This window comes from Acinetobacter sp. YH01025, from assembly GCF_013420185.1.
GTDB lineage: Bacteria > Pseudomonadota > Gammaproteobacteria > Pseudomonadales > Moraxellaceae > Acinetobacter > Acinetobacter indicus.
Genome location: NZ_VOYR01000016.1, coordinates 1 through 40,492, shown reverse-complemented (window position 1 = coordinate 40,492; position 40,492 = coordinate 1). Strand labels below are relative to the sequence as shown.

Here is a 40,492-nt window from a genome sequence, read left to right as displayed (position 1 = left end):
GAATATGGAGTTTGGCTTTCCGAAGGCAGCAGGTAAATCCCGCCACGGGCAGCCTGTACGGATTCTATAAAGAATAGCTTCAATAAAATTTCGAAGATTTTGTTTGAGATAAATACGAAAATTACGGTAAATGTTTTCTAACTTAGACCAGTGTTGATCAGTCAACATTGTACGAGGCATAGCGAGGAGTAGATTTGGTTTGGCGATTAAATTCTACTTTCTCGCTATTTTTTTTGCACAGTAAATGTCAACAGACCCTAATATTTATTGTTCTATTTTTTAATTGAGGAAACCGACTTCTTCTAAGTAAATCAAGTAATCCAAATTGAACAGGAAGCTCCTTCTAAAGATAATTATTTAGATCATGAATCTGCTAAGAAGCATACGCTCTATAATCAAACCACTATTATGAGCGTATTCGTTATCTTCCAATTGCCTTCAGCTTAACTCAAACCCTTAACCAGAAAGAAACAGCCCACAATCACCAATAACACGGCGAAACATTTTTTCAGGATTTGTGGCGATAATGCATGTGCTGTTTTCGCCCCAAGTTTGGCAGTAAAGAAACTCATAATGCTAATACCAAGAAAAGCATAAATATGAACAAAGCCAATAGTATTGGGCACATTCACCTGCGCCTGCATCCCAAAAATCATAAATCCCAAAGCACCGGCAACTGCAATGGGGAAACCACAGGCTGCAGATGTGCCTACTGCCTGTTGCATGACCACGCCATAACGGTTGAGATACGGTACGGTCAAGCTGCCACCGCCAATCCCAAAGATGGCTGAAGCAAAACCAATTCCCGAACCTGCAGCGATTTGTTGACCGGTTGAGGGCAAGGTTCGCCCCTGCTCTGCCGGCTTTTTGCTACCTGTAAACATGGTATACGCCACCCAGATCAGAAAGATTCCTACCACAATCTGCAAATGTAAGCCCGAAATTAAACCGGCAATCCCTGCACCGAAAAAGCATCCAATGGCCATAGGCGGAGCTAGATGTCTAAAGACTGGCCACAGCACTGCCTCGTTCTTATGGTGCGCCATCAATGAACTGATAGAGGTGATCACAATAGTTGCTAGCGATGTACCTAAAGCCAAATGCATAATCACATCCGGACTATAACCCATCTGCATAAACACGATATATAACAGTGGTACAATGATTGTTCCGCCACCGACCCCAAACAGCCCAGCGGCAAAACCTGCGCATGCCCCGATAATTAAAAAAATGATAATTTCCACGAAATACTGACTGAATAATTTGAAATTAAAGACAAGGCGCCTTAAGCAAGTTCCAGCTCACCAACCTGATGATAGGCACGATTAAAATACACCAGACCATGTTCTTGCTGACTGTGCTGAATGGCCAGCACACGGCACATAAAAATGCTATGCGTACCCACCTGCTGAATCTGCTCAATCTCGCAATCAAAGCTGGTCAAGGCATCTGTTAACACCGGTGCACCGGTTTCCAGTTCGGTCCAGGTTCCATATTGAAAGCGCTCTTCAGACTTCATTTTGGAAGCAAAGACATTGGAGATCTGCTGATGCTGCGCGCCTAGCACATTCACGCTCAAGACTTTATTTTCAATAAAATGGGCGTGTGAACGTGAGGTCTGATTCATGCAAACCAATAAGGTCGGTGGTGTATCGGTTACACTACACACGGCAGATGCGGTAAATCCATGCACACCAGATGCCCCAGCCGTGGTCACCACATTGACCGCGCTGCTGAGCAAAGACATGGCATTTCTAAAGTCTGCTGCTTCAATCATCACCGGATTCCTTCATTTTCTTGGGTTATGCTTGAAATGGTTGTTAAGCGGATGGGCCAGATGTTTTCCATCCATTCCCATCAGCTCTGCCACATGATGTACCTGCGCGTTAAGCACTCAATTCTTGACGCACAATATCGGCGCCAGCGCTTAAAGCACGCAGTTTACCTTGCGCCACCTGACGTGATAACGGCGTCATACCACAGTTGGTCGATGGATAAAGCTTGTCGGCATCGACAAATTGCAAGGCCTTACGCAAGGTATTGGCCACTTCTTCTGCGGTTTCAATCTGGTTGGTGGCCACATCAATAGCGCCAACCATGACTTTTTTGCCACGGATCAGCTCAATCAGGTCCATCGGTACGCGCGAGTTCTGGCATTCCAGCGATACAATATCAATTTTGGATTGTTGCAATTTCGGGAATACGGCTTCATATTGTCGCCATTCAGAGCCTAAGGTTTTTTTCCAGTCGGTATTGGCTTTAATGCCATAGCCATAACAGATATGCACGGCGGTTTCGCATTTCAGTCCTTCCAGTGCGCGTTCCAGTGTGGCCACGCCCCAGTCATTGACTTCATCAAAGAACACGTTAAAAGCAGGTTCATCAAACTGGATAATATCGACCCCAGCCGCTTCGAGTTCCCTTGCCTCCTGATTCAGGATTTTGGCAAATTCCCAGGCCAGTTTTTCACGGCTTTTGTAATGACCATCGTACAGGGTATCGATCATGGTCATTGGACCCGGCAAAGCCCATTTAATTGGCTGAGTGGTCTGGCTGCGTAAAAACTTGGCATCTTTCACAAACACTGGCTGTTTCCGGGCCACCTCACCGATCACCGAAGGTACGCTGGCATCATAACGGTTACGAATACGCACCGTTTCCCGTTTTTCAAAATCCACACCTTCGAGATGTTCAATAAAGGTGGTGACAAAATGCTGACGGGTCTGCTCACCATCGCTGACAATATCAATTCCGGCCAGTAACTGTTCATGCAGTGACAGGCTCAAGGCATCCTGTTTGGCTTCACGCAGTGCATCGCCTTCAAGTTTCCATGGCGACCAGAGTTTTTCCGGTTCTGCCAGCCAGGATGGTTTCGGTAAGCTGCCTGCGGTTGAGGTTGGGAGTAAAATGCTCATCTTTAATCTTCTATCTCTATACGTTGAATTAAGCAGCGTTGGTTGCTACGGCGTAGCTGGCAGCCCACTGTTCCAGAATGTGCTGATACGGTTTAATAAAGTGTTCTTCTGTCCATTTGCCCTGTTTTACGGCCAGCTGGCTACGCTCGACACGGTCATAGACAATTTGCGTTAAGGAATAATCCGGGTACTCAAGACTAGGTTGATAGACCTGACCTGCAGTCGAGTTGGCATTATAAATTTCAGGACGATAAATCTTCTGGAAGCTTTCCATGGTGCTAATCGCGCTGATTAATTCAAGATCGGTATAATCCGCCAATAAATCACCGCTAAAATAGAACGCCAAAGGTGCAGCACTATTTTCCGGTTTAAAATAGCGAACAGTTAACCCCATTTTTGCGAAATAATGATCTGTTCTTGAGTATTCATTTTGCTGATATTCAACCCCTAACACCGGATGAATATTGGCGGTACGATAATAGGTTTTGGTGGTCGATACGCTCAGGCAGATCACCGGCTGTTTATTAAACTGTGACTGGAACGCCTCGGAATTCACCACGTACTGATACAGCTTGCCGTGCAAATCACCAAAGTTGTCAGGCATTTCCCCGGCTTTATGGCCTTGGGACAATAAAAGCACGCTAAAGTCATAATCACGTACATACGATGAAAAACTGTTTCCGATCATGCCTTCAATACGCTGATTGGTACGATGATCAACAATCGTCGATTTCAGCATTTCAATGGCTGGAAAGGCGTTACCATTGCCTTCGACATCAAGATCTGCAGACACAATATCAATTTCCAGTGAATAACGGTCACCCTTCGGATTATCCCAATGTGCCAAGGCATTAAAACGGTTATTGATCATGCGCAGCGTGTTACGCAGGTTCTGTTCACGGCTTTCGCCACGCGCCAGATTGGCAAAGTTGGTTGTTAAACGGGTACTGTCCGCTGGTTGATAGTTTTCATCAAAACGAATACGTTTAATTGAACATGCAAACTGTTGACTCATCTGTTCCACCGCTTTAAATATCTAAAAATAAAAATCTGAATGTCTTTCTGGTTTTAGTTATACGTGAACCCTAAGATGAATAAAAATGATTTAATCTAAGTTAATAGTGAATTAAATTCATGTTTTGATTTGAATAGCGTTATTTAAGGCGAAAATATAGAAAAATAGACTGCCCTATGAGTCATCAATCGAGTCCAATTTTTCTTGCTGGAAAAAGGCCAAAAAGCTAGATTTAGAATCAAAATAGATTTTTTTAATTTTAATAAAAACAATTATTTATAATTTTTATTGTAGCTAAATATCTTCACATTTTGTTGAAGAGAATGAGCTTCTTGATGGAATAAAAAATTGGCTCGCCTAAATATTTGGATCTGGTCTGTTTAGGTCAAACGGCGCTTATATAAAAATGTCTATAAAAGCATCAACATGAATTTGGCTCAGTTGAAGATGAGGAAAAATCAAGGGGTTTAGCTTGTAAATGATCAGTGATTTACCTTCCTATTAAACGAATAGATGCAGTGATCTTCTGTAGCCCTATCTTCTTGAGAGGCGACTTAGCGACGCTCAGCCTCTATAAAAAATGAAAATTTAAACCGGCTCAGCTATACTGCTTAAAATACAAGCAGAATATTAAGATCAGTAAAATAAGGAAATATCCGATGACTTTTCAAAAAACAATCTTAGGCCTAAGTTTAGGTTGTGTACTGACACTGTATGGCTGTGCCAAACCCACTTCTGATCAGGCTGAAACTGAAGTCAGTACTTCTGAAATCACATCAGATTCAAATGAAACTGCCAAAGCCAGCTCAGATTTTGATCTGAATAACATCCCCATTTCGACCGCAGTGCTTGGCGAGTTTCCTTATATTGAGTTACCACAGGGTTATCGCTATCAGAATGATGAAAATCGAAAGTTTGAACGTGTGCCGTTTTGGACAGGACATGACTTTCACTGGGTTGAAGGAAAACTGTTTAGTTCGGGTATTAGCGCTGAATCAGATTATAAAGAAGGCAGTTATTTAGAAATACAGCGTAATCTTGATGCGGTAATTAAACAGCTTGGCGGTGTAGAAGTTGCCAATAGTCAAATCCCCAAAGAGCTTGCCAACAGTCTGCCTGATGCCATTCGGGTGCAACATGGTTCAGGTTTGGCTGATATTTATAATTACCCTGCGCAAACGTATGTGATTCGACAAGCGGATAAAAATATTTGGTTCCATTTGGCGCAATCTGGTCACTATATGGGTTTAATGGTAGCGGAAAGTCAGCCCTTAAATATCACTGCCAAAGCACTGACGTCGAGTGCACTGAAACAAAGTCTGGATCAGAACAGTAAAGTGAGTGTGCAAATTAACTTTGCCACAGATCAAGCCGATATTTTGCCAGACTCACAAGAACAAATAGATCAGATTATTGCTTTACTGAAAGATAACGATGATTTAAAACTTGGCATTTACGGACATACTGATAATACAGGCGATGCGGCGCATAATTTAAAATTGTCTGAGCAACGTGCGCAAGCTGTGGTAACTGCTCTAACCAAAGCAGGCATTGATACAAATCGTCTGACAGCCAAAGGTTTTGGGGATACTCAGCCTGTTGCAGATAATGCGACTGAAGATGGTAAGGCGAAAAACCGTCGGGTGGAGTTGGTGAAATTATAAAAGTCTAAATACTAAAAAGACCGCAATATAGCGGTCTTTTTTACATCTTTTTATAAATGGTGTCACGGCGGTCAACGTCTAAGACAAGCACCACAATTTTGGCGTCAATGACTTGATAGACTAAGCGATACGCGGTTTCAGCTTATCAAACTTTTAAGTGCGGTTTTTGTGAACTCGAACTCTTAAGTCAGCTAAAGTTATCCTGATAGTTTCTTCACTTTTCGCTTTTTCTGCTAGTTGTAATAAATAAACCTCATCCATAACACAATCTTTTAAGATTATTTTTGTATTTTCCAAAATGCGATTTTGACGATCAGGGCTACGACCTTCTAAAAATTCTGGTATTTTTTTTACCATATTTCATAAGCTCCAAATAGGATGTTCTTCCCAATTATCAGGAAAACCCATCGCAACACGCCAATTTTCATCTTTCACAATAGGTTTTAAGAGTTTATTCAATTGATAGCACCACTCTGAATCAAATCCTGTCGGTCTTAGCAAGGTTTTTAAGATTAAGAGTACATAGAAGATACGTTTATTCGTCGGTGTAATCGGTGATTGCCAATTTGGATCTTTGTCGGCTTTAGATTTAATAGCTAATTCTTTATTCCATAACCGTCCATGATGGGCACAAATATTTCTTACATAGGTCAATATATGCAACCATTCAGCTAATTTTTCATGATGCAAAGAAAAATGCTGTGCGATTGCTTTCTTATCTTCTTTATTGTTAGCCTTATTATTTATTAAACCACTATATAAAAATGACAATGAACCAAAACTTAAAACTTCTGTCAGCATCCAAATTGGGATTTGAGGAAAATCATCATAATTTTGTTGAAAATGCTGGATGAACGTATCTTTAGAGCGTTCAACTTCTTTGTTGCATGTTTCTAAAAATTTTCTATGGTTAAATTTGGGATAAAAATTTTGTGCGTTGTATATACCAAATGCACCATATCTCTGACCGAGATAATACGTTAATTTCGTTCGTAAAAACGTTTCTATAATTTCGATAGCACCGAATATTTGTAATCGTAATTCAGTATAAAATTCATATAATTGCACAATTTTTTCAAACGAAGTGCCCGGCTTGAATCGATCTAAGACATTATTTCCTGACCTTATTCGGTAAGGATACCAATATGCACTTAAGCGATAATAACCATATTTTGCCAATATTCCTTCAGCCCAAGCAACATTATGAATACTCAATCCTTTAGACTGTAGATGATGCACTTGCTCAGCATATGATAAAGGCTTTTTATTTATAAGGTTTTAACATAATTCACTAAAATCGAGGCATAAAAAACCGCCAAGGTTGCGCGGACTTCAAAAGAAGAACTAAGCGTGGCGGCTGTATTAAATACATAATAGCGACAATTGTCATTATTAGCAAGTTATGATCAAAAATCGCCCTTAGCGACGGTCTTTTTTATATCTAATCTCCTCTACCTCCTATTTATTAAAGAGGTGAGGAACAGCATTCCGCAAGGGGAGAATTTTTAAGCCACAGGTGATAACCTAAACAACATCTGCCATTGTTCATGAACCTTTTACTTCTCAAAAATCTCTCTTAAATCCTCCGTCATCCCTTGGGCGGACTTAAACTCGCCTTGCTGGTTTTTCCACACCATTGACGGCGTGGCAAAGAAACCATATTTAGCCATCAGTTCCTGATTGGCATCTATTTTTGCAGCAATATCAGCAGGGATATTCTTGGTAATTTTTAACTTGTTTTGCCCTTTGTTGGCATTGTAACTGGTAAACACCTGCTGCGGATTTTTAGCCATCAGCATGGTCGCCACTTGCCCGCGACTCTCATCACGAATGACTGCCACCTGAATATGTCTAAGCTGTACCTTCCCCGCCTTCACCCACGGACGTGCCTTTTGCCAGAAGGTATGGCAATACGGACAATTCGGGTCTGAAAATACATATACAATCCGCGGCGCATCTTTTTGTCCATCCTGAATCCAGGTGGAGTTCTCCAGACTTTTCCAGACATCATCCAGCACGGCGTCTTTAACATGGGTTTCAAGCGCTTTGATGGTCAGGTTCTCACCCTTGGCATTGTGCAAATCGCCAATAATGTAATATTTCTGGTCATTGGAAATAAACACGGTCGCCGGACTTTGCTGCATATGCCCGGCCCATCCGGTCATTTGCTCTGGCGCTTCAATCTGCTTGATAAATTTAAAGCCTTCCTGCTCAATCTGTTTTTTCAGATCAGTTTGGGCAAATGCTGTTGTATTTAACAGCAGCAGGAACAACGCAGCGGGATAGATCATTTTCATAAGAATTTCCTGTTATTTTGAAGATGGAGCAGAAAGATCGTTGATATAGCGACGCAGCATCGGCTGGGTCAGTTCTCCCATATGCCGATGCACGAGCTGTCCTTGCGCATTAAAGAACAAGGTGCTTGGCAAGCCGTACATATTCATCTGGGTGGCCATGTCACCTTGAGGATCAAATAGGACATGCTGGAAATTAAAACCATGCTGACGCAGATAATCCTGTACCGTGTCAGTCGTTTCGCCCTGATTCAGCATTACAAAATGAATGTCCGGATAAGCCTGCTGGGCCTGATGTAAAACCGGCATTTCCCGGTGACACGGCGGACACCAGCTGGCCCACAGGTTGATGACGGTCGGTTTGCCAACCCAGTGCTGTAGCGGCACCTGTTGCTGCTGTAAATTTTGAAATTGCAGGTCAGGATACTGATTCTGCTGTGGCAAGACTGATTGAATACCCCAGTTCAGACAAAGCTGGATCGCAACAAATAGCGCGATCAATATCGCTTTAGGCAGATTGGCCAATGACCGGTTTTTCCATAAAAACCACCCAATGCCGGCAATCAATCCGCCATAAAAATGAAAGCCTTTGTCCTGAATTTTGATTATATCCAGTGGTGTCGCCAGATAAAGATCGGCATGCATCAGCACAAAAACCAGTCGTGCGGCAATTAACCCCACCCAGAATGATGTCCACAAGCTGTCACTAAAGATGCGCCAGCTAGGTTCAGGCCATTGCTGTTTGTGTCTGAAATATCGCCCTGCCCCATACACCAGCACTAATCCGGTGAGCAGCAGCACCATCTGCCACGGCAACATCAGTGGGCCTATATGCAGCGCCGTTGCAGAAACCATCATGGCGTGTTTGCCTGCTGAAGTTGCTGCAAGCGCTGAATAAGTTGGGTCGCGCTAAAGGTGCCGGTTAAACGTAAAGTACGCTGTTCCTGCTGCTGGCTGTCCAGGAAAATCATGGTCGGTGGGCCAAGAATCTGCCAGTCACGCAGTAATGCATCTTGAGATGGATGATACTCGGTTAAATCCAGTTTAATCCGCACCACATCCTGCAAGGCTGCCTGTACATCGGTACGTGGCAGGACTTCATTTTCTACCGGCTGACAGGCCACACACCAGTCGGCATAGACATCAATCACGATACTGCGTCCACTGTTCTGCTGTAGCAGCTGTGCCAGTTCCTGCTGGGTATGCACCTTTTGCCAGCTGAGTGTTTTTTGGGCATGGACCGCACCCATCTGCTGAAGGCCATGTTGAATATGCCAAATACCAATGCCGATCATGGCCAGCGCCAGCACAATAACGCCAACACGCGAGATTTTACCTTGCAGATGTCTGCGGATTAAATCGAAGCAGTAAATCGCCAGTGCTAGAAAAATAATGCCCATCAACAGGAAATAGGCCACGGTCGGCAGCAATGGACGGGCGAAATAAACCGCCAGCGCCAGCATTAAAAAGCCGAAACTGAATTTTAGCCGGTCCATCCATAAACCCGGTTTCGGTAAATATTTGGCGCCAAATACGGCGGCAATAAATAAAGGAATCCCGAGGCCCAGACCCAGTACAAACAGATAGGTCGCGCCAAGTACCGGCTGATCCAGTTGCGATACAAACAGCAAGGCACCGGCCAAAGGCGCACTCATACACGGACCTACAATCAGCGCGGAAATCATCCCCATTAACGCAGCACCCACCAGCGTACCGCCCTGCTGTTTTTGCTGCCATCGGTCCAGTCGTTGCAATAAACCCTGTGGTAAGGAGAGCTGATACACCCCAAACAGGTTCAAGGCAAATAAAATAAACAGCACTGCAAAGATGCCAATAAAGATCGGGCTTTGGAACCAGCGCTGGAAACTATAGCCCAGTTGTGCAACCGCCAGTCCCATCACCGCATACACTGCGGCCATACCCAGTACAAAAGCCAGCGCAATCAACGCAGCACGATAACCACGATGACGCTGTACCAGAATGCCAGACAAAATTGGAATCAGTGGCAAAGAACAAGGTAAAAAGGCCAGTAAAATACCAAAACCTAAAAAAATCAGCAGATTAAAAAATAAATGATGTTCCGAGAGTAAATTGAAAAAATACTGGTCATTGTTCCATTCAGATTGTAATGACGCGGCTGCTGTCGTTTGTGTTTCGCCTGCGATTTCACTGGCCGGCACCGGATTGGACGCTACGACTGAAATTTCTGAAGCCGCGACAGCATCAGTGATTTTTGTCAGCTCTGTATTCTCTACTGCGGCAATCGCTTCATCTTCAATTACATTTGCTTCTACTACAGCTGGTGCAGTTATCAGCGCTGTTTTTTCAGGCTTACTTGGTGCTGCTTCAATTTTAGCCGGTGCATCCAGCGCGACCGGTTTGGCAGCGCTTAATAAACGCCGTTCGCTTGAAGGTGCATCTGACTGGGGCAACAAGCCTTGCGCATCGGTCTGAATGGTGGCGCGTTGCACCGGATAACATAAACCGCTTTCGGCACAGCCCTGCCACTGAATTTTAAATTGCTGGTTTGGCGCGACCTTAATTGTAGTCTTGACCTGATGATAATGCACCTTGGTCTGGCCAAAGGTCGGATCGTTCTTATCTTCCGGGACCGGCAGCTGTAATTTTAGCGCACCAGCATCGCTACGCACCTGTAGCTGATCATGATATAAATAATAATCCTCGGCGATGGTCCAGCGCAGTTCCGCCTGATCATCGCTAATAGAACGCGCCTGAAACTGAAACGCCTGATCGGGGGGCAAGAACTCCTGCGCCTGTGACCAGATTGGCCAGAATGCACAAAGAACCACAAGCAAAGCACTTACACGCGTAATCATGACGTCCATTTTTCTGTAGAAAACCCGATTCATTATTAAAAAGATTAAATTAAGAGAACATTAACATAGCTCATTATTTATAAAATAGGATTTCAGGTGGAGAGTAACTATGTTTGTGGTTCTGGTCGAAGATGATCCTTATATTGCCCAAAGTATCTGTTCAGCGCTGGACTATTTAAATATTTCAGTCGAGCATGTGGCCACTGCACGCGCTGCTGATTATTTTATCCGGCAAAGTGCGGTCGACCTGTGCCTGCTGGATTTGGGCCTGCCTGATCAGGACGGTCTGGAACTACTGCAGCAGTGGCGCCAGGATGAAATTCATCTGCCGGTACTGGTTTTAACCGCCCGACACCAAACCCGGCAATGTGTAGAAGCCTTAAATCTGGGGGCCGATGACTACCTGACCAAACCCTTTGAACTGGATGAGCTGATTGCCCGTATACATGCGCTGGCACGGCGTAATCGTGGTTTTTCTTCCAACCTGTTGCAACTGGGTGATTTGCTGTTAAACCGCGATACCCAGGAAGTGACGTTCCAGCAGCAGCCGGTGACTCTGTCACGGCGTGAATACAGCCTGCTGGAAACCCTGATGAGCCATCCCAACCAGATTTTAAAAAATGAACAGCTGCTCGATAAACTGTATGGCTATCAGGACAGTATCGAGAGTAATGCGCTGAATGTGCATATTTATCATTTACGTCAGAAACTAGAGCCGCAGCTGATTCAGACCATTCGTGGTGTGGGTTATATGTTTAAAGTGCCGGAAACCGAGAGCTGAACATGCAGAACTACAGTTTAAAATGGCGGCTGGTTAGCATGTTTATGGTGGTGTTTCTTAGCCTGTGGAGTCTGGTGTTTTGCTGGCTGTATTATGATTTGCAGCAGCGGCTGCAAGATACGCTGGATCAGCGCCTGTTTGCTTCTGCACAAATGGTGGCGCGGCTGATTCAGCATTTGCCGCTCCAGGAAATTAATCCCGATTCCTTAAAACAGGTGGCCGAACAGTATCATGCGCAAAACCTGATTGCCTGTGAGGTGTCGGTGTTTAGCTCGGATATTACCTTGGGGCCGTATGTGGTGGCTCGCACCCGCGGTGCGCCGGCGCAGCTAACCGGACAGCAACCGGGCTTTAGTACCTGGCAGGAAAATGGTGTGGAATGGCGCAGTTATGTGCTGCGTAAAGGTGATATTCAGGTGGTGGCCGCAGAACGGCTGGTGCTTAGAGCCTCTTTATTGCAACAGATTCTGCAATCGGTGCTGATTCCGCTGGTGTTATCGCTACTGATCTGTATGGCGCTGGTGATTCATATTCTGCGTAAAGAATTCCGCCCTTTAGATGATATGGCCCAGCAACTGGCAGATAAACAGCATTCGCTGTCAGATGCGGCGCATTATCTGCAACATCTAGATGCGCGTAAAATTCCCAAAGAAGTCCAGCCTTTTGTCGATAATTCCAATCAGCTGATTCAGAACCTGCACCATAGTCTGGAAAATGAAAAACTGTTTACCGCCTATGCCGCGCATGAACTGCGTAGTCCTTTAACTGCAATTAAAACCCATGTACAACTCAGCCGGATGATGGTCGAGCAAAATCCGGCGCAGGCCAGCAAGCTGATTGAAAACCTGAAACAGGCCGAAAACAGTATCTGGCGCTATCAGCAGTTGCTGGAACAATTGTTATTACTGAGCCAGACCGATCATGACGCTGCGCAAGCTGCCCCAGATTCAGATACCACCGAAGTCGCGCCGGTTTTAAGACAAGTGATAGAGGAATTAAGTCCGGTTTATCCGCATTTAAATAGCGTATTGCAGGTCGATTGGGAAAGTCTGCAGACCCTGCAACTACCACCGCTGAGCTTGCAGACGATTCTGAAAAATCTGCTGGAAAATGCCCTGCTACATGCCCAAGGCTTAAGCCGAATTGCAATTACCATGCATAATCAGCAACTGCTGGTACAAGATGATGGTCAGGGGCTGACTGGCGCTGAACTGACCCAGATGACCCGGCGCTTCTGGCGTAAATCTGCCCAGCAACAGGGTCATGGTTTAGGGCTGGCTTTGGTGAAAGCGCTGCTCCAACATCATCACTACCAGATGGATTTAAGCCTGAACCTTCCTCAGGGTTTAAGCATTCGCATTCGGCCGGAGCAGCCCTCGTCTACGCTCAATTAAAGGGTTGATGCTTGGGGACTAGATTAGAAGCTATATCTTAAGCCCCAAACCGCCTGATTTTTCTGTTTGATTTTACTGCGGTCATAGCCACCCAGAATGAAGTCGGAAAAGACATTCACATTCGGCGCAACTGCATAATCCAGTCCGACCGAGGCAAAACGAAAAGCGGTATCGGTCTGGGTATCTAAAAATTCCTGACCTTCATATTTGCCGGAGTCATTAAAATAGGAACCGGCAACGGCCAGATTTCCAGTTAATTTGTCGCTGAGCTGATGGGCATAGTTCAGGCTGACATAGGTATCGCCCTGATTCATATACACCACATCATATAAATAGGTCGACACGCCGAAGGTTAGTGTAGCTTGCTCATTCAGGTTTTTGCTGACACGCAGGCCCAGTTCATTGGAGGTGGTACTGTCCCCACCCGGATAATAATAGGTCGCATTCCACAGATCCCAAGTGAGGCCTTTAAAATCTGACACATGCCCGACAATAAAATCATGTTCCATTTTATCGGTGCTGTATTGCCGGCCTTGCTGTAAATCGCGGTATGAATAACCCAGTGTACTGCCCCAATAAGCAGCGTAAAAATTTCCATAGCCCAGGGTTAAAGAGGCCTGCAAAGCCAGGTCTTCATTTTCTGGTGCATTGGTCAGACCGCGCGACACATATTTGGATACTGCGGTCAGCTGACCAGACACATCAATAGAGGAAGAGGATGCATCATTGGCCCAGCTGGACATGCTGATACATGACAGACATCCGGCGGCGACCACCGTTCTTGTAAATGGAATCATTGTTTTAAAATTTAACCTGATTGAATGTAAAAAATCCCAGCCAACCATCCGACCGTGAGCTGTGCGGATGGTTGGGTATGTGGTTTTAACTAAGAAAAAAAGGATGTGTATAAAAATGCACATCAAAATGATCTAAGAGATCAAAGCGTTCTGTTGCGGCTAGATTGACCGGACTGGCGTATTGGCCCGGTAAAATGGCGCCGTAGATTTGGCCAGCGCCGGTTTGGCGCGAATATGATCGGCCAGTTTTTCGGCCATCATAATGGTGGTGGCATTCAGGTTGCCGGTAATAATCAGCGGCATGATGGAAGCATCAATCACTCGCAGGTTTTGCAGCCCATGTACCCGCCCGTAGCCATCGACCACCGCCATATTATCTTCACCCATTTTGCAGCTGCAAGATGGATGGAACGCAGTTTCAGCGTGGTTACGGATAAATTCGTCCAGCTCGGCATCGCTTTGTACCTGTTTGCCCGGGCTGATTTCTTCGCCGCGATAGGCATCTAAAGCCGGTTGATGCATGATGTCCCGGGTAATGCGGATGGCATCACGAAACTCGCGCCAGTCCTGTTCGGTACTCATATAATTGAACAGGATACTTGGATGCTGAAACGGATCTTTGGAGCGCAGTTTGACCCGCCCACGAGATGGAGAGCGCATAGAACCAACATGCGCCTGAAAACCATGCTGCTGAATGGCATTACTGCCATTGTAGTTAATGGCGACCGGTAAAAAGTGATACTGGATATTCGGCCAGGCAAACTCATCGGAGGTGCGGATAAAGCCACCGGCTTCAAACTGGTTACTGGCACCCACACCCTGACCTAAAAACAGCCATTCTGCGCCAATTTTTGGCTGGTTATACCATTTTAAGGCGGGATATAAGCTGACCGGTTTTTTGCACTGATACTGTAAATACATTTCCAGATGATCTTGCAGGTTTTCGCCCACGCCCGGTAAATCATGAACCACCGGAATCTCCAGGCTTTTTAGATGCTGGGCATTACCGACACCGGAACGCTGCAGAATTTGCGGGGAAGCAATGGCACCCCCACAGAGCAACACTTCTTTTTCAGCAAAGACTTGGAGTGGCTGCGCGGTACTTTGTCCCTGAAAATATTCGACGCCTATAGCCTGCTTGCCATTAAATAGAATTTTATTGGTCATGGCATGGGTGCGAATGGTTAAATTCGGGCGCTGTCTGGCCATATCCAGATAACCACGCGCTGTGCTGGAACGGCGTCCCTGTGGGGTTACGGTACGGTCCATCGGGCCAAATCCTTCCTGCTGATAGCCATTTAAATCATCGGTACGTGGATAGCCGGCCTGCACCGCAGCATCGACCATGGCATGAAACAGCTCGTTATTTCCGGCTTTCGGGGTGGCGACCTGTACCGGACCACTGTCGCCATGATAGTCATTGCCGCCAATATCACGGGTTTCGGCCTTTTTATAATAAGGCAGGCAGTCGGCATAGCTCCAATGTTCCAGTCCTTTCAAACTGGCCCATTGTTCCAGATCCATCGCATTGCCGCGGATATAACACATGCCGTTAATCAGGGAGGACCCGCCCAAGCCTTTACCGCGACCACATTCCATGCGGCGATTATTCATATACGGTTCCGGATCGGTCAGATAGGCCCAGTTATAACGCCGGCCCTGTAAGGGATAAGCCAGCGCGGCAGGCATCTGGGTACGAAAATCCAGCCGGTAGTCCGGCCCACCTGCTTCCAGGAGCAACACCGTCGTTTCTGGATCTTCGGTTAATCGAGCCGCCAGCACATTCCCGGCAGAACCTGCGCCAATAATAATATAGTCATAGTTCATGCAGCATAATCCTCCCTTAAGCTGAAAATACAGACTGGAAAGGACTTAGCTCTACCTGAACCGATTTGGTCTGGGTATAGTGCTGTAAGGTCACCAGACCATTTTCACGGCCAACACCGGACTGTTTATAGCCACCAACCGGCATTTCTGCCGGAGATTCGCCCCAGGTATTCAGCCAGCAAATCCCTGCTTCAATCTGATGAATAATGCGATGGGCCCGGCTTAAATCTGGACTGACCACACCGGCAGCCAGACCATAGGTGGTGGCATTGGCTCTGCGGATCACTTCATCTTCGCTGTCATAGCTTAAGATGCTCATAACCGGGCCAAAAATTTCTTCCTGAACAATGCGCATTTCATCATGACAGTCGGTAAATACCGTGGGTTCAACAAAAGCCCCGTGCGCAAATTCAGCTGCCGCTGCGCGCTGTCCACCTGTTAACAGACGGGCGCCATGTTGCTTGCCCAGCTCAATGTAATGCAATACTTTTTCCATATGGGCAAAGCTGGACAGTGGTCCGAAATTGGTGTTCGGGTCTAAAGGCTGCCCCATCCGCACATAAGGAATGCGCTGCAGAATCTTTTCTTCAAAAGCAGTTTTTAAAGCAGCAGGAATAAACACCCGGGTTCCATTGGTACACACCTGTCCAGAGCTGTAGAAATTGGCCATCATGGCGATATCGGCAGCCAGATCCAGATTGGCATCTTCACAGATAATTAACGGTGATTTTCCACCAAGTTCCATGGTGATTTCTTTTAAGCTGGACGCCGCTGCCTGTGCCATTACTTTTTTACCGGTACTCACACCGCCGGTAAAGGATACTTTGGCAATCTCTGGATGCTCAGTTAAGTAACTACCCACATCGCCACCACCGGTCACCACATTAAAGACGCCGTCTGGTACTCCGGCTTCACTATAAATTTCGGCCAGTTTTAACGCGGTAAGTGGGGTAATTTCACTGGCTTTAAACACCATGGCATTGCCTGCGGCCAAGGCCGGTGCAGATTTCCATAACGCAATCTGGATTGGATAATTCCAGGCGCCAATACCGGCCACCACACCCAGCGGTTCACGGCGGGTATAAATAAAAGAACTTTCTCTTAATGGAATTTGCTGGCCTTCGAGCGCTGGTAAAATGCTGGCATAATATTCCAGCACATCTGCCCCGGTCACAATATCGACGCTCCGGGTTTCACTTAAAGGCTTGCCACTGTCCAGGCTTTCAATTTCTGCCAGCTCATCATTGCGTGCCCGTAAAATGGCTACGGCCTGATTTAAAATGCGTGAACGCTGCATGGTGGTCATGGCTGCCCAGACTTTTTGTCCCTGTTTGGCAGACTGTACTGCCCGATCAACATCGGCCTGGTTACATGCCTGAATGGTGGCCAACACCTCAGCATTGGCCGGATTAATACTTTGGAATGTTTCAGAGGATGAAGCATCGACAAACTGACCGTGAATATAAGGTCGTTGTGTATTGAATTGCATCAATCGGTTCTCCTCGTAATTTAGTGAATATTGAGTTGCTGACGGATATAGTCGGCACAAATCTGAATAGGTAAATCTGCATCCAGTTCAGTGGTCATTAAGGAACCGCGTAACCAGAAACCGTCAATCAGTGCGGCCAGACCCTGCGCGGCGCGTTCAGCCTGCTCGCGGTCCAGCTGTTTGGCAAACTCATGCTTGATATTGGAATGCAGGCGATAATGGTTGACCTGCTGCAAACGGTGCAAGTCAGGTTGATGCATACTGTTGGCCCAGAATGCCAGCCAGGTTTTCATGGCGGCTTTATCGGTCTGTTCGGCCGAGAAATTGGCACGCACAATCGCAATCAGGCGCTGCTCCGGGGTGTTTTCTGCGGCGTTTAAACTGGCAGAAATGGCATCGCCCAGCTGTTGCAGCAAATAACGCATGGTCGCTTCAATCAGGCCATGCTTGCCCTGAAAATAATGACTGATGATGCCTGTAGACACACCTGCCCGCTGGGCAATCTGGCTGATAGATGCTTCAGCAAAACCCAGTTCATTAATGGCAGATAAGGTGGCATCAATTAGCTGTTGACGACGAATCGGTTGCATACCAACTTTAGGCATAAGATCGACCTGACTAATAAAAATCATGCACAAGGCAAAGTAACATATAAAAAACGTTATTTTAATTGAACGTTCAATTAAAATAAATTATAGTCCCGTCTGCTTCCTGATGTACAGCTCAGTTTGTTTTTCATTTGCAAATGTTTGTAATGAGAGCCATGCCTATAGTCTGGTTAAGCCAAAACACACTGCGCTGTAGATCCGAATTAAAAAAATATGGTCACAGATTTATGCAAAAGAAAACTGAACAGACGACCGATAGTCTGAACAAAGTTGTCTTTTTTCTTTCGGCAACACTCATCCTGCTGTTTTCGCTGGTTACGATTTTATTTAATGACCAGGCGAATCAGCTCATTACCCATATCTTGAACTGGGTCAGCCGGACCTTTAGCTGGTATTACCTGCTGGCGGCCACCTTATATCTGGTCTTTGTACTGTTTATTGCCCTGTCGCGTTATGGCGATATCAAATTAGGTCCCAAACATTCCAAGCCGGAATTTAGCCTGCTGAGCTGGTCGGCAATGCTGTTCTCGGCCGGAATCGGGATTGACCTGATGTTCTTCTCGGTGGCCGAACCGCTGTCTCACTATATGAATCCGCCTGTCGGCGAAGGCCAGACTTTTGAGGCTGCGCGCCAGTCAATGGTCTGGACCCTGTTCCACTATGGATTAACTGGCTGGAGCATGTATGCCTTGGTTGGCGTGGCTTTGGGTTATTTTAGTTATCGTTATAACCTGCCGCTAACCATCCGCTCGGCGCTTTATCCGATTTTTGGCAAGCGTGTTAATGGCTGGATTGGACATAGTGTTGATACCGCGGCCGTTTTGGGCACCATTTTTGGTATTGCCACCACCTGCGGGATTGGTGTGGTTCAGCTCAACTACGGCCTGCATGTACTGTTTGATGTGCCAGAAAACCTGCTGATCCAGTCGGCGCTGATTGCCGTTGCAGTCATTATTACTGCAATTTCAGTGGCTTCTGGGGTAAATAAAGGCCTCCGGATTCTGTCTGAAGTCAATATTTATGTGTCAATTGGTCTGTTGCTGTTTATTCTGGTGATGGGCAATACCGAGTTTTTACTGGCAGCGTTAATCCAGAACTTTGGCGACTATATTAGCCAGTTCCCGCAACTGTCCTTAACCAGTTTTCCGTTTCAGCAACCGAAAGAATGGATGAACAGCTGGACCCTGTTTTTCTGGGCCTGGTGGATTGCCTGGTCGCCATTTGTCGGCCTGTTCCTGGCGCGAATTTCCCGTGGCCGAACCATCCGTGAATTTGTGGCCGGTACCTTAATTATTCCCCTGCTGTTTACCCTGACCTGGCTGTCAATTTTTGGAAATAGCGCCCTGCACAGCGTAATTTTTGATGGCAATACCCAGCTGGCCACCACCGTATTGGCCAATCCGGCACATGGTTTCTATGACCTGCTTGCTCAATATCCGTGGTTCCCATTTCTGGCCGGCGTCGCTACCATTACCGGTTTGCTGTTTTATGTGACTTCTGCCGATTCAGGCGCACTGGTACTGGGGAATTTCACCACCAAATTTAGCAATATTGAACATGATTCGCCGCGCTGGTTAAGTGTCTTCTGGGCACTGGCGATTGGTTTACTGACTTTGGCCATGCTGATGGCCAATGGCGTGACTGCACTGCAAAACACCACCATTATTATGGGGCTGCCTTTTAGCTTTGTGATTTTCTTTGTGATGGCGGGTCTGTACAAGTCATTAAGACTGGAAGATTTCCGTCAGGCCAGTACCAGCATGAATGCGGCACCCGTGGTCGGCAATGTCGACATCTTTAACTGGAAAAAACGCCTCAGCCGGGTAATGCTGCATGCCAATTTATCGCAAACCCAGCAAATGCTGGAAGAGGTCTGTAAACCGGCAATGCAGGCGGTGGCCACAGAATTCATCAACAAAGGCATTCAGGTCGATCTGGCGGAAAAAGCCCTGGATGATGAACCGGAACTGTCACATCTGGATTTAACCATTCAGCTGGATGAAGAAGAAAACTTTGTTTACCAGATCTGGCCAATCCGTTATGACACGCCCAACTTCAGTTCGCGTGGCAAACGCACCAAAAAATACTATTACCGTCTGGAAACCTATCTGTTTGAAGGCTCGCAAGGCAATGATCTGGTGGGTTACAGCAAAGAACAGGTCATTAACGACATTCTGGATAAATACGAGCGCCATCTGATGTTCTTGCACATCAACCGGATTAGTCCAGGCAAGCGCCCGCTCTTTCCAGACCCGGATCAATAAGGAATCTGTAGGATGTCTGAATCGCTTCACGCCTTTGCACTGTTTTTCTCATTATTAAACCCGTTTTTAATGAGTATTTATATGCTCGGCATTATCCGTAATTCCGAGGCCCGAGTGTTTAATCGCGCCCTGATTCAGGGCAGTTTAATCAGCTTTGTGGTGTTTATTATTTTCGCCAAAACCGGTGAAGCCTTTTTTCATGATGTCCTGCATGTCCGTTTTGAATCTTTCCAGATTTTTGGCGGGATTATTTTTCTGGTGATTGGTTATCGCTATGTGTTTGAAGGCGCCGATACCATTGGGGTGATGCGCGGTGCGCCACATCATTTGGCCGGCACCATTGCCATGCCGTTTATGATTGGCCCGGGAACCATCAGCGCCGCGGTCATTACCGGAATTCAGCTAAACCTGTGGCAACTGGTGCTGGTGATTTTTGTGACACTGTTTCTGACCTGTAGCCTGCTTATTTTAATGAAATATGCACATGATCATTTGCAGCATAAACATTCCAATTATATTGATTTGTATGTCGATATTGTCGGGCGTCTGGCTGCCTTGCTGATTGGGACCATTGCCATTGATATGATTGTGACCGGTGTCAGCGGAATTATGCAGAGCTAAACGTCCATTTTAGATGCTCTAAACCAAAACCCTCTTTCAATTTGAAAGAGGGTTTTTTATTGATATTTGAATGTTTAGCTGTTTAAGAAATCTGCTCCAGCGGCTGCGTATTCCAGACCGGCCACAAAGTTTCCAGCACTTTTTCAAAAGCAGTATTGTCAGTTTGCCATTGCGGATTTTTATCTTTATCGACAATTAAAGCGCGTACACCTTCAATAAAATCACCTTGCTGCATCCAGACATCCTGTAAATTGCGTTCCAGCTGCATTGACTTTTCCAGCGACAAGTTTTGCCCGACCTGTTGCAGCTTTAAGCTGACCTGTTTGGCCATTACTGGACGCTGCTGCAAAATAGCCAGCATTTTCTGCGCCCATTCCTGATCTGGACCGGTACCTGCCTGAGCCAGACTGTGTTCAATATCATCCAGCGTTGCATAAGAGAAATGGGCATTGATCTGCTCGATACGCTTTTGCAATTCACTTTCTGCCGGATGGGTAATAAAGCTGCTGATGATTTTGCGGATTTCAATCGGGTTGAGTAGCGGCGCTGCAATTAACGCTGCTTCTAATTCAGCAAAGCGCGCACTCGGCACATGATAGTCAATTAAATCTAAATACAAGGCATCGCTGCTGCTGATCTGCTCACCGGTCAGCGCCATATATACACCAACATCATCCAGCCGTGACAGGAAATGGGTGGCACCGACATCGGGGAAAAAGCCAATTGCAGTTTCCGGCATGGCAAAGCGGGATTTTTCACTGCTGATCTTGATATGACAGGCTTGCGCCAGACCAAAACCGCCGCCCAGCACATAGCCATCCAGCATCACCATAACGGTTTTTGGAAAATTGCGGATGTTGCTTAACATGCGATATTCAGTGGCAAAAAAATCCTGATATTGGGTATTGCCGGCCTGATAGCTGTCATACAGATAACGGATATCACCGCCCGCGCAAAAGGCTTTCGGACTGTTAGAATTGATCAGGATGGCCTGTACCGCAGCATCCTCACGCCATTGCTCCAGTTGTGCCTGAATACCCTGAATCATCGGCAAGGTTAAGGCATTTAAGTGGCTGGTCCGGTCCAGGCTAATCATGCCTAGACCACCCTGCACACAAATGGCTAAATTATTGTCCGTACTCATTTATTTTTCCTATTATGATTTTTATTGATGGCTAAATTGGGCCGGGCGTTTTTCGACAAAGGCCTGCATACCTTCTTTCTGGTCCTGACCGGCAAAAATGGAATGGAAAATACGTCGCTCAAAACGCAAGCCTTCGGCCAGACTGACTTCAAAAGCACGGTTGATGGATTCTTTAATCATCATCACTGCTGGCAGGGATTTTTCGGCAATTTTTTCTGCGGCTTGCAGAGTTTGCTCTAACAATTCCTCTTTGGCAAACACCCGTGCCACCAGTCCACTTTGTTCAGCTTCCTGCGCGCCCATCTGGCGGGCCGTCAGACACATTTCCATGGCTTTGGCCTTACCAATTGCCAGGGTTAAACGCTGGGTACCGCCAATGCCCGGCAATACACCCAAAGTCACTTCAGGCAGGCCAAATTTGGCATTATCAGCACAGTAAATAAAGTCACACATGAGCGCCAGTTCGCAGCCACCGCCCAAGGCATAGCCACTGACTGCGGCAATTAACGGTTTACGGCGCTGGGCGATGCGGTCGGCCAGACTGAAAAAATCATCCAGATAAATTTGTGGAAATGTGAGATCTGCCATTTCTTTAATATCGGCGCCGGCAGCAAAGGCTTTTTCTGAACCGGTAATCACGATACAGCCAATATCCGGGTCTTTTTCCAGCCGGTCCAGCGCCTGATTGACTTCGGCAATCAGCTGATGGTTCAGGGCATTTAAGGCTTTCGGGCGGTTTAAGGTTATCAGTCCAACCCCGTTACGCTGTTCAAGTAAAATTGTTTCCCATTGCATGATCAATCTCCCTGTTCAATTATAAACTACGTGCAATCACCAGACGCTGAATGTCGCTGGTGCCTTCATAAATCTGGCAAATACGCGCATCCCGATAAATACGCTCGATTGGAAAATCTTTTAAATAGCCATAGCCGCCAAAAATCTGTAAGGCTTTGGAACAAACCCGTTCTGCCATTTCTGAGGCAAACAGTTTGGCCATGGAGGCTTCAGTTAAACAGCTTTCACCAGCTTCTTTTTTACGGGCCGCGAAATGCACCAGCTGCCGTGCTGCTTCAATTTCGGTGGCCATGCTGGCCAGCCGGAAAGAAATGGCCTGCTGTTCAAAAATCGGTTTGCCAAAGGCCACACGCTCATGCGCATAGCGGCTGGCTTCTTCTAAAGCGGCGCGCGCCAGACCTACCGCCTGTGCGGCAATCCCGATGCGGCCGCCTTCCAGATTGGCCAGGGCAATTTTTAGGCCTTCACCTTCGGCGCCCAGCCTTAAACTTTCATGAATGCGTACATCGGTTAAGGCAATCTGACAGGTATCAGAAGCATGTAAGCCCAGTTTATTTTCCACCCGGATGACCTCATAACCGGGCGTATCACGTGGCACTAAAAAGGCACTCATACCTTTTTTGCCCGCATTTGGATCAGTTACGGCAAACACAATAATCATGCCGGCATTGTTGCCCGAGGTAATAAACTGTTTGGCACCATTAATAATATAATGATCGCCATCTTTAACTGCGCGGGTTTTAATAGCAGCAGCATCCGAGCCGGTATGTGGTTCGGTTAAGGCAAAAGCGCCAATCATTTGACCTTGAGCCAGTGGCTTTAAATATTGCTGCTTTTGCTGCTCGGTGCCGAATTTGAGAATGGGCACACAGCCAACTGAGTTATGCACGCTCATAATGGCCGATGTCGCACCATCGGCTGCGGCAACTTCTTCTAGGGCTAGCACATAGGCCAGCGTTCCCGTGCCTGAACCGCCCCATTCTTCCGGAATCAGCATTCCCATAAAGCCCAGTTCACCCATTTGGGCCAAAGCCTCTTTCGGGAAAATGCCTTTTTCATCCCATTCACCAGCATTCGGTTTAATCTGCTCCTGGGCAAAACTTTTGGCCATGTCCTGAATCAGCTGTTGTTCTTCCGTAAATTGCATACCTGCTTCCCTTAATCTTCTTATTGAGATGTCTTTCTTGATCTGTTGGCGTTTTCGTTTTTTAGCGTTTTATGCAGTTTTGGCCTGCTGTAATTTGCTGATTTCCTGATTACGCAGTAAAAAGCGCTGAATTTTGCCACTTGGGGTTTTCGGCAGTTCAGTCACAAATTCAATCAGGCGTGGATAGGCATGTGCAGACAGACGTTTTTTGACAAACTGTCCCAGTTCTTCTTCAAGTTGTTGCGTGGCTTGTACCTGCTGGGCCAGCACCACAAAGGCTTTAATTACTTCGGTACGCTCCGGATCCGGTACACCAATCACGGCGGCTTCAATCACCGCATCATGTTCCAGCAAGGCGCTTTCCACATCAAATGGGCCAACCCGATAGCCTGACGTTGTAATGACATCATCACTACGTCCGACAAAGCTCATGCTGCCATCGGCGTGAATTTCGGCGGTATCGCCAGTTAAGTAATAATCTCCAACAAATGGTGATTTACGGCTTTCTTCATAACCGCCAAACCACATCATTGGTGATTGACGGATATCAATCGCCAGAATGCCCGCAGTATCTGCTGCTAAGGCCTGACCCTGCTCATCAACCACGGCAATGGTATAGCCCGGGCTGGCAAAGCCGGCTGAACCTGAACGCACCGGATGCTCCAAGGCATGATGATTACACACCACCATCCCCACTTCGGTCTGGCCATAATGGTCGTAAATGGGCACATCCAGTACCTGTTCAAACCAGCGGATTACTTCTGGATTTAATGGTTCGCCGGCACTGCTGACCACGCGTAATTTGCCACGTAGCTGTGCCATCTGTGCCTGATCGGCAGCCATCATCATCCGGTACGCCGTCGGGGCACCGGCCAGATTGGTGATGCCATATTGCTGAACAATTTCGCAGACACTTTCGGCATTAAAACCACCTTCATAAAACAGGGTCGAATGCCCCAGTAGCAATGGCCCGGTAATGGCATAGTACAGACCATACGCCCAGCCCGGATCTGCAATATTCCAGAACGCATCTTCCGGTTGCAGGCCAATAGCATTTTGCATATAGCCGCCAAATGCAATCAGGGCTTTTAGTGGCACTTTCAGCGGTTTGGCCGGCCCGGTAGTGCCCGAAGTAAACATCAATAAAAATGGATCATCTATTGTCAGCATTTCCAGTTCACAGTGCTCGGCCTGACCCTTCAATACGCTCCAGAAATTGAAATCTTGCGGATAGGTATCGGCCTGGCGCTCTGCATGTACGGTCACAATGTCTGGACAGTTCGCAATATCCACCAATTTATCGCGATTGGCCAAATCGGTGACCACCAGCTTGCTTTGAGCCAGCTGAATACGGTGTTCAATGGCTTTGGGACCAAAGGCGGTAAACAGCGGCTGATACACTGCCCCAATCCGCCAGGTGGCCAAAATGGTAATGATCAGTTCCGGAGTGCGTGGCAATAAGCCAGAAACACGGTCGCCTTTTTGCACACCCTGCGCTTTTAAAAAGTTGGCAAACTGGCTGGCATATTTTTTTAGCTCGGCAAAGCTGTACTGCTCTTTGCGGCCATCTTTACCATGCCAGTACAAGGCAATCGCATCTGAACCGGCGTGGCGGTCGCAGCATTCAAAACAGGCATTAAGTGCCTGCATGGTGCCAGACAGATACTGGCGTGCAACCGTATTGAGATCAAATTCCTGAACCGTTTTTTGATAATTTAACATGTGTACCTCAGCCTGAATTTATCGTTATTACTGACAAGGTGTATGGATGTAGCCTGTCCCTGCTCCATCATGTTGCTATTTTTTTACGCTGTTGGCGTGGTGTAATGATGCATGATGCTGGAGAAATCCAGATGTGCATGACCCTCCTGACACAGTTGCTGATACAGCTGTTGCACCAGACTGCCCAGAACAATCGGATGCTCCGCCTGATGTGCAGCATCGACCGCCAGACCTAAATCTTTCAGCATCAGTTGTGCGGCAAAACCATCGGTATAGCCACGCGATGCCGGCGCATTGGCACAGATATCTGGCCACGGATTATAAACTTCAGAACTCCAGCAACGCCCAGACGAGCTGTTAATGACTCCGGCCAGCGCTTGCGGATCAATCCCGAGTTTTACTCCCAGTGCCATGCCTTCGGCGACCGCCGTCATGGAAATACCCAGAATCAGGTTATTACAGATTTTTGCCACCTGCCCGGTGCCAATAGCACCACAATGCACCAGATTTTTCCCCATCGCACTCAGTACCGGCTTCACTGCTTCAAATGTGGCGGCATCGCCCCCAACCATAAAGGTCAAGGTGCCTTCTTTGGCGCCTAAGGTTCCACCAGACACCGGTGCATCACAGACCTGAATCTGTCGAGCCTGTGCAGCTGCCGCCACGTCCTGAATGGTTTTCGGGTCAATGGTGCTGCTGTCGATACATAAACTGCCAGCCGGTAGCACGTTCAGAATACCCTGTTCACCCAGGTACACCGTGCGTACATGCTGGGCCGCAGGCAGCATGGTCACCACCACATTGGCCTGTTGGGCTGCATCTTGCGGACTCTGGCAAACCACGCCACCGGCCTGGGCAAAATGCGCTAAAGCGGTCTCGCTCAAGTCATAGCCAAACACCTGATGGCCGGCTTTGAGTAAGTTCTGTGCCATGGAGCCGCCCATGTTGCCTAAACCAATAAATGCAATTTTCATGGTCATTCTCCTTAACGCAGACTGATGGTGGTATTCACACCGGCGCTTTCCTGATCATCTTCAAACCAGCGGCTGGTGATGGTTTTGGTCTGGGTATAGAACTGCACGGCCTGTTTGCCATACGGGCCTAAATCACCGAGTTTGGAGCCACGGGAACCGGTAAAACTGAAAAATGGTACCGGCACCGGAATTGGAATATTAATACCGACCTGACCAATATCAATCTGGTTCTGGAAAGTACGCGCGGTACTGCCGCTTTGGGTAAATAAGCCCACGCCATTACCAAACGGATTGGCATTAATCAGCTGAATAGCCTGTTCCAGCGTATCGACATGAATGATGGCCAAGACCGGACCAAAGATTTCTTCTTTGTAAATGCGCATCTCGGTCGTGACCTGGTTAAAAATGGTCGGACCGACAAAATTGCCTTGCTCATAGCCGGCAACCTGCACATCACGGCCATCTAGCAGCAGTTCTGCACCCTGCTCGACACCACTGTTAATCAGGTCAATCACACGGGCTTTGGCACGGGTTGAGATGACCGGTCCGACATCGGTATTCGGTTCATGGCCAGCATTGACCTTTAAGGTTTTGGCTTTATTGACCAGCTCATCAACCCAGTGCTTGCTTTCACCGACCATTACCGCCACAGACAGGGCCATACAGCGCTGACCGGCGGCGCCAAAGGCTGCACCAACCAAGGCATTTAAGGTCTGTTCTTTATTGGCATCCGGCATCACCACCACATGGTTTTTGGCGCCCATCATCGACTGTACCCGTTTGCCATGCTGACCTGCCAGGTTATACACATGGGTGCCGACCGCGGTTGAACCGACAAAGGAAATGGCTTTGATGTCAGAATGTGTACACAGCAGATCGACCACTTCTTTACCACCATGCACCACATTCAGTACCCCGGCAGGAACACCAGCCTGCATCGCCAGTTCGACCAGCATCATGGTTGATAGCGGATCCTGCTCCGACGGCTTTAAGACAAAAGTATTGCCGCAGACAATGGCCATTGGGAACATCCACAATGGAATCATCGCCGGGAAATTAAACGGGGTAATTCCGGCACAGACACCTAAGGGTTGCTGCATGGTATAGGTATCTACCCCGCGCGCCACGCCTTCAATATACTCACCCATTTGCAGCGAACCGACCGAGCAGGCATGTTCCACCACTTCCAGGCCACGCTGAATATCACCTTCGGCATCTGCTAATGTTTTGCCCTGTTCAGCGGTCAGGACTTGTGCAATACTTTTTAAGTTTTGACGGATCAGCTCCTGCAGTTTCAGCATAATCCGCATACGGGCCTGAATAGGTGTTTCACGCCAGCTGGCAAAAGCCTGTTGGGCTGCGGCAATGGCGGCATTGACTTCTTCTGCAGTGGCAAACGGCACCTGACCCAGAACCTCCTGGGTAGCAGGATTGACAATATCTTGCCAATGACTGGTTCTGGAGTCGATAAATTCACCATTAATCAGCAGTTTTGCCGTGGTGATGCCGGTATTCGAATGGGGATGATGAATCGCGTTCATGGTCGCTCCGTGCTGGTTTGTTATTGTCGTTTTATCTGCCTTTACTGGCTGTTTTTAACGTATTATTTTTTACGCTGTTTCAGCAGACTAACAAAGAACACTTTTGGCACCAATAGAGATTGGCGCACGACGGTTGTGCAAATTTGCACAGAGATTTAACAGGATGTTAAACATAAAATGAAAGTTGATTGGGATCACTTACGCTTTTTTCTGGTCTTGGCCCGGGCCAAAACCCTCACCAATGCTGCGCGCCTGATGGAAGTGGAACACAGCACCGTGGCACGGCGCATTCAGGCGCTGGAAAATACCTTGGGTACCCAGCTGTTTAAACGTGAAGCCAAAGGCTATGAGCTGACTGCGGAAGGTCTGGCACTGGTGCCCCGCGTCGAACAGATGGAACAGTCGTTTATCCAGATTGATAAACGCCATGACCCTTTACAGGGCCGGGTACGCATTGGTGCGCCGGAAGGTTTCGGGACGGCGTTTCTGGCCCGGCTGCTGGCGGAGTTTTCACAGCATTATCCTTCGCTGACTATTGACCTGATTCCGGTGCCCAAAACCATCAAACTTTCACATCGTGAGGCCGATATTGTCATTTCAATTGACCGGCCCAAATCCGGGCCTTATATCATTACCCGACTCTCAAATTACTGTTTAAAACTGTACGGCAGTCAAAGCTATTTACAGCAAAACCCACCAATTAGACAGCTGGAAGATCTGAAACAGCACCGATTTGTCGATTATATTGATGATCTGGTGTATAGCTCGGCGCTGTATTCGCTGGAACGTTTGCCGCTGCAAGTGACAGCTTGTTTTCGCAGTAACAGTATTCTGGCCCAGCAGATTGCGGTCAGTACCGGCGCCGGACTGGCAATTTTGCCGCGATTTCTGGTGCATGATAAACCCGATCTGCAAGAAGTTCTGGGCGATCAGGTCAGTTTTACCCATACCTTCTGGATGTTGACCCTGGTCGATTTACAGCATGAGCCGAAAATCAAACTGGTCTGGGATTTCCTGCGCAAACAGGCCGATGTGCAGCAGGCCCTGTTAATGGGCACTTAAAATCCTTTGCAGTATCTGGAGATTGACACATGCCGATACAGCAACTGAACGTATCACAACACTTAGCGCCCATTACGCTTGCTAAATTAACAGCCGATGAACCGAATAATATGAACCATTCAGGAAAATGATATGAAGATTCTCATCGTGCTGACCTCTCATGACCGTCTGGGTGATACAGGCAAACAGACCGGTTTCTGGCTGGAAGAACTGGCCGCCCCTTATTATGCTTTTGTTGATGCTGGCGCCGAGGTGACCTTGGCCTCTCCTAAAGGTGGTCAACCGCCTCTTGATCCCAAAAGTAATGAACCCGATGCTCAGACCAAAGCCACCGAGCGTTTTAAGGCGGATACCGCCGCCATGCAAGATCTGGCGCAGACACGCAAACTCAGTGAGGTGTCGATTGCCGATTTTGATGCCGTGTTTTATCCGGGCGGTCATGGACCCTTATGGGATTTGGCCGAAGACCCGGATTCTATCTCTTTGATTGAACAAACATTGCAAGCCAATAAACCGGTGGCGTTGGTCTGCCATGCGCCGGGAGTATTACGTCATGTCAAAGCACAAGATGGCCAACCATTGGTCAAAGGCAAGACTGTGACCGGTTTTAGTAATACAGAAGAAGATGCGGTTGGGCTGACCAATGTTGTGCCCTTTTTAGTTGAAGATATGCTGAAAGAACACGGCGGACAATATTCAAAAGCTGAGGACTGGCAGGTGCATGTACAGCAAGATGGTTTGCTGATTACCGGACAGAATCCGGCATCCTCAGAGGCGACCGCAGAAGCATTATTGAAATTCTCGAAATAAGCATAGTCATCGACGTCATCGCTTTTTGTGCTTAATAGAAAACTCCTGAATGGATTATTCAGGAGTTTTGCTTTTAATGAAAGGAATTAACTGGCAGATGCAATATGCTGGGCCAGCATTTCCCGAAGTTTAAATTTCTGGATTTTCCCTGATGGGGTCATTGGAATTTCATCCCAGATTTCTAAACGCTCTGGAATATACTGAATTGCCAGATTGTGTGCTTTCAGGAACTCGACCAAATCCTTTAACTGCATGGTTTGCGTGCCTTCTTTGAGCTTCACGATGGCGCAGGCTTTCTCGCCCAGTCGCTCATCTGCATACGGAATTAACGCCACCGTTGCCACATCTGGATGTAAATAAATTAAAGATTCAACTTCGGCCACAGGAATATTTTCGCCACCGCGAATAATCACATCTTTTTTACGTCCAGCAATCCGGATATAACCTTGCTCGTCCAGATAGGCAATATCACCAGTATCGAACCAGTCATCTGCACTGGTTTCGTTTAAATGTGGGCGCTTCATATAGCCACCAAAATTGGAACAACTGCGAATCATCAGGGTGCCCGATTGATGTGGTGCTAATTCTTCACCATCATCGCCAACCACTTTCACTTCAACGCCAGGAAGTGGCAAGCCGTCGGTATTAAAGGAACGCTCATCCTCATCTTCAGGGCGGGTGGTGGTTACTGCGCCGCATTCGGTCATACCCCAAGCTGAAATGACTTTAACGCCTATATTCTGACGTGCTTTTTGTACCAAGGTGCTTGGAATCGGTGCGCCCGCACACAGGAATATTTTTAAACTGTCTAAAGTCTGATGGTTGTGTAAGACGGCTTCAGATAAATCATTTAAAAATGGGGTCGACGCCATGGTAAAAGTCACCTGATGCTGATGCATCAGCTCAATGGCGAGATTGACATCCCAGACATCCTGCAAGACGGCTTTGGCTTTTAATAAAACCGGCATGATCAGCCCATACATAAAACCGGTTTGATGCGCCATTGGTGATCCCATAAAAATCACATCGTTGTGGTTCAAATGTAAACGTTCAGCATAGGGAACAATATTGGCAAATAAGGTATTTGCACTATGCATCACCCCTTTGGGTTCACCGGTAGTGCCGGAGGTAAAGACCAGCTGTGCAATATCATCAGCGGTGATGGTGACTTCATTCAGGCTATTCAGGATTTGCGGATCATTCTCCAGACCGTGGTTAAGTAATAATTTTTCAAAACTATTCTCACCCTCTCCACCGACCACAATCACCTGTTGCAAACTTTCAAGATGACGTTGTAACTGATAGGCCAGTTTTTCATGGTCAAATTTACGGAAGACTTTCGGTACAATAAAAACCTTACTTTCCGTATGTTTCAGCATAAATGACAGTTCACGCTCTCTAAAAATCGGCATCAGCGGATTGAGTACGGCCCCAATCCGACGACAGGCGATATACAATAAAGTGAACTCCCACCAGTTGGGGAGTTGGCAAGACACAATATCCTGTTTCTGTACACCTAACTGTTTTAATCCTAACGAAATTTTATTGGCTGTCTCCAGCATTTGCCGGTAAGTAAAACTTTGCTCTGACTGACTTTCAGTTTTATAGCTGACCAAGGCAATTTTATCTGGATCTTGCTGTACTGCTTCATCTAATGATTGCAGGATGGTTTTATTTAACCAGTAGCCTTGTTGCACCATTTTTTCCCGGCGTGGGGGTAGAAGAACCGCATCGAAATCCATTCCATAACTCCATTTTTATCATGATCCGCCTGTTCACTTTGTTAAAGTGCTTAAGCGTGAGGCACTATTTGTAGATAGATCTGCTTGACCAATCGCACAGCAACACGTGGTATGCGATTGTGATCAGTACTTTTGATAAACGATGATGCTGACCTGTTTCCATCAGGCCGGGACAGCTTTACGTCCGGCTTTTTTACGCGCAATAATGGTTTTCATAATTTGCGCAGTGCCATCACCTATCTGGAAGCCCAGTACATCGCGCATACGCTGCTCCATCACTCCGCGGTCATAGCCTGCATGACCAAAGGTCAGTAAGCATTGATGAATCACATCATAGGCCAGTTTCGGTCCCCACCATTTACACATCCCGGCTTCAGAGGTATGCGGTAAATGGTTGTCTTTTAGCCATAACGTTTGCAGACACAATAATCGTGCAGCTTCGACCTGGGTTTCATATTCAGCCAGAGGATGCGAAATACCTTGAAATGCCGTGAGTGGCTGGCCAAAAGCTTCGCGCTGCGCTGCATATTCCCAGGCTTCATCCAGGCTCACCCGTGCTACAGCCAGCACCTGTAAACCAATCAAGGCACGGGAAAAGTCAAATCCTTGCATAACCTGGACAAACCCTTTGTTTTCATCTCCCAGGCGATGATTGACCGGAACCCGAACGTTATCAAAGAAAATGGAACCGCGACCAATGGCACGCTGGCCATGACAATCAAAACGTGTGGTGCTAATACCCGGCAAGTCCATCGGCACCAGCAATGCCGTTACGCCATGTGCACCATCTTCAACCGAACCGGTACGTCCAAACACCACCGATGCATCAGCCTGATCAGCTGCAGAAATCGAGGTTTTTTCTCCATTAATGACATATTCATCTCCCTCACGTTCAATTTTTAAACGCAAGCTGGCGGCATCTGAACCCCCACGTGGCTCGGTGAGTGCAATTGAGAAAATGGCTTCACCCGCGGTCAGCTTTCTCAGCCACGGTTCCACCACCTCAGGTTGACCATGTTCCGCCAGAATCTGTCCATTTAAGGAAGCCAGCAAGTTAATATAGGAAAAACTTAAATCGGCCTTGGCCACCGCTTCATGAATAATACCCGCAGCCAGCCGGCCCATGCCCTGGCCGCCGTATTGTTCTGGAAGTTCTGGTGCAATAAAGCCCATCTCGCCCATTTTTTTCACCAGGTCACGATCAAAGACACGACTTTGATCACGCGCTAAAAAACCGGGTGCAATATATTTTTGTGCAAATTTTTCAACCGTTTCTGCTAAAAATGCCAGTTCTTCCGTGATATAAGGATTTTGAGTCATACGTATTTTCCTTATTATTTATAAAATTTACGAAATTCAGGCTGGCGTTTTTCTTTAAGTGCATTGACGCCTTCGCGCGATTCTTCTGTGTCGTAATACAGTTTCAGGGCATACATGCCCATCCCGGCAATTCCGGCCTGATGTGCGGTATCCATATTGAAACTGCGTTTGGCAATTGCAATTGCTGTTGGACTACGCTGACAGATTTCTTCTGCCCATGCCTGTACTTCGGCATCCAGCTGATCAGCCGGTACGCACTTATTGGCCAGCCCGATTTCAACCGCTTCCTGACCGCTATAACGGCGGCACAAGTACCAGATTTCACGGGCTTTTTTCTCACCGACGACACGCGCCAGATACGCTGTGCCATAGCCCGGATCGACAGAGCCCATTTTGGGACCGACCTGGCCAAAAATCGCTTTTTCAGAACAGATGGTCAGGTCACAAATGGTCGCCAGCACATTCCCGCCACCAATTGCATAACCTTGTACACGGGCAATCACCGGTTTGGGCACATCACGGATGGCGGTATGTAATTCTTCCATCGGTAGGCCAATGGTGCCGCGTCCATCATAATTACCATCACGTGCAGACTGGTCACCGCCAGTACAGAAAGCTTTTTCACCTGCTCCTGCCAGGACAATGGCACCCACATCCCGGTCATAGCCTGCCTTATTTAAAGCCTTGATTAGCTCATCACACGTGGTCCCGCGAAAGGCATTCATTTTTTCGGGGCGGTTAATGGTGATCCAGGCCACGCCGTTTTTCACTTCATATAAAATATCTTCAAAATTCATGGTTATACTTCCTGTATTAATCCTATCTGTACTCATCTGATTTTATTTTTGACCTTTAATGCGGGTTTCGACTTAGCCACTCATGGTTAAACCACCTGAAACACTCAGCACCTGTCCGGTAATAAAGCTGGCATCTTCACTTAAAAAGAAGGCAATTGCAGAGGCCAAATCTTCAGGTTGCCCCAAACGGCCCAGTGGAATTGAGCGGATAAAGGCTTCCCGTAATTTTTCCGGATTCGATGCACCTTCGGTCACGCCAGCCAAGAGTGCTGTATCGGTTGGACCCGGGCAAATCACATTAATCTTGATGTTATGACGCGAATGCTCACGTGCCAGCGTTTTCGAAAATGACAGCAGTCCACCTTTACAGGCCGCATAAACCGCTTCACCTGAAGAACCGACGCGCGCAGCATCTGATGCAATATTGACGATACTGCCCGTATTACGCTCAACCATGCCCTTCAGGACAGCAAAATGCATATTCAGCATACCAACCAGATTAATCTGGATCAGCTTGTCCCATTCCTGTGGATTGGTTTTAACAAAAGGCTTAAAAATATCCCAACCGGCATTATTGACTAGGCCATCTACCGGCCCCAGCTGGCTTTCGACCTGCTGTACAGCCTGCTCAACTGTATTGTGATTGGTAATATCACACTGTACTGCCAATGCCTGACCGTTCTGCTGGTTAATCTCCTGCGCCAACTGCTCTGCTGCGGTCATATTCATATCAAAGATTGCGACTTTAGCGCCCTCTTCTGCCAGCCGGCGACAGGTTGCTGAACCAATTCCACCTGCACCGCCTGTCACAATAACCACTTTATCCTTTAAGCCTTTCATTTATGTCTCCCTGCGCTGTTCTTATGCCAATTTGCCTGGCCGTTTTTTATTCAATACCCATGTTCTTTACAATAGGAGTAGAATAATTTTATGTCAATACATTTACATAAAATAAAATTTAAAATTAATTTAAATTAAATATATCAATTATTTATAATTTATTAAAAATAAACACATTGACATAAATTGGCTTTAACCTTAAGTTTTATGCGTAAAGCAAGCAGATGTGACAGAACCAAGAAAGAGGATGGTTCATCTATACAGTACTGAACGGAGGCGCAAAAATGTGGGCACGACCAGCAAAGAAAAATTGCTGATCCCCTTTGAATTACAGCCAGATAGAAAACAGAGTCTGATTTATACAAGATACCTTTTGAGTATAATGCAGCTTATTGAATGAATTTGATCAGGGTGGTCTTTTAGAATGACTGATGCTCTAACAAAAAAATATGATCAATCCTTATATTCCGCCCACAATAGACTTTTTTTTAGACTGTTTCAGGTGGGAAATACACTGGACCGCAAATGCTCCAACGAATTGGGGATTTCTCCGGTGCACTGGGCAGTTTTAGGGGCTTTGTCTCGCCCACGGGTTCTATCCGGAATGTCATTTTCCGATTTAACCGACTATCTGGGTGTGAGCCGTCAAAACCTGGATGCCGTATTAAAACGGCTGGAACGCGAAGGTCTGGTACAGCGCGTGATTAATGAACAGGACCGCCGTGCAAAAAATGTTGCGCTGACCGATGCAGGTCTTAAAACCTGGGACAGCCTGCAAGATGACTTCTTTAATTTTTATGGCCAGGCTTTAAATACATTGGCCTTTGATGATGTGGTGACTCTGATTCACCTGTTAAACAAAGTGAATGATGGGCTAAAGAGCATTCAAATTGCCCAGAAGAATACTGCTTCGGACGTTTGATTAAACATTGAAGATAAGACTTCTGGAATCAAAAAAATGAGCCTTTCAAGGCTCATTTTTTTATTACTTGATCAGCTGATTTAAAAACTCTAAGCCTTTTGCGGGTCGTATTGACGATCTTTAATAAAGATTCCCGATACTGCACCACATAAGAAATAGGCGCCGCCCATAATCAGGAAGCCTAAACCAATTGATCCTCCACTCGCCGCTGCACCAATAATTGCAGGTGCAAACATGGCACCAATACGCCCGGCATTATAGGCACCGCCAACCGCGGTACCACGAATGGAAGTTGCAAAACTTTCAGTCATATACGTCGCATTAATGGCATACGGAATACCGTACAGGAAACCAAAGAAAATGAGCAGATAGGCAATATTGTCCGGGCTATTAAACAGCACAATCACTGGCAGGAAGATCGCGGTCCCAATTGCACCAAAGGAAAATACAAAACGACGGCCTAAACGGTCTGCAGCAAAACCGGCCAGAACTTTACCGAAAATCATGGCGACATAGGTCCCAATCATATAGCCCGCCATTGATTTAAAATCCATATGTAACTCGGATTCTAAATAAGCTGGCATCCAGTTGTTTACTCCGTAATAGCCAAACTGTAAAAAGCCGGCAGTGAGAATCCATAAAATAAACATTCTACGGTTACGCGGGTCTGCAAAAATCTCTTTAACTGTACTCTTTTTCTCAGGCTGTTTGACTTGAGTTTCAGCAGGCCCATACAAGCGCTGTAATCTTGCACGTTGCCAAGATTCTGGTTCTGGCACCAGTTTCTGAATAAAAATCGCCAGCACCGATGGAATAATGGCAATAAAGAACAGCATACGCCAGCCATATTCCGGAATAATCCAGCCGGCTTGTAGGGTTCCCAATACTGTGGTGCGATATTCGGTCGGTACATACTCTGCCATGAGTGTATTCGCTGCAATATACAGTGAACCAATACCAAAGGCAGACAAAAAGCGCAGAATGGCGAACTGTTTAAAATTTTGGGTAAAGCCCAGTGCGGCTGTTAAAATTGAAAAGATTAAGATTGAAATCACTACCGTCCGAACCCGACCCAACCGGTCGCAGGCCCAGCCACCAAGAAAACCACCTACGGCCATGCCGGCCAGCGTCGCACTTCCCAGGGCACCAGTCTGTAAATTGCTTAAGCCAAATTCTGCTTTCAGACTGTTTAAGCTAAAGGAGAGCAAGAGCATGTCTGCCCCATCGACCAGCAGCGCCAGAAAGGCAAATACAAATGCAATTTGCTGGGTTCTTTTGGTGGTGGGTTGAATCTTTTTTAGCTCAGTTACCAAATCCGTCATGAATTAAATATCCTTGTTCTTTCTATTCCTTGTTTATTTTTCAGTTGCTTATCGCTCACGAAGTTCCTGATGTGAGCCTATTGTTGTGCTGCGTTTTTCAATCCATAGCTGTGCTACTCCTGATCTTTTTGTTGCTGTCATGAAGACTTCTCAGCCTCTGTTTGTTTTTTGGTCGTTCTTTTTAGCTCACTCAGGGTAGACAAGATAAAAGTAATTTTAAACAAATTTTGATATATTATTTTGTTATACGAAATTAACGGTCGCATAGTTGAGTGTTGGATCGTTTTAATATAGGTTTACTGTGATTATTAAAATATGTAGACATGAAATAAAAACGGAACAAGGAGTGTGAGAATAGATGGGTGCTTTAACAGGCTTTCGGGTATTGGATCTCAGCCGTATTTTGGCTGGACCTTGGTGTAGTCAAATTCTGGCCGATCTGGGTGCAGAAGTAATTAAAATTGAAAAGCCTGATCATGGCGATGATACGCGCATCTGGGGACCGCCCTGGCTTAAAAACAACCAGCAACAAGATACCCATGAATCTGCCTATTATCTTTCGGCCAATCGTGGCAAACATTCCGTAGCTGTTGATCTATCAACCCCGGAAGGCCAGCAGATTATTAAAAAAATTGCTGAAACCAGTGATGTGGTCATTGAAAACTATAAAGCCGGTTCTTTGAAAAAATATGGTCTGGACTATGAAAGCCTGAGCCATATAAACCCGCGTCTGGTGTATTGTTCGATTACCGGTTTTGGCCAGCATGGTCCACGTGCTCATGAACCGGGTTATGACTTTATTATTCAAGGCATGGGCGGCATGATGAGCGTTACCGGTGAACGCGATGATTTACCCGGTGGCGGCCCGCAAAAAGCTGGATTGGCTTTTGCCGATCTGACCACCGGTTTATATTCTGCAATTGCCATTCAGGCCGCCTTACTGTCGCGTGAAAAAACCGGTGAAGGCCAACATATTGATATGGCCTTGTTAGATACTCAGGTGGCCTCTTTATCGGTGCTGGCCATGAATTATTTGACCTCAGGCAAAGTGCCGGGCCGTTTTGGTAATGCACATGCCAATATTGTGCCTTATCAGGTATTTAAGGCGCAGGAAGGCGAATTTATTATTGCCTGCGGCAATGATCAGCAGTTCTTGGCGCTGTGTGATGCCATAGGCCTACCTGAAGTACCGAAAGATCCGCGTTTTAGTCGCAACTCTGGCCGAGTGATGCATCGTGAAGAAGTCACCCAAATTTTACAGCAACATTTTTATACCCAACCGGCCAAAACCTGGGTCGATTTAATTCACGCCGTCAAGGTCCCTGTGGGCATGATCAATAACCTGCAACAGACTCTGGAAGAAGAACAGGTGCTGGCACGTGAAATGGTAATTCAGATGCCGCATACCCTGCGCGAAGATTACACCTCAATTGGCTCGCCAATTAAACTGTCCAAAACCCCGGTTGAATATAAAAAAGCCCCACCGTGCTTAGGTGAAGATACCGACAATATCTTAAGCCAGTTTTTAAGCGCAGAAGAAATGCAGGCATATAAAGCCAAAAAGATTATCCAGCAGCGCTAAGGCGGCATCCCACCGACAATAAAAAAGGAATCCTCGGATTCCTTTTTTATTGGAGAGTTTCCTCTCCTACGTCTCTCTTAAATCTGAACTAGCAGGCTGTAGCATCCGCCTGATGGGTTTTCGGCAATTCCCGACGCAAGATTTTTCCGACTGCAGATTTTGGCAGCTCCGCCACAAACTCAATATATTTAGGCAGTTTATAACTGGTTAAATGCTGTCTTAAATAAGCCATGACTTCATCTTCGCTCAGGCTAGCATCCTGTTTAACAATAAATGCTTTCGGGACCTGACCAGACTTTTCATCATCAATTCCAATCACAGCACTTTCTAACACTTTGACATGTTGAGACAGCACATATTCCAGTTCATTCGGATACACATTAAAGCCAGACACCAGAATCATGTCTTTTTTACGGTCAAGGATACTGATATAGCCCTGTTCATTCATACAGCCAATATCGCCAGTCAGGAAAAAGCCATCTTTGGTAAATACCTGCGCCGTGGCTTCCGGTTGCTGCCAATAGCCTTTCATCACCTGTGGACCGCGAATGGCAATTTCTCCAGCTTGGTTAATCGCTACCGGTTGGCCTGCATCATCCAGAATCAGAATATCGGTACCTGCCAAAGGTAAACCGATGGTGCCACTAAAACGCTGGCTTAAAGGCGGGTTAAAAGTTGCAGTCGGTGAAGTTTCGGATAAACCATAGCCTTCATAAATATAACGGCCTGTGACTTCATACCACAGGTCAGCTGTGGCTTTCAGTACCGGCGCACCCCCACCGGTGGTGGTCTTCAGCTGACGATGATCCAGACTTCTAAAACGTGGATGATGTGCCAAGGCATTAAACATGGTGTTTACCCCCGGAAAAACCGTCGGAGGATGCTTGGCATACTGGTCAATTAAAGCGTCTAAATCTCTCGGATTCGGAATCAGCACATTGGCAAAACCACGGCTCAGGCCATAACTGAACAAACAGATGGTAAACCCATAAATATGGTAGAGCGGCAAGGCACAAAATACATATTCATGTTCTTCTGCCATCCGGTCGCCAAAATGGCTAATAAACACGGTACTGTTCTGGGCAATATTAAATAAAATATTGCGGTGACTCAGTTCAGCGCCTTTAGATAAACCTGTTGTGCCACCGGTATATTGCAGAATGACTGTGTCATTTTGCTGTTGGGGTGGTGTTTTAAAATCAATCGTGTCGACCTGATCAAGTGCCTGCTTAAAATCAAAGAATGTCTTGGCCGGATATTGCGCTGCCTGTGGATGCACTACGGTATCTTGCGCTTTCACCAGATCCAGTGGATGGGTCGAAATCACATATTTAAGCGTCTGGCATTCATCCAGATCCTTGAGCTGATCTAAAGTCTGATTCAGGATAAATAAAGCTTCTGCACCAGAATCCTGCAACTGATGATACAGCTCACGCTGGGTATACATCGGATTGACATTCACCAGAATATAACCGGCACGAATAATGGCAAAGGTTGCAATTGGATACTGAATAATATTTGGCAGCATCACCGCAATACGGCTACCCGCCTCTAGCCCCAAATTCTGTAAAAAGGTCGCCATTTTCTGGCTATACACATCAATATCATGATAACTGAACTTTTTATCTAAATAGATAAAGGCTGTTTTATCCTGAAATTTCTCTAGATTTTCAGCGATGGTCTGACTCAAGGTCTGGGTGGGATCTGGCTGAGTAAATTCAGGATTTACATTCCATTTTTGATATTCAGCAATCCATGGCTGTGTGCTCATTGAAGCTCTCTCCTATCGCTTGCGTTCTTTTATTTTGTATAGTGAAACTATATTTTGTATTATTTGATAATAGCTTTAAATTCGACCTTCGATCAATGCTTGATCGGCTTTTTAGCAATTTTTTACAAATTAAAATCAATCATTAGTGCTGATATTTTAGGGTCTGTTGACATTTACTGTGCAAAAAAAATAGCGAAAAAGTAGAATTTAATCGCCAAACCAAATCTACTCCTCGCTATGCCTCGTACAATATTGACTGATCAACACTGGTCTAAGTTAGAAAACATTTTCCGTAATTTTCGTATTTATCTCAAACAAAATCTTCGAAATTTTATTGAAGCTATTCTTTATAGAATCCGTACAGGCTGCCGTGGCGGGATTTACCTGCTGCCTTCGGAAAGCCAAACTCCATATTCAAGAAATTTTCCCGGTGGTCGAAAGATAATAAGTTATTAAAAATATTTAAGTTAATTTCATCTGATGCTGATCTAGAGT

The 40,492-nt window shown here is 46.4% G+C and carries 35 protein-coding genes and 1 pseudogene; 10 read left to right on the top strand and 26 right to left on the bottom strand.

Features of this window, described 5'->3' with window-relative positions:
- From FTT89_RS13475 to FTT89_RS13455, 5 genes are all read right to left on the bottom strand, one after another.
- On the bottom strand, positions 1-180 hold a 180-nt coding region (locus tag FTT89_RS13475), incomplete at its 3' end, for a transposase (protein WP_180172884.1).
- A 263-nt stretch (positions 181-443) separates the two neighbouring features.
- Positions 444-1,244: a sulfite exporter TauE/SafE family protein gene (locus tag FTT89_RS13470; RefSeq protein WP_180172883.1), complete on the bottom strand. Its 801-nt coding sequence runs from the start codon at positions 1,242-1,244 to the stop codon at positions 444-446.
- 41 nt (positions 1,245-1,285) lie between these two features.
- Positions 1,286-1,777 carry a flavin reductase gene (locus FTT89_RS13465; protein WP_160232475.1) on the bottom strand — a complete coding sequence of 164 codons (492 nt, stop codon included), beginning with the start codon at positions 1,775-1,777 and terminating at the stop codon, positions 1,286-1,288.
- A gap of 109 nt (positions 1,778-1,886) precedes the next feature.
- Positions 1,887-2,915, bottom strand: coding sequence for a methionine synthase (locus FTT89_RS13460; RefSeq protein ID WP_180172882.1), 1,029 nt, complete (start codon positions 2,913-2,915; stop codon positions 1,887-1,889).
- A 28-nt stretch (positions 2,916-2,943) separates the two neighbouring features.
- Positions 2,944-3,930 (bottom strand): DUF1852 domain-containing protein, encoded by a 987-nt coding sequence (locus FTT89_RS13455; protein ID WP_016658148.1) that lies wholly within the window; start codon positions 3,928-3,930, stop codon positions 2,944-2,946.
- 659 nt (positions 3,931-4,589) lie between these two features.
- On the opposite strand from FTT89_RS13455, the gene FTT89_RS13450 reads away from it, so the two are divergent.
- Positions 4,590-5,594 (top strand): OmpA family protein, encoded by a 1,005-nt coding sequence (locus tag FTT89_RS13450; RefSeq protein WP_180006508.1) that lies wholly within the window; start codon positions 4,590-4,592, stop codon positions 5,592-5,594.
- Positions 5,595-5,747: 153 nt separating this feature from the next.
- Here FTT89_RS13450 and FTT89_RS13445 read toward each other — a convergent pair whose 3' ends face one another.
- The 5 genes from FTT89_RS13445 to dsbD all read right to left on the bottom strand — a co-directional run bounded on the left by FTT89_RS13445 (position 5,748) and on the right by dsbD (position 10,725).
- Positions 5,748-5,951, bottom strand: a complete 204-nt coding sequence (locus FTT89_RS13445; protein WP_127801575.1) for a hypothetical protein — start codon at positions 5,949-5,951, stop codon at positions 5,748-5,750.
- A gap of 3 nt (positions 5,952-5,954) precedes the next feature.
- Positions 5,955-6,809, bottom strand: a complete 855-nt coding sequence (locus FTT89_RS13440; protein WP_218944996.1) for an Abi family protein — start codon at positions 6,807-6,809, stop codon at positions 5,955-5,957.
- 341 nt (positions 6,810-7,150) lie between these two features.
- Positions 7,151-7,891 (bottom strand): thiol:disulfide interchange protein DsbG, encoded by a 741-nt coding sequence (gene dsbG / locus FTT89_RS13435; protein WP_163145815.1) that lies wholly within the window; start codon positions 7,889-7,891, stop codon positions 7,151-7,153.
- 12 nt (positions 7,892-7,903) lie between these two features.
- Complete coding sequence (locus FTT89_RS13430) at positions 7,904-8,746, bottom strand: TlpA disulfide reductase family protein (protein WP_180006506.1); 843 nt, start codon at positions 8,744-8,746, stop codon at positions 7,904-7,906.
- Positions 8,743-10,725: a protein-disulfide reductase DsbD gene (gene dsbD, locus FTT89_RS13425; protein WP_180006505.1), complete on the bottom strand. Its 1,983-nt coding sequence runs from the start codon at positions 10,723-10,725 to the stop codon at positions 8,743-8,745. Before dsbD ends, FTT89_RS13430 begins: the two co-directional genes overlap by 4 nt.
- Positions 10,726-10,834: 109 nt before the next feature.
- On the opposite strand from dsbD, the gene FTT89_RS13420 reads away from it, so the two are divergent.
- Together FTT89_RS13420 and FTT89_RS13415 are read left to right on the top strand one after the other, a co-directional pair.
- A complete protein-coding gene (locus FTT89_RS13420; RefSeq protein WP_104470221.1) occupies positions 10,835-11,506 on the top strand; it encodes a response regulator transcription factor in 672 nt (223 codons plus the stop codon).
- Between the two features lie 2 nt (positions 11,507-11,508).
- A complete protein-coding gene (locus FTT89_RS13415; RefSeq protein WP_180108619.1) occupies positions 11,509-12,900 on the top strand; it encodes an ATP-binding protein in 1,392 nt (463 codons plus the stop codon).
- A 23-nt stretch (positions 12,901-12,923) separates the two neighbouring features.
- On the opposite strand, the gene FTT89_RS13410 is transcribed toward FTT89_RS13415, so the two are convergent.
- The 4 genes from FTT89_RS13410 to betI all read right to left on the bottom strand — a co-directional run bounded on the left by FTT89_RS13410 (position 12,924) and on the right by betI (position 17,618).
- Entirely contained in the window at positions 12,924-13,697 is a 774-nt protein-coding gene (locus tag FTT89_RS13410; RefSeq protein WP_152342388.1) for a hypothetical protein, read from the bottom strand.
- A gap of 159 nt (positions 13,698-13,856) precedes the next feature.
- Positions 13,857-15,524, bottom strand: a complete 1,668-nt coding sequence (gene betA / locus FTT89_RS13405; RefSeq protein ID WP_180134243.1) for a choline dehydrogenase — start codon at positions 15,522-15,524, stop codon at positions 13,857-13,859.
- Between the two features lie 16 nt (positions 15,525-15,540).
- Entirely contained in the window at positions 15,541-17,016 is a 1,476-nt protein-coding gene (gene betB / locus FTT89_RS13400) for a betaine-aldehyde dehydrogenase (RefSeq protein ID WP_180134244.1), read from the bottom strand.
- A 17-nt stretch (positions 17,017-17,033) separates the two neighbouring features.
- Positions 17,034-17,618 (bottom strand): transcriptional regulator BetI, encoded by a 585-nt coding sequence (betI, locus tag FTT89_RS13395; RefSeq protein WP_034597681.1) that lies wholly within the window; start codon positions 17,616-17,618, stop codon positions 17,034-17,036.
- A gap of 230 nt (positions 17,619-17,848) precedes the next feature.
- Between betI and FTT89_RS13390 the strand changes: the two genes are divergently transcribed.
- Both FTT89_RS13390 and FTT89_RS13385 read left to right on the top strand, forming a co-directional pair.
- Positions 17,849-19,885 (top strand): choline transporter, encoded by a 2,037-nt coding sequence (locus tag FTT89_RS13390; protein ID WP_180134245.1) that lies wholly within the window; start codon positions 17,849-17,851, stop codon positions 19,883-19,885.
- 12 nt (positions 19,886-19,897) lie between these two features.
- A complete protein-coding gene (locus FTT89_RS13385; protein ID WP_045795652.1) occupies positions 19,898-20,506 on the top strand; it encodes a MarC family protein in 609 nt (202 codons plus the stop codon).
- An 82-nt stretch (positions 20,507-20,588) separates the two neighbouring features.
- Here FTT89_RS13385 and FTT89_RS13380 read toward each other — a convergent pair whose 3' ends face one another.
- The 6 genes from FTT89_RS13380 to FTT89_RS13355 form a co-directional block, all read right to left on the bottom strand.
- Positions 20,589-21,650 carry an enoyl-CoA hydratase/isomerase family protein gene (locus FTT89_RS13380; protein WP_168526016.1) on the bottom strand — a complete coding sequence of 354 codons (1,062 nt, stop codon included), beginning with the start codon at positions 21,648-21,650 and terminating at the stop codon, positions 20,589-20,591.
- Positions 21,651-21,671: 21 nt separating this feature from the next.
- Positions 21,672-22,445 carry an enoyl-CoA hydratase gene (locus tag FTT89_RS13375; protein ID WP_168389937.1) on the bottom strand — a complete coding sequence of 258 codons (774 nt, stop codon included), beginning with the start codon at positions 22,443-22,445 and terminating at the stop codon, positions 21,672-21,674.
- Positions 22,446-22,464: 19 nt separating this feature from the next.
- The gene (locus tag FTT89_RS13370) at positions 22,465-23,592 is read right to left on the bottom strand and encodes an acyl-CoA dehydrogenase family protein (RefSeq protein WP_104470213.1); all 1,128 of its coding nucleotides are present in this window, start codon (positions 23,590-23,592) and stop codon (positions 22,465-22,467) included.
- Positions 23,593-23,661: 69 nt separating this feature from the next.
- Entirely contained in the window at positions 23,662-25,314 is a 1,653-nt protein-coding gene (locus tag FTT89_RS13365) for an AMP-binding protein (RefSeq protein WP_180134246.1), read from the bottom strand.
- Between the two features lie 83 nt (positions 25,315-25,397).
- Positions 25,398-26,288, bottom strand: coding sequence for a 3-hydroxyisobutyrate dehydrogenase (mmsB, locus tag FTT89_RS13360; RefSeq protein WP_104470211.1), 891 nt, complete (start codon positions 26,286-26,288; stop codon positions 25,398-25,400).
- Between the two features lie 11 nt (positions 26,289-26,299).
- Positions 26,300-27,829 (bottom strand): CoA-acylating methylmalonate-semialdehyde dehydrogenase, encoded by a 1,530-nt coding sequence (locus FTT89_RS13355; RefSeq protein WP_104471332.1) that lies wholly within the window; start codon positions 27,827-27,829, stop codon positions 26,300-26,302.
- Positions 27,830-28,006: 177 nt separating this feature from the next.
- Here FTT89_RS13355 and FTT89_RS13350 point away from each other — a divergent pair, with 177 nt between their 5' ends.
- Positions 28,007-28,891, top strand: coding sequence for a LysR family transcriptional regulator (locus tag FTT89_RS13350; protein WP_104471333.1), 885 nt, complete (start codon positions 28,007-28,009; stop codon positions 28,889-28,891).
- A 132-nt stretch (positions 28,892-29,023) separates the two neighbouring features.
- Entirely contained in the window at positions 29,024-29,701 is a 678-nt protein-coding gene (locus FTT89_RS13345; RefSeq protein WP_005177934.1) for a type 1 glutamine amidotransferase domain-containing protein, read from the top strand.
- 86 nt (positions 29,702-29,787) lie between these two features.
- Here FTT89_RS13345 and aliA read toward each other — a convergent pair whose 3' ends face one another.
- The 4 genes from aliA to FTT89_RS13325 all read right to left on the bottom strand — a co-directional run bounded on the left by aliA (position 29,788) and on the right by FTT89_RS13325 (position 34,400).
- A complete protein-coding gene (gene aliA, locus FTT89_RS13340; RefSeq protein WP_168405817.1) occupies positions 29,788-31,443 on the bottom strand; it encodes a cyclohexanecarboxylate-CoA ligase in 1,656 nt (551 codons plus the stop codon).
- Positions 31,444-31,605: 162 nt separating this feature from the next.
- A complete protein-coding gene (aliB, locus tag FTT89_RS13335) occupies positions 31,606-32,763 on the bottom strand; it encodes a cyclohexanecarboxyl-CoA dehydrogenase (protein ID WP_168405816.1) in 1,158 nt (385 codons plus the stop codon).
- Between the two features lie 14 nt (positions 32,764-32,777).
- A complete protein-coding gene (gene badI / locus FTT89_RS13330; RefSeq protein ID WP_180172881.1) occupies positions 32,778-33,560 on the bottom strand; it encodes a 2-ketocyclohexanecarboxyl-CoA hydrolase in 783 nt (260 codons plus the stop codon).
- Between the two features lie 72 nt (positions 33,561-33,632).
- Entirely contained in the window at positions 33,633-34,400 is a 768-nt protein-coding gene (locus FTT89_RS13325) for a glucose 1-dehydrogenase (protein WP_005177943.1), read from the bottom strand.
- A gap of 424 nt (positions 34,401-34,824) precedes the next feature.
- Here FTT89_RS13325 and FTT89_RS13320 point away from each other — a divergent pair, with 424 nt between their 5' ends.
- A complete protein-coding gene (locus FTT89_RS13320) occupies positions 34,825-35,322 on the top strand; it encodes a MarR family winged helix-turn-helix transcriptional regulator (protein ID WP_005177946.1) in 498 nt (165 codons plus the stop codon).
- A gap of 89 nt (positions 35,323-35,411) precedes the next feature.
- On the opposite strand, the gene FTT89_RS13315 is transcribed toward FTT89_RS13320, so the two are convergent.
- A complete protein-coding gene (locus FTT89_RS13315) occupies positions 35,412-36,644 on the bottom strand; it encodes an MFS transporter (RefSeq protein ID WP_180006498.1) in 1,233 nt (410 codons plus the stop codon).
- Positions 36,645-37,002: 358 nt separating this feature from the next.
- Between FTT89_RS13315 and FTT89_RS13310 the strand changes: the two genes are divergently transcribed.
- A complete protein-coding gene (locus FTT89_RS13310; protein WP_005177978.1) occupies positions 37,003-38,226 on the top strand; it encodes a CaiB/BaiF CoA-transferase family protein in 1,224 nt (407 codons plus the stop codon).
- A gap of 88 nt (positions 38,227-38,314) precedes the next feature.
- Here the strand turns inward: FTT89_RS13310 and FTT89_RS13305 are convergent, their stop codons facing one another.
- Positions 38,315-39,997 carry an AMP-binding protein gene (locus tag FTT89_RS13305; protein WP_180006497.1) on the bottom strand — a complete coding sequence of 561 codons (1,683 nt, stop codon included), beginning with the start codon at positions 39,995-39,997 and terminating at the stop codon, positions 38,315-38,317.
- 237 nt (positions 39,998-40,234) lie between these two features.
- Here FTT89_RS13305 and FTT89_RS13300 point away from each other — a divergent pair.
- Positions 40,235-40,492, top strand: a pseudogene (locus tag FTT89_RS13300) (transposase); the annotation flags it as partial.

Excerpts from the sequence above, each read along its gene's own strand:
- aliA (WP_168405817.1), bottom strand. The coding sequence starts at position 31,443 with ATGGATTTCGATGCGGTTCTTCTACCCCCACGCCGGGAAAAAATGGTG.
- FTT89_RS13355 (WP_104471332.1), bottom strand. The coding sequence starts at position 27,829 with ATGAACGCGATTCATCATCCCCATTCGAATACCGGCATCACCACGGCA.
- betA (WP_180134243.1), bottom strand. The coding sequence starts at position 15,524 with ATGAACTATGACTATATTATTATTGGCGCAGGTTCTGCCGGGAATGTG.
- FTT89_RS13450 (WP_180006508.1), top strand. The coding sequence starts at position 4,590 with ATGACTTTTCAAAAAACAATCTTAGGCCTAAGTTTAGGTTGTGTACTG.
- FTT89_RS13460 (WP_180172882.1), bottom strand. The coding sequence starts at position 2,915 with ATGAGCATTTTACTCCCAACCTCAACCGCAGGCAGCTTACCGAAACCA.
- betI (WP_034597681.1), bottom strand. The coding sequence starts at position 17,618 with ATGCCTAAAGTTGGTATGCAACCGATTCGTCGTCAACAGCTAATTGAT.
- mmsB (WP_104470211.1), bottom strand. The coding sequence starts at position 26,288 with ATGAAAATTGCATTTATTGGTTTAGGCAACATGGGCGGCTCCATGGCA.
- FTT89_RS13315 (WP_180006498.1), bottom strand. The coding sequence starts at position 36,644 with ATGACGGATTTGGTAACTGAGCTAAAAAAGATTCAACCCACCACCAAA.
- FTT89_RS13365 (WP_180134246.1), bottom strand. The coding sequence starts at position 25,314 with ATGTTAAATTATCAAAAAACGGTTCAGGAATTTGATCTCAATACGGTT.
- badI (WP_180172881.1), bottom strand. The coding sequence starts at position 33,560 with ATGAATTTTGAAGATATTTTATATGAAGTGAAAAACGGCGTGGCCTGG.
- FTT89_RS13455 (WP_016658148.1), bottom strand. The coding sequence starts at position 3,930 with ATGAGTCAACAGTTTGCATGTTCAATTAAACGTATTCGTTTTGATGAA.
- FTT89_RS13345 (WP_005177934.1), top strand. The coding sequence starts at position 29,024 with ATGAAGATTCTCATCGTGCTGACCTCTCATGACCGTCTGGGTGATACA.
- FTT89_RS13380 (WP_168526016.1), bottom strand. The coding sequence starts at position 21,650 with ATGAGTACGGACAATAATTTAGCCATTTGTGTGCAGGGTGGTCTAGGC.
- FTT89_RS13445 (WP_127801575.1), bottom strand. The coding sequence starts at position 5,951 with ATGGTAAAAAAAATACCAGAATTTTTAGAAGGTCGTAGCCCTGATCGT.
- FTT89_RS13310 (WP_005177978.1), top strand. The coding sequence starts at position 37,003 with ATGGGTGCTTTAACAGGCTTTCGGGTATTGGATCTCAGCCGTATTTTG.
- FTT89_RS13410 (WP_152342388.1), bottom strand. The coding sequence starts at position 13,697 with ATGATTCCATTTACAAGAACGGTGGTCGCCGCCGGATGTCTGTCATGT.
- FTT89_RS13385 (WP_045795652.1), top strand. The coding sequence starts at position 19,898 with ATGTCTGAATCGCTTCACGCCTTTGCACTGTTTTTCTCATTATTAAAC.
- aliB (WP_168405816.1), bottom strand. The coding sequence starts at position 32,763 with ATGACTCAAAATCCTTATATCACGGAAGAACTGGCATTTTTAGCAGAA.
- FTT89_RS13305 (WP_180006497.1), bottom strand. The coding sequence starts at position 39,997 with ATGAGCACACAGCCATGGATTGCTGAATATCAAAAATGGAATGTAAAT.
- dsbG (WP_163145815.1), bottom strand. The coding sequence starts at position 7,891 with ATGAAAATGATCTATCCCGCTGCGTTGTTCCTGCTGCTGTTAAATACA.
- FTT89_RS13465 (WP_160232475.1), bottom strand. The coding sequence starts at position 1,777 with ATGATTGAAGCAGCAGACTTTAGAAATGCCATGTCTTTGCTCAGCAGC.
- FTT89_RS13375 (WP_168389937.1), bottom strand. The coding sequence starts at position 22,445 with ATGCAATGGGAAACAATTTTACTTGAACAGCGTAACGGGGTTGGACTG.
- FTT89_RS13325 (WP_005177943.1), bottom strand. The coding sequence starts at position 34,400 with ATGAAAGGCTTAAAGGATAAAGTGGTTATTGTGACAGGCGGTGCAGGT.
- dsbD (WP_180006505.1), bottom strand. The coding sequence starts at position 10,725 with ATGATTACGCGTGTAAGTGCTTTGCTTGTGGTTCTTTGTGCATTCTGG.
- FTT89_RS13320 (WP_005177946.1), top strand. The coding sequence starts at position 34,825 with ATGACTGATGCTCTAACAAAAAAATATGATCAATCCTTATATTCCGCC.
- FTT89_RS13420 (WP_104470221.1), top strand. The coding sequence starts at position 10,835 with ATGTTTGTGGTTCTGGTCGAAGATGATCCTTATATTGCCCAAAGTATC.
- FTT89_RS13350 (WP_104471333.1), top strand. The coding sequence starts at position 28,007 with ATGAAAGTTGATTGGGATCACTTACGCTTTTTTCTGGTCTTGGCCCGG.
- FTT89_RS13390 (WP_180134245.1), top strand. The coding sequence starts at position 17,849 with ATGCAAAAGAAAACTGAACAGACGACCGATAGTCTGAACAAAGTTGTC.
- FTT89_RS13430 (WP_180006506.1), bottom strand. The coding sequence starts at position 8,746 with ATGATGGTTTCTGCAACGGCGCTGCATATAGGCCCACTGATGTTGCCG.
- FTT89_RS13415 (WP_180108619.1), top strand. The coding sequence starts at position 11,509 with ATGCAGAACTACAGTTTAAAATGGCGGCTGGTTAGCATGTTTATGGTG.
- FTT89_RS13370 (WP_104470213.1), bottom strand. The coding sequence starts at position 23,592 with ATGCAATTTACGGAAGAACAACAGCTGATTCAGGACATGGCCAAAAGT.